Source organism: Corynebacterium sp. BF-R-2, assembly GCF_024586525.1.
In the GTDB taxonomy this organism is placed as follows: domain Bacteria; phylum Actinomycetota; class Actinomycetes; order Mycobacteriales; family Mycobacteriaceae; genus Corynebacterium; species Corynebacterium singulare.
Genome location: NZ_JAMFTP010000013.1, coordinates 56,764 through 113,831, shown reverse-complemented (window position 1 = coordinate 113,831; position 57,068 = coordinate 56,764). Strand labels below are relative to the sequence as shown.

Genomic DNA, 57,068 nt, shown 5'->3' with positions numbered 1-57,068 from the left:
TTTGGCTGTAGGTAATGGCTCGCTCGTTGCAGCCATTACCTCGACCACTGGCGTGGAGCCCAAATCAGCTGGTAAGCCGGAACCGGCCATGTTTACTCAAGCAGCCAAGCTGGTGGGTGCGACGAAGCCACTTGCAGTGGGTGACCGCCTTGACACTGATATTGCGGGCGGAAACACGGCAGCGATGGACACGTTCCATGTGCTTACCGGTGTGTCCCGCGAGCTTGAGCTCATTGAGGCACCGGTGGATCTGCGTCCAAACTTTATTGGCGCGGGCTTCCATGAGCTCTCCCTGTCAGAAGCACAGGCAAGTCCGGGTGCACAGGGTGGGTTCATGGCGCGTTACGACGGCTATGACATCGTGCTGCAGGGCGGTAACGAAAAGTCGACATCGATCGAAGCGCTGCGCACGGTTCTCGAAGTCGCCTGGGCTGGCCCCAAGCCGCCACGCTACATCCAGCCACGCAGTGAGTTCGCTGAGAAGGCCGTATCCACATGGCAGTAAAGCCACATGACCCGCGAGCAGTCATGGCGCCGGAAGCACTCGACGCCTCCGTGGCTGCCATTCTGCAGGAGCCAGCTGATTCCCTCGAGGAGGAGCTGGTGCAGTTAGATCGTGTGCACGCTGTGTTGCGTGATGCTCTCCAAGACAACTGAGGAAAGATTCACATATGCCCCCACAACGTCGCCGCCTCGATGCGGAGCTGGTTCGCCGCAAGATCGCACGCTCTCGCGAGCAAGCAGTGGACATGATCAAGGCTGGACGCGTCACGGTTGGCGGATTCACAGCGACAAAACCTGCCACTGTGGTGGAACCAGAGGTCTCCATCAAGGTAGAAGCAGAGGAAGGGGACGATTGGGCGTCGCGAGGCGCGCACAAGCTCCTTGGAGCTCTGGACGCTTTTGACGTGGACCTTAAGGGTCGACGTGTCTTGGACGCGGGGGCGTCGACTGGCGGCTTTACTGACGTGTGCCTGCGTAAGGGAGCAGCTGAGGTTCTGTCGGTCGATGTGGGCTATGGGCAGCTGCTGTGGAGGCTACAGAATGATGAGCGGGTAACCGTTCTCGACCGCACGAATATTCGCAACCTCACGCTGGAGCACACCGACGGCCCGTGTGATGCCATGGTTGGAGACCTGTCCTTTATCTCCCTCAAGCTCGTCCTGCCGGCCATTGTTGAATGCATGTCCGAAGGCGCATGGTTGCTGCCCATGGTGAAACCGCAGTTCGAGGTAGGCAAGGATCGCATTGGTTCGGGTGGCGTGGTGCGCTCGCCGGAGCTACGTGCTGAGGTAACTAAGGATGTTGCGCTCTTTGCGCAGAGCCTTGGGCTTAGTGTGCATGGTGTCGCAGCCTCGCCGTTGCCGGGCCCAAGTGGCAACGTGGAGTATTTCCTCTGGCTTGTGAAGGACGGCATGTCTACTTCAGAAGATAAGCTAGACGCCATGATCGACACGGCCATCAAGGAGGGACCACAGTGAGTAGGACTGTTACGGCAGAGGCCACAGCTCGTCGCGAAATTCTCCTTGTCCCGCATGCCAGCCGTGAGGAGAACCTTGTTGCTACGCATCGAGCAGCGGAACTGCTGCAAGAAGCTGGAATTAAGGTGCGCGTGTGCGCCGCAGATACCGTTTTGTCAGGTTTGCAGCACGTCAAACACACCCCGGCGGCGGCCGAAGGGTGCGAACTCGTTCTCGTGCTCGGCGGTGATGGCACCTTTCTTCGGGCTGCGGACATGGCCCGGGCGGTGGATGTCCCAGTGCTGGGCATTAACCTGGGGCACGTGGGTTTCCTTGCCGAGTGGGAGGCAGAGTCCCTTGACCGCGCTCTCGTGAGGGTTATCGAGCAGACCTATGAGGTTGAGGACCGGCTGACAATCGACGTCGCTGTGTTTGATTCCGAAGGTGAGCTCCGCCAGCGTGGCTGGGCGCTGAACGAGGCCTCGATTGAGAATCTCAACCGCTCGGGAGTACTCGATGCAATCCTCGAGATTGACGGTCGCCCCGTGTCCTCGTTTGGGTGCGATGGTGTTCTTATTTCCACTCCGACTGGTTCCACCGCTTATGCTTTCTCCGCCGGTGGCCCAGTGCTGTGGCCCTCTCTGGATGCGATCCTCGTGGTGCCGAACAATGCTCATGCCCTTTTCACCAAGCCCCTCGTCGTGTCACCTGATTCCCAAGTCGCGGTGGAGTCGGCATCGGCGACGACTCCAGCCGTAGTAATCCTTGATGGCTTCCGTGAAATTTCGATGCCACCCGGTGCGCGTGTCGAGATTGTTCGTGGTGAACGTCCAGTGCGCTGGGTCAGACTCGATGATCAACCGTTCACCGACCGCCTCGTCTCCAAACTTCGGTTGCCAGTGGAAGGTTGGCGCGGACCGCGCCGCTAATATGCTCCTTTAAGAGTGGAGCAGAACAAGGAGGAACTCCCGACGTGCTCGTAGACATCAGCATTGCTGACCTTGGCGTCATCGAAAGCTCCTCAGCGGAGCTCTCGCATGGCTTAACCGTTCTCACGGGTGAAACCGGTGCCGGTAAGACCATGGTCGTTACCGGACTTCGCCTACTGGCCGGTGGACGCGCCGATGCTTCCCGGGTACGAGATGGTGCGGCGAAGGCTGCGGTCGAGGGACATTTTTCTTCTCACTCGGAGGCAGTCGCGCAGCTGGTCGAGGACGCCGGGGGAGAGGCTGATGAAAACGGCGAATATATCGCTTCCCGCACGGTGTCCTCGGCGGGTCGCTCTCGTGCCTATTTGGGAGGGCGTGCTGTTCCCGCCGCCACTCTGGGTGACTTCGCCTCGCACCTCATTACTGTCCACGGCCAAAATGACCAGCTCAGATTGCTCGCGGCGGATCAACAGCTAGCAGCGATTGATAGGTTTGAGCCGGCTATCGATAAGGTCCGTACCGCGTACACGGAGGCCTTTAGTCATTGGCGTGCTCTGGCGAAGGATTATCAGCGCCGCACGGAAAAGCGCCGTGAGATGGCACAGGAAGTAGACCGCCTCCAGTTCGCTATCACCGAAATCACCGACCTAGATCCGGAGCCGGGCGAAGACGCAGAGCTGGTAACCCTCATTCGGCGATTGCAGGATGTGGACACCCTGCGCGAAGCCGCCGCTTCGGCACTGACAGCCCTTGATGGTGGTGAAGGTTTTGGTGATGAAGATACTGCCGTGAACCTTGTTGGCGCTGCGGAATCGGCGCTGGCGGGCTCCACCGATGCGGAGTTGGCGCGGTTGGGTGAGCGCCTCAGTGAGGTCTCCAGTCAGCTCACCGACATTGCAACCGAGCTTGCGACGTATCTCAGTGATCTTCCCGCAGACCCTAGTCTCCTCGAAGAATCTCTGCAGCGTCAGCAAGAACTCAAGCGCCTGACTCGAAAGTATGCCGCCGACATCGACGGTGTCTTGGAGTGGCGTGATTCCGCAGAGGCCAAGCTTGCAACACTTGATACGTCTTCTGAAGCCCTTGAGGCACTCAAGAAGGACGTGATGGAGGCAGAGAAAGCCATGGTGGCCAAGGCGGAGAAGCTGACATCGGCACGCACGAAGGCCGCTAAGAAACTTGGCTCGCACGTGACGGAAGAAATCCACGGTCTAGCTATGCCGAATTCCACGCTGACGGTCACGGTGAATAAGACCAAATATTCCAAGAGCGGTGCGGACGAGGTGGAGTTCCAGCTCAACGGTAAACCATTGGCATCTGCGGCGTCCGGCGGTGAGCTTTCGCGCGTCATGCTTGCCATGGAAGTCGTCCTTGCGAGCGGTGATGGAACCACCTTGGTCTTCGATGAGGTCGATGCCGGTGTGGGTGGCCGCGCGGCGGTGGAAATTGGGCGTCGACTAGCGCGGCTCTCCACCACAAACCAGGTCATCTGTGTCACCCACCTGCCCCAGGTTGCCGCCTATGCGGACTCGCATCTGCATGTGTCAAAGGAGAAATTCACGTCTGGTGTTGCGGATCTCAGCGCTGAGGAACGGGTAGAAGAGCTGGCGCGCATGTTGGCGGGCCTCGATGACACCGATACTGGCCGCGCGCATGCACAAGAGCTTTTTGACCGTGCGCAGGCAGAAGTTGCTGCTTTCCGCGCGCCTTCCACACATTGAGCCTCTAACAGGGGAAACTGTCAGGCATGAGTCTGTTTTCCCGTAATACCGATCTGCCTGGAGAGCACGGCGCGCTTCGTGACTGCACCCCGGGCGGAAAAGGCATGAAGAAGTTCAGCGCCGGTGATTTCGCCGTCATCAATGCCGCCAACATTTCCCGCCAAGAGGCCCAGACCCTTGTCGATATGAAGCCGGCGGCTGTCATTAACGTTGCCGAATTCTCCACTGGGTCGATCCCCAACTACGGGCCGCACATGCTTCTCGACGCCGACGTGACCCTCATTGAAGGCGTGGGCGAGGATTTCGTAGCACACTTCAAGGACGGCAAGAAGGCTCGCCTCACCGAGGACGGCACCGTTTACGTGGGGGATACCCAGCTGACGTCGGGCACCGTAGTCACCCGCGACCGCGCGGAGAAGAATTTCGCATCCGCCCAGCGCGAGCTCATTGACCACATGGAGGCCTACTTTGGAAACTCCATCGAGTTCATTCATTCGGAGGGCCCGCTGCTTATCGACGGCCTCGGCGTCCCCGATGCGGGCTCTGACATGGCCGGACGGAAGGTACTCGTTGTATCGCCTTCAGAAGAGCACCGCAAGAAGCTCTCGTTGCTACGGAACTTCATCCGCGAATACGAGCCCATCATTATCGGCGTCGATGCTGCGGCCGACACGGTTGTGGAGCTTGGCTACCAGCCTCACTTCATCGTGGGTGATCCTGCTGAAGTGAGTTCTGAGACTTTGCGGAGCGGTGCGCAGGTCATTCTTCCCGCGGAGCCCGACGGCACCGCTGAAGGCCTAGAACGCATCCAGGACCTAGGCATTGGTGCAATGACCTTCCCGGCCGCTACAGACTCGGCTACGGATCTTGCGCTCTTGCTGGCGGATTACCACGAAGCGCAGATGATTGTGCAGGTCGGTGGAGCGTTGGACCTTGATGACATCTTTGCCAACAAGCCCAATGCGACTCCGGCCGCGTTGCTGACCCACATGAAGGCCGGCACCCGACTCGTGGATGCTGATGCGGTGATCAACCTCTACACCGCACCGAGCGGCGGTGCGATGGGCTGGTTGTGGGCTCTGCTCGGCATCCTGGTCGCACTCGCCGTGGTCATTCTTATCGTGGGCCTTGGGGGAGACGAATCCTTCCTTCAGAACCTCATTGACACATGGAATAACTTCGCCCTGAGCGTGCAGGGGTGGTTTAAATAATGGCTTCGCCTAAGTCACTTCTCGTCGCAGGCCTCGGCTTCGGCACGGCCCTTGGCGTCGCCTTAGGCACGCTGCTTATCGCGCCAAACATGGACGCCACTCCCGGGGCTCCGGGCGGTGGTCCGAAGGATGAGGTTCGGGAAAAGTATGCCGAGCTCGTGGTCGAAAATGAGATCCACGAGGCTCAGTTAGACTCCGCGGACTCCGTTCTTCGTGACCTCAACCGTTTCATCGTCGATGGCTCTCTGGCCCAACGTCCAGTCATGGTCCTCAGCACCCCAGATGCCAAAGAGGCTGATGTGAATGCGGTCAAGGCGTTGCTGGGCTCTGCCGATTCCACCGATGCTGGTCATATCACGTTGACCAGGAAGTTCTTTGACCAAGGTGCCGCCGACAAGCTGCTTTCCCTGGTAACGAACACTCTTCCGGCGGGCGCCAAACTCAACGAGAAGAAGGTGGATGCTGGAACGCATGCGGGCGAAGCAATGGCAGCCGCGCTCATGCTCGATCCGAAGAGCACAGAGCCGCTGGCATCTATTGACGACCGCGCCACCTTGTTGCGCGCTCTGCGTGAGGCCGGCTACATCGAGTACGAGGACGCCACAATTTTGCCCGCGCAAGCGGTGATTGTCGTGGGTGGCGCACAGACCGCAAACGACAGCGAGGAAGACGCCCCGGCACGCTACGCAATCGATTCCACTGTGAAGTTCCTTGAAGGATTCGATTCTGTTGGTACCTCGACTGTCTATGCCGGTCATGTCCGCGCCGCCGGTAACGGCGGGGCGCTAGAGAAGCTGCGCAAGGACAAGACGGAGATCACCACTGTCGACTCCATTGATCACCCCGTTTCGCAGATGGCGGCCGTCCTTGCGGTCAAGGAACAATTGGACGGAGGACACGGCGTATACGGAGCCGCCGCTAATGCCCAGAGTGCAGCCCCAGCGCTTCCGAAGGATCTATAAATGGCGCATGACTTTCGTGTGGTCGGCAGCGAGCTGCTACTCGATGCCCCCATCCTCGCCGTCCGCCGCGATGATGTCGTCATGCCCGGTGACGTTGTGGCTCAGCGCGAAATCGTGGAGCACCTCGGCGCAGTTGCCGTAGTGGCGCTGGATGAACAGAATCGCGTGGCTATGGTAGAGCAGTACCGCCATAGCGTCGGCAGGCGGTTGTGGGAATTGCCTGCCGGCCTGCTTGATGTCAAAGGCGAGGACGAGCTCAGTGGTGCCCAGCGCGAGCTGCAGGAAGAAGCCGGGCTCGCGGCAAGCGAGTGGGGTGTGCTCACCGACCTTGTCACCTCCCCGGGCTTCTGTGAGGAGGCCGTGCGTGTGTTTATCGCGCGGGGCCTCTCGGACGTCGACAAGCTTGACGCCGAGGGCGACGAAGAAGCAGACATGGGCTTTGCGTGGGTGGGCCTTGACGAGGCCTTGAATCGGGTCCTTTCCGGAGAGATTGTCAACTCCATCGCCATCGCCGGCATTCTCGCTGCGCATGCGTGTGTGAGCGGCTCACGTACTCCCCGTTCGGTGGACTCGCCCTTTGATATCCGTCCGCAATCTATGGCCCGTCGCCGAGCTGGCGTGGACTTGAAGAAACTGTGAGTGGTGAAACCCCTGCGCAGGCGGCAGGGCAGGCGTGGCTCATGCACCTCATGGTGGAGAAGGGCGCATCCAAAAATACGGTGAGCAATTACCGCCGTGACATCAACCGTTACGTCTCTTGGTTGGCGGAGACTGGAATTTCTGACTTGCGCCACGTGCAGCGCACTCACGTGGAGAACTACCTGGTTCATCTGCGGGAATCACTCGCCCAGTCATCGGCGAGTCGCGCACTGATCGTCGCACGAGGATTGCACAAGTTTGCGCTTGCTGAGGGACTTGTTGAGACCGACGTAGCAGCGGAGGTCACGCCCCCGAAGCAGGCCCAGACCTTGCCGGAAACGCTTACTGTGGATGACGTCGACAAGCTGCTCAACGCCATTCCGACGGATGAGGCAGCAACCCCTATCGATATCCGCGACCGTGCCTTGCTTGAGGTGCTGTATGGCACCGGTGCGCGTATTTCAGAAGTCATCTCTCTTCATGTTGATGATGTCACTGGTGATACCCCTCGCTCCGTGCGCGATATTGTGCTGCTGAGCGGTAAAGGCGATAAGCAGCGGCTTGTCCCCATGGGTTCTCATGCGGCGAAGGCCGTGGAAGACTACCTAGTCCGGTCCCGGCCGATTCTGGCTACGGGTGCTTCACATGCGCTTTTCCTCAACACGCGCGGTAAGGCACTGTCCCGCCAAAGTGCCTGGGCGGCTATCAAAACCGCAGCTGAACGCGCGCAACTCACGGCAAACATTTCTCCGCATACCCTTCGTCACTCCTTTGCCACTCATCTCTTGGAAGGCGGAGCCGATGTCCGTACCGTCCAAGAATTGCTGGGGCATTCTTCGGTAACCACGACCCAAATCTATACTCACGTCACCGCCGATTCCCTCCGAGAGGTGTGGCGTACCGCGCACCCTCGCGCTTAGAATCGCGGCAGCTATTCCCGAACGAAAGATCTCCATGCTCCATTCTGTTTTCCTTCGTCACCGTCTCGCAGCAGTTGCTGCGGCGGCGTCCCTCGCCGTGGCGCCAGTGGCGGCAGCGAATTGGTACGGTGTTGCTGTTGCGCAGGCACAGGACGCCACGATTCCAGTACCGGCTGGCCAAACCACGACAGTTTCCTTGCCCGTGCCTGTCGACGTCAACGTGGCTGCCGATGGCTGGACCGTATCCGCTTCCGGCGGGACGGCCACTGTTTCCGCCCCTGCCGCAGGTGGTCAACTGAGCGTGCCGGTGACCTACCAGGGCATCACTATGACCTTCCTTCTGGTTGCTGATGAACAGGTGACCGAACAGGACCTCAACGATGCTGCAACGAGCGGTGACCCAGAGAGCCTGGACGGAACTGCTCACACTCCTCAGGAGACAAGCGGGCAAGACGGTCGGAGCTCTGACGGCGGTGATGGCGATGCCCCCGGTGGAGCTCACGATGCTGAGGGCACTGACGGTGATGACGCCCTTGGCGCTCACGGTGACGAGAATTCTCCGGGTGATTCGACTTCCGGTGAGCGCGAAGGGGGAGGGGCGCGAGAATCTACAGCTGGCCACGAGCAGCCGAGTGCGCCGCGGACCGGTCGCGGATGGGAAGGTATAGATGATTCCCAAGCTTCCTATATCAATCTCGAGTCCACTATCGAGGGCCAGGCCATCACCGCGAAGCTGGGCCTCAAGCAAGCCTTAGACCTGTATAACCGTTTCAAGCACCTTGAGGATGCTGGCGTGACATTGCGTTACCTCAATGCACAGGGAGAATTCGTCGAGGGCGTGCAACGAGAAATCGACAAAGCCTCGCGCACGATGACCTTGACATATCCGGAGGGCAAGGAGCCAGATAACCCGTTCATCATGCAGTTCATTAACAAGGAGTCTGGGACCGCGGAGCTCGTCGTGACGTTGACGGATCCCACTCAGGAGACCGCACAGGAGGTTCCGTCTGAACAGCAGCTGGATGCTGATGATGAGGGGAACGCTGAGCCCACAGACGCTGAAGAGTCGGGGCTGAGCACCGGCGAGATCATCAGTGGTATCGGCGGGGTGGGGTTGGTGGCGCTTATCGCCGGCGTGGTGATCTGGCTGTGGCGGCGCAGGAAGTCTAGCCGCTAGGCTTTATATCCCCATTTTTGCTGGCTATAATCGCGGGGCGGGTGCCTCAGGGGGTACTCTGTAATCACAACGATGTAAGAAGGCGGCGTCGGCAAGCGCTGCAGGCCGGACTTAAGGGGCCGTACAGGTCAAGGAAGCAGGTGTGACTGTGAGCGACGAGGGACTGTTTGAAGCCTCGGAGGCGCAGGTCGGGTTGACCGGCCGCCCACTTCGGGAACTGCCGGAACCCGAGCCGCTGGAAAAGCACGGCCCTGCCACCATCATCTCCATGTGTAACCAGAAGGGAGGCGTGGGCAAGACCACGTCCACCATCAACATGGGCGCGTGCTTGGCGGAGCTTGGCCGTAAAGTCCTTCTCGTTGACTTGGACCCCCAGGGCGCTTTGTCGGCAGGCTTGGGCCTCACTCATGATCAGATCGGTGACACTATCTATGACGTCATGCTGGATAGCGAGGTTTCGGTTCATTCCGCCATCGTGAACACTGGAGTGGCGGGTTTGGACCTAGTGCCAGCCAACATTGACCTCTCTGCGGCTGAGATTCAGATGGTCAACGAAGTTGGCCGTGAACATACCCTAGCCCGCGCTCTGCGTCCAGTGCGCAAGGACTATGACTTCATCATTATCGACTGTCAGCCGTCCTTGGGCCTGCTGACCGTGAACGCGCTGGCTTGTTCTCAGGGTGTGATTATCCCCATGGAGTGTGAGTTCTTCTCCCTGCGTGGCTTAGCGCTGTTGACGGATACGGTGGAGAAGGTTGCGGACCGCATTAACTTTGACCTTGAGGTCATGGGCATCCTCGTCACCATGTTTGACCGCCGGACCCGTCATGCCCGTGAGGTCATGGACCGCGTGGTCGAGTACTTTGGGGATAAGGTCTTCGACACGGTTATTACCCGGACGGTACGTTTCCCGGAGACTTCGGTGGCTGGCGAGCCCATTACGACGTGGGCGCCGAGCTCCCAGGCCGCGAAACAATACCGCGACCTAGCCAAAGAGGTCATCGAGCGAGCCAACGTCTAGCGTGCCGGCATGACGCAACCGGAGATTACCGGCTTCCGCATTGCGCTGGGTAACTTCGAGGGGCCTTTCGACCTGCTCCTCCAGCTCATCCAGGCCAAGAAGCTTGATGTGACCGAGGTGGCGCTCTCCGAGGTGACCGATGAGTTCGTCGCCTACACCCGCGCATTAGGGGAAACTGCGGATCTTGATGAGACCACAGAGTTTCTCCTCATCGCAGCGACGCTGCTGGATCTCAAGGCAGCGCGACTTCTTCCGCGGGGTGACGTTGATGACCTTGAGGATCTTGAACTTTTGGAGACTCGAGACCTTCTTTTCGCTCGCCTTTTGCAGTACAAGGCCTACAAACAGGTAGCGGATCAGTTCGCGCACTGGCAGCGTCAAGCACAGCGCCGCTATCCCCGGGCAGTAGCAATGGAGGAGCGGTTTAGTGAGCTTCTGCCGCCGGTCAAGCTGGGGCACACACCGGCGAGTTTCGCCGAGCTTGCCGCGGGAGTCTTCCGGCCCAAGCCACCGGAGGAGGTGGCGACCGGTCACATTCATCAGGTGGCAGTCTCGGTGCCGGAGCAGGCTGGCAAGATTCTTGGCACCCTCAAGATGCTGGGCACAGGCCAGTGGATGAGCTTCGATGCCCTCACCAGGGATTGCACCGTGTCCATGGAAATTGTTGGCCGCTTCTTGGCACTGCTAGAGCTCTATAAGGCCAAAGCGGTTGACGCGGTTCAAGAAGAATCCCTCGGACCTTTGGAGCTGGCGTGGACCGGGCTCGATGTGGACCCGGCCGTCGTGGCGGCGGCCAACTGGGACTAGCTGGGACGAGGACGCCTGTGGCTAAGGTACGCTACCCAGTCATGGAAGACCGCACGGAAGCCACTGTACTGCCGCTCATTTCGCAACTGCGCTCACGCGTGGAATCTATCCTCCTCGTGGTGGATTCACCCGCTAGCGTGGAGGCTCTAGCCCGCGCTCTTGATGCCGAGACAACCGTGGTTAGTGATGTTCTCCGGTCCCTGCAGCGCGAGCTCAATGAACGCGGCTCTGGTATTGACCTGCGGGAAACCTCTGAGGGCTGGCGTTTTTATACTCGCAAGGACAACGCCGATGCGGTCGAGCAGTTCGTGCTCGATGGCACCCAGACCAAGCTTTCGCGTGCGGCATTGGAGACCCTGGCGGTGATTGCCTACCGCCAGCCAGTAACGCGCGCCCAGGTCGCCGGTGTGCGAGGCGTCAACGTCGACGGCGTGGTCCGTACCCTGACGATGCGTGGTCTCATCCGTGAGCTCGACGGCGTGGAGGGCCTGGCACATCAGTACGAGACGACGGAGCTCTTCCTTGAGCTGCTCGGCATCGACTCTCTGGAGCGCCTCCCAGATCTTGCGCCGTTGCTGCCGGATATCGATCAGATTGATGAGGACTACTCATAGAGCCACACTGTGGGGTAGGATTGCCCGCGGACAACGGTGCCTATGTGCGCCGCAAATTGAAGAACTATTGAGAGGACACATTTCCGTGACTCCACCCGCTCGCCGCGATGGCACACCGGAGAAAAAGAAGCGAGACAGCGACATGATTGTCTCCAACGCTAAGCCGGCTCGCCATCAGCACGTGAAAAAGAAGAAGGCCACCGCTGACTCTGTCGCCCGTGATTTGGGCGCAGATTGGCTGGTAGACGGCGCTGATAAGAAATCCGACAACCAGGGTGAACGTCTGCAGAAGGTTCTGGCGAAGGCCGGCGTGGCCTCACGCCGCCACGCAGAAATCCTCATTGAGCAGGGCCGCGTTGAGGTCAACGGTCAGGTCATCATTAAGCAGGGCACCCGCGTGAATCCTAACAGCGATGTCATCCGCGTGGACGGCACCCGCATCAATGTCAACGAAGACACACAGTACTTTGTGCTCAACAAGCCGCGTGGCATGCAGTCCACGATGTCGGATGACATGGGCCGTCCCTGCGTGGGCGATGTCGTCGCTGACCGTGTTGTCTCCGGTCAGCGTCTCTTCCACGTCGGCCGTCTTGATGCTGATACCGAGGGTCTGCTCCTGCTCACCAACGATGGCGAACTGGCGAACCGTCTGATGCATCCGAAATACGAGGTCACGAAGACTTACCTTGCTACCGTTCTGGGAGAAGGCGATAAGAAGCTTGTCCGCCAACTCCAAGAAGGAATCGAACTTGAGGATGGCCTGGCCAAGGCAGATTATGTGCAGATCGTTGACAAGAACCAGGGCTACTCCCTCGTACGCGTTGAGCTGCACGAAGGACGCAAGCACATTGTGCGCCGCATGCTGAAGGAAGCGGGCTACCCAGTCCAGCGCCTCGTGCGCACCAAGCTTCACACGGTGCAGCTTGGTGATATGAAGCCGGGCTCGATGCGTGCGCTGAACTCCAATGAACTAACCAGCTTGTACAAGGCGGTGGGGATGTAATGATTTCAAACATGCCAAACCAAGGGCTCATCGTGGCCGTCGATGGGCCGTCCGGAACAGGCAAGTCCACGACGTGCCGCGCGCTGGCCAAGCGTCTCGATGCCAAGTACGTCGACACCGGCGCCATGTACCGTGTGGCCACTCTTGCTGTGTTGCGTGCCGGCGTGGACCCGGCGAATACCGCGGCCGTTATCGAAGCCACAGCTAACCTTCCGCTGGAGGTTTCGGATGACCCGGATTCCACTCAGGTCATCTTTGACGGCGAGGACGTCTCCCGCGTTATCCGTGAAGACGAGGTCACCCGCAACGTTTCGGCTGTGTCCGCCATTCCGGAGGTGCGCCAGAATCTGGTGGATCTGCAGCGCTCCTTGGCTGCTCAGGCACACCGCGCAATTGTAGAAGGCCGCGATATCGGCACTGTTGTGCTTGCTGATTCTCCCGCCAAGGCGTTCATGACCGCCTCTGCTGAGGTTCGTGCTCAGCGTCGTCACGATCAGAACCTTGCGGCCGGCATTGAGTCTGATTTCGACACCGTGCTTGCCGACGTCCAACGGCGCGACGCCGCCGATTCCTCCCGCGCCACGTCACCGCTGCGTCCTGCAGAGGATGCTGTGCTCGTGGACACTTCCGACATGACCCGTGACGAAGTACTCGACGCACTCGTCGCCGTCATTGAGGATTCTGCTACCAAGGAGGCCGCTGATGACTAATCAACCGCAGAACCCTGATCTCAATCCTGAGCAGGACCCGGAGGATTTCGAGACCGAATTCCACTATCCAGTGGGCAAACTCGAGGAAGAGATCGTGCGCGATCCACACGGCGGTTGGGCTCCCGATGATTTTGACTCCGAGGAATTTGATTATGAATTCGACGAGGGGGAGTTCGATGACTCCGAGTTCGGTGAGGCAGACTTTGGCGAGGACGAAAGCGACTCCGACGGTGACGCTCCGCTGAGCGAGGAAGAGTGGGAAGCACTTTCCGCCGAGTTTGGCGTGGATGATGGGCACACCGAGGAAAACCTCTGCACGGTGGCCATCGTGGGCCGCCCGAACGTGGGCAAGTCCTCGTTGGTGAATCGCTTCTTGGGCCGCCGCGAAGCAGTGGTGGAGGATCACCCAGGTGTGACCCGCGACCGCGTATCCTACGTCGCGGACTGGAATGGCCAGCGATTTTTCGTCCAAGATACTGGTGGCTGGGACCCCAATGTCAAGGGCATCCACGCCGCTATTGCGCGGCAGGCAGAGCTGGCCATGGCTACGGCAGATGTCATTGTCTTCGTTGTTGACACCAAGGTTGGTATCACCGAAACCGATGCTGTGATGGCTCGCAAACTGCAGAAGTCCGAGGTGCCGGTCATCTTGGTGTCTAACAAGTTCGACTCGGAGACCATGTACGCTGATATGGCCGAGTTCTACGCGTTGGGTTTGGGCGATCCGTGGCCGGTGTCCGCACAGCACGGCCGCGGCGGTGCCGACGTTCTCGATGAGATTCTGCGTCTATTCCCTGAGGAACCCCGCAACTCGTCGATCACCTCCGGTCCGCGCCGCGTGGCATTGGTGGGCAAGCCAAATGTGGGTAAGTCCTCGCTGCTCAATAAGCTGACGTCGGAAGAGCGCTCCGTCGTGGACAACGCTGCCGGCACGACCGTCGATCCCGTCGATTCGCTCGTTCAGCTTGATGAACGCCTGTGGAAGTTCATCGATACCGCGGGCTTGCGCAAGAAGGTCAAGAACGTGCAGGGCCACGAGTATTATGCCTCCCTGCGTACGCGTGGCGTGATCGATGCGGCCGAGGTGTGCATCATGCTTATCGACGCCTCCCAGGAAGTTTCCGAGCAAGACCAGCGCGTCCTCAACATGATTCTTGAGGCCGGCAAAGCCCTCGTCATCGCGTTCAATAAGTGGGATCTCGTCGATGAGGATCGTCGTTACTACCTGGACCGTGAGATCGATGAGAACCTGCGCCACCTCCCGTGGGTTACCCGCGTCAATATCTCGGCAGAGACAGGCCGCGCTCTGCAGAAGCTGGAGCCAGCCATGATTGAGGCTCTGGACAGCTGGGATCAGCGCGTGTCCACTGGCCAGCTCAACAACTGGATGCGTGAGGCTATCGCAGCCAACCCACCGCCAATGAACAACAATCGCTTGCCCCGCGTGCTGTTTGCCACCCAGGCATCGACCCAGCCGCCGACGATTGTCTTGTTCACAACCGGCTTCCTGGATGCTGGCTACCGCCGCTATCTGGAGCGCAAGTTCCGCGAGCGCTTCGGCTTCCACGGCTCGCCAGTACGTATAGCCGTGCGCGTGCGTGAGCGCCGTCAACGCCGCTAGGAGCCGCGGAGGCGTTAATAGTGCTACCCGGCTCCTCGCGCACGCGTGTCCCGCACAACGCCTCCTATCTCTCAAACCCCCGACCAGCAACCCGAAAGCTCCAGCGTTGTGTTAAGGGGTGAACATGAGGCTTGGAGAAGGGGGACCAGTAAATAACAGTATGCCCGTTACGCTGGGATTATACCCTATGGTCGAGCGATTTGAGCACACAAACGCGTGTGAGAATTCGCTCGTCCTTCCGCTTATGTCCGGTAGTGTTTGACCGGATATGGTGTAGTCAGTTCGTATCCAATTCTGAGCGAGAAAGCATGGCATGCTAGCTAGTGTCATCGCGCCAGATTCCGTTCTGGCCATCATTCTTCAAGTCATCATCATCCTGGGAGCACTGCTCCTCGGCACCCGATACGGCGGTATAGGCCTAGGCCTCATCTCTGGTATCGGCCTGTTGCTGATGGTCTTTGCTTTCGGGCTTGCCCCAGGCGAACCACCAGTTTCGGTCATGCTCACGATCATCGCCGTCATTGGGTGCGCTGCGACACTCCAACAGGCCAAAGGTTTGGAAGTGATGATGCAATTTGCGGAGAAGATTCTGCGATCTCATCCAGAGCGCATCACGATTCTCGCGCCTCTGACGACGTGGTTCCTCACTGTTCTCTGCGGTACCGGCCACGTGGTGTACACGATGTTCCCGATCATTGAGGATATTGCTCTTAAGAAGGGCATTCGCCCAGAGCGCCCCATGGCTGTGGCATCGACCTCAGCACAGATGGGCATCACCGCATCGCCCGTGTCTGTAGCAACGGTGTCTCTGGCGTCGATCATCGCGGAGAACGCCGGAGTTATTGATAAGGCCTATTCCATTCCGCAGATTCTGATGGTGGCCATCCCGGCCTCACTGTCTGGTGTCATCCTCGCCTCTTTATGGTCACTGCGCCGTGGCAAGGATTTGGATAAGGACCCTGTCTTCCAAGAGAAGATGAAGGACCCAGAGTTTGCAGCGCGCATTAATGAGAGCACTGGCTCGCTGTTGAATGAGGTCTTTACCAAAGAAGCTAAGCGCTCGGTGGTGGTGTTCTTGGCGGCGATTGCTGCAGTCGTCGCGCTCGGCGCCTTCGAATTTCTGCGTCCACTGGTCCCGGGGAAAGACGGTGAGCTGAGTCCGCTGTCAATGAACCTCGTTATTCAGATGCTCATGCTGGTTGCCGGTGCGATTATTCTCCTGAGCTGCCGGGTTGAACCTTCCAAAATCGCTTCAACCCCGGTGTTCAAGGCCGGAATGACTGCGGTGTTCTCCGTCTTCGGTGTGGCCTGGATGGCGGATACTTTCTTCCAAGCACACATTGAAGCTCTTGAAGCCAACCTGGGTAATGTGGTCGAAGCAGCCCCATGGGCTTACGCTGTGGTCCTCGTCATCGTGTCCAAGCTAGTGAATTCCCAGGCAGCTGCACTTGTTGCTATTGCTCCTATTGGGCTACAGCTAGGCATCGACCCGGCGATCATCGTGGGTTTCTACGGTGCTGCTTATGGTTACTTCATTCTGCCGACGTATCCTTCAGACCTAGCCTGTATCGGGTTCGACCGTACTGGAACGACGCGTATCGGCAAGTTTGTCATCAACCACTCCTTCTTAATCCCCGGCGCGATTTCAGTCGTGACCTCTTGTGTGGTGGGCTCTCTACTCGCTCAGGTCTTGCTCTAATGAGTTCTTAAATCCAACCGTTGGTTTCCGCCCGCCGGGCGGCCTCAAAGCGGTTGGCCGCTCCAGTCTTGGACATGATGGCGGAAATATGGTTACGCACGGTGCCGCCGCTGAGATGCAGCTGTGCTGCGATGGCGGTGGAGCCAAGTCCGCGTACAAGTAAACGGCAGACCTCGATTTCCCGCTCGCTGAGAGGATTATCTGGGGCAAAGAGGATGTCTTGAGCCAGTTGCGGATCGACCACGCGCAGGCCCGAATGGACGCGGCGAATGGCGTCGGCCAGCTCGTCTGGGGGTGTGTCTTTGACAAGGAAACCGTCGACGCCTGCGTCAAGTGCGCGTTTGACGTAGCCGGAACGCCCAAAAGTGGTGACGATGAGGCTTCGACAATCGGTAGCGGCGATCGTCTTAGCAGCATCGATGCCGTTCATTCCCGGCATCTCAATATCGAGCAGCGCCACATTGACGCGATGCTGAGCGACGAGGGCGGCGACCTCGACTCCGGATGAGCACCCAGCAACAACCTCGATGTCCGGCTCGGTATTAAGCAATGCTGTCAGCGCTCCGCGGACTAGCGACTGGTCTTCGGCAATGAGCACCCGTATAGGAGGTGTCATGGTCGCGGAACCTCCTTTATCTCGCAGACACCATCAAGAGTAAGTAAGACAGTGGTCAACCCTTCCGCTCGCTGAATAATGACATCGCCACCGACATCTTGGGCTCGGCGCCGAAGACCCGCGAGCCCCGTAAGGCCCGCAGCAAGCGCTTGCGTAGCGTCCTCGGTAAAACCGTCTCCATCGTCTGTGACCTGAAGAGAATCTTCGCTGAGGATAACCCAGCAGTGCGAAGCCCCAGAATGGCGTACGACGTTGGTTGTGAGTTCACGCAGCGCCCACGAGAATAAGTCCTCATGCGCCCGTGGAGAGATAAGAGTTTCAGGTAAGTGGGGATGGATGTCGGCAGTTTCTAAGATGCGGCGTGCGGCCTGAATCTCACCAGCGAAGGTGGGGTTCTTCATGCGCGTGACGGTGGACCGTACCTCTGCGAGGGATAAACGCGACAGCGAACTGATGGCATCAAGCTCGGCGGCGGCTTTGGCTGGATCGCGGTCGATAAAACGACGCGCTACTTCGGCCTTGAGATTGATAGCTGTCAAGGTGTGGCCGAGGAGATCGTGGATGTCGGCGGCAATGTCTTCGCGTTGTTGGGCTAAATCCAAATCATGCCTTAAGGCGGTTTCGATATCTTCGCGCTGCGATAACGTGCCGAGAGCCAGTATAAGCACAGGCCAGCCAAAGAAAATGATTATGAAGTCGACAAAGTTTTGACGGTCGAAAATCCACGTGGGGATACTAGCGATGATTCCGGTGACGGTGATGACAGTGGCTGCAGTTCTCAGCGGCTGGGTGTAAGCGACTAAGGCTCCAAGATACGGAACGAAGTACACAGCCCACACGCCGTGCGAAGGAATTGCGGCAAGTGCTAGCACAGCGAGTATGCCCCACCGGAGAGCGACTCGACGCTCTAGGGACCACCCGTGCGGGAAGGTATGAAGGGTACCGAAGGAAACAAAATACGTGACGCAAAATACCACGGTGATGGCAACGGCCCAGAAGCGTTGAACCGTGGAATATGAGGGCAGAACAAGGATCCGTACGAGTCCTATGAGAAGAAAGAGCAACCAAATTGCGGCGAAGCACGCGTCCCGCAGCCTGAAATCACGCATCATGCTCGGTTCTTGTCGCGGTTGCGAAGAAACACGCAGAACCCGACGAAAACCACTGTCCATACAGTGATGTTAACCCATGCGTACCAAAGTGGGTCCTCAACGAAGGGGCGCTCACCGTCGATCATTTGAGCACCTTCAGATAGTGGCCACCGGGCAAGTGCCTGTGCGCCGTACATTGGTGTGAATCGCCCAATCTCAAGCAGAGATTCTTTGAGCGGCATAAAGACATTTCCAGCGAAAGCGAGGATGACGATGCTCGACGACGCGATGGAGACGGTGTTTTCCGTTGGGATGAGCATGGCGCAGGCCATACCGTAGATACCGAAAGGGATGGCACAAGCCGAGGTAATGAGAAAGGCGAGGAACCACTGGTCGGGTTGCATCGTTGCCTTGGTAAGCCCACCGGTGAGGAAGACAGCAGCTATGGGCAAGATAGCGCGGACCGCGATGTTGAGGACGTGGGCAAGGCCAAGCTGAGATGCTCGGAGGGGAGTGAGCGCCAGTTGACGGCCCCACCCGGCGCGGTTTTCGGCAACCATGGAGCCAGCTGCCCCAACGGCACCAGTAGCGCCGGCGTAGAGCGCCATGCCAATCATGACGAGAGCCGCGACGTTTCCGCCATTGAACTCGGTGTCGCCATACTCCTGCATGGCGCCGAAGAGCATGTAGAAAATGACGGGCAGGCCGATGCTAAAAAAGAGCGTTGGTAGGTCACGGCGCAAGCGCTTTAAGTCGTGTGCCGCGTATTTCAAGGTCGTACCAAGCGTTGGTGTAGCAGAAGTGGTGATGCTCATGACGGATAACTCCCTAATTTGTGATGGGGTCCGGAGAAGCGCCGGACAGCTCAAGGAACGAGTCCTCGAGACTATGGCCAGTAATGGTGATATCGTGCGCTGTGGTTTCAGTGAGCAGGTAGCGGGCTACCGCGTCAGAATCGCGCGAAGTGATTTTGAGGCCAGTGTCTGTGGCCACTTGATGGAGAACTCCCGGTAAAGGTTCGTTCAAGAGACGACTCGGCACGCCATCAGGGAAAGCGGCCCGGATGGTGCGGGTGGAGCTTGCGTTGCGGATGTCTTCAGTGCTGCCGTCAGCGTGTATCTCGCCTTTGTTGAGCATGACGATGCGCTGCGCAAAGGTGTCGGCCTCTTCAAGGTAATGAGTGGTCAGCAGGATGGTTCTTCCGGCTTTGGCTTCCTCTTTCATGGTTTCCCAGAAGTGGCGGCGGGCACCAGCGTCCATGCCGGTGGTTGGTTCGTCGAGAAGCAAAAGCATCGGATCACCCAGCAGAGCCAATCCGAATCGCAGGCGTTGCTGCTCGCCACCCGAGCATTTCCCCACCCTGCGCGAAAGAATGTCACCTAGATTGGCGCGTTCGATGATGTCTGCGTACGGGCGGTGAGAGGGGAAGGCTGCGCCGAGGAGCTCAAGTGTTTCCTTCACGGTGATGTCTGGAAGGAGACCGCCTGACTGCATCACGGCGCCGACGCGACCACTTTTCACTGCAGTGAGCGGAGCTTGGCCCAGCACGCTGATTGCGCCCGACGTCGGGGTAGTCAGCCCCAAGATGAGGTCAATGAGCGTGGTCTTGCCTGCACCATTGGTTCCAAGTAGACCGACGATTTCACCTTGGGAGATGGTGAAGGAGACGTCGTGAAGCGCATGCACCGGACTACGAGAAGAGGCGTTGAAGGTTTTGCTGATTCCGGACACGTCGATGGCCGGGGGAGAAGTGTGTGTCGTGCTCATACCCTCACGTTAAGGCTGTGCGGATCCTGCAGCGTAGACATGACGTCATGAGTTTTACATGACAGTTGTCATGGGTACAGAAGGCGGCTACTCGCCAGGGCGGGCCAGGACGAAGGCATCGGTGCGGTAGGGGATTGCTAGCTCTTCGCCGGGCTGGAAACCCATATGTTCATAGAGGTACCAATTGAGGTTGTAGGTCATGCGCTTGTGAATCGTCTCGCCATTACGGAGCCAATAGGAACGGGTATGCATGAGTTGGTGCAGCTGCTCGGGCGTAAGAGTGTGGTTCCAGGTGAGGCGCAACTCATCCCGGACTTCCCACGGAGCGGCAAGGGTGGGATAAAAGCCTGGGCGGTGGACATCTCCTGAGTGCATAATCCGAGCGAGTCGAAGGATCCAGGGATCCGCGTTCACGTCGAGTGTGTTCCAGACGAGCACGACCCGGCCACCAGGGCGAAGGATACGGTCAAACTCGGCGCAGGCGCGGTCCACATCGACCCAATGCCAGGTTTGTGCGCAGGTGACGGCATCAAGTGACGAACTAGTCAACGCAGTATCCTCCGCCGTGGCCCGCCAGCATGGAATGCCGAGACGGCTGAGAACCCTAGTCATGTCCGGGGAGGGATCACTGGCGAATACTTCAGGGTTGGTGAGTGTTGCGGTGAACTTGCCGGTGCCGGCGCCCACATCCAGGACCGTGTGTGCGGATCCAACGAGTGCAGCCACGTCGAATGGATAGCTGGGGCGCACATCCTGGTAGTTTTCGGCGCCCTCGACGAAGGCGCCGGCAGAGCGCGTGCGCTGGTGCACAGTGCGGAATGTGGGCCCCTCCTGCGTGGATGCCTTGCGATAGCTGGGATAATGCTCAGGACGCGGGGGAGGGGAGCTGATGGAGGACATAATGCTTTCAATCTACCGCGCCGCTACGTGTTCGTTGATACGGAGCTGTTACCTTGTAGTGGCTAGGATTTATGAATCAACGTCCAGGGGGTCAGACACCGGTGAAGTTGCGCGCTAAGACAGCCCACCAGCCGCGCGTTCTGCGAGCTTTGTGTGCTGCTGTGTCTTCTGCGGTATGTGTGGGAGCACTGGGAGCTTGCGCTGGGACTGACGGCACTCCGACTCCCACGACCTCGGCCGTCTGGACTAATGACCTCGGGGTGCCGGTGGCCCCCATGCTCGTGGGACCGGAACCCGGACACACCAAGAACATGAAATTGGCGTCTGGGCGCAGCTTTCTTCTGCATGTTCCTGAGAACTACACACCGGAGCGCTCGTGGCCGGTGCTCCTTTCCTTCCACGGCTGGAACGACAGTCCTGAAAACATGGAAGGGTACACCCAGTTCGATGCCGCCGAAGCCATTGTGGCCTACCCACAGGGAGTCGAAAAAGCGTGGACTCCGGCTCCCTACGCAGCAACCAGTGAAGAAGAAGATGTGGATTTCGTCCGCCAGATCGTCGATAGCCTGCGGGCGACGTACAGCGTGGACGATGACGCCATTTTCGCCGCGGGTTTATCCAACGGGGGTGGATTTGCGGCTTTCTTGGCCTGCCGGATGCCGGGCACGTTCCGATCTGTGGCAACGGTGTCAGCGGCGTATTACGAGGGAATCCACTCTGAGTGCTCTGAGCGGCCTGTAGGCCGCCTCGATATTCACGGCACGGATGACCCGGTGGTCAATTACGAGGGCGGTGTTCGCCACGGTACTGCCTACTCTTCGGTCGCAGAGGTGCTCGGTCAGCATCAAAAGCGCAATAAATGCGTAGGCGATGTGGAGAGCCTGCGCCTGACGAATGACGCCGTTAAAGAAACATGGACCGGCTGCAAAGCACCGCTGCAACATATTAGGATCAACGGTGGTTCCCATGTGTGGCCAGGTCGTCCCAGTAAGGATAAGCCCGAAGTGGGGCGCGGCTTTGCTACTGACACGGTCCTGGATTTCTTCGGAATCCCGGGACGCCCAGAAGGCACGGAAGAGCACGGCGTTGCTGAGGCCTCCCGCCATGCGGCGTCGTAGCCCCCGCACTACCGGCGCAGGGCTCCTACTCCTCTATTGGCGTGAGGCGTATGTGGCTAAAGTCCAGTCCGTCGAGCGCCTGGACTCGAGCCAGGCAAATATCGGCAACGGAGTCGAAACCGGCACGGCGTGCGGGGCTCGAGGCTTCTGTTGGCTGCGCAATCTGTACGAGATGCACACTGCGGCTGCCGCCATCCTCCCGGTTGAGTTCCGCCACGGCCTGAGCAGTGGTTCCGGATCCAGCAAAGAAGTCGAGGACGACCGCGTCGGCGCCGCCGGCGATGGCGATAAGATGCTTGATTAACCGGACAGGCTTGGGAAAATCGAAGGTTCCTTGAATGCCGAGAGCCTCCTCAGCATCTTTGCGCCCAGTGCGCGTGACTCCAAAGCGTTCGCCATCAAGTATTGAACGTGGGCGTGCCCCCTTCTTCTCGTAGTTCTTGGTGTAGACGAAGCCGCGTCGAAAGACCAGCTCCTCATAGTGTTCGGCGACTTTATCCTTGCCCCACCGCCAGCGTGCCACCTGGCTTTTTCCTTCCGGTTGATGTGGCCAATACTCACGACCATCGGGGCCTGTAATGGAAAAATCGAGAGAGGGTAGGTAGCCCAGCGTCTTGGAATCAAGACGCACGAGGGAGTAGTTCCCCTTTTCGTCGCTGTGGTTGTACCTCGTTGAGGTCTGTGCGTGCGGGTCGAGATTGAAGCCCGGATTGGATGCGCTCTTGGCATAACAGAGCACATACTCGTGCTCTATGACCGCGTATTTGGAGTCATTCTTGCCCGTGCCGCCCTTCTTCCAGATGAGTTGACCGGCAAAGCAATCTTCCCCAAACACTTCATTCATGATGAGTCGCAGGTGGGCAGCTTCAGACTCACCAATCGATACAAAAATAAAGCCAGTGTCTGCGAGGACCTCACGCGCCAAAATAATCCGCGGCAACATCATGGAGAGCCATTCCGCGTGCCACTGCCCGAAATGGTCAGACCGCACCTCGCGACGCTGGCGGAAGTTATCTCGGTAGACGAAATCCTTCCCGGTGTTATAAGGGGGATCGATATAGATGACGTCGGCGTGAAAACCTCGGGCGACGAAGTCCTTGAGAGCATCCAAGTTGTCGGCTTCCGTGACAGTGTGCGGAGAGGAGCTGACGCGCTTGACGACGTCCCTCCGAACCTTCAGCTCTCCATGAGCCTGCACAGCAGCCTCTTTTTTCCCTGGCCATGTGAGACCAAAGTAGGTAGGCGATGATGGGGGAGAAGAGTGGTTCGAGGGCATTGTGCTGAAAATTTTCTAATGAGATCAGGGCTGCAAATCTAGTTGATAAGACCCCAAGGCTTGGTGAATGTATCACAGTTTCTCGGGTGGTCCCTGGGGTGTATGGTGCGGCGGAAACGGAGAGCCACGGGCTATTACTGAGGTTTAGCGTACAAGTCTTCTCAATTGAGAGTGGGGTGGCACACCGCATGGAGTTGAACGAAAAGGGGTAACCGTAGGGGGTGAACTTTCTCAACTAACCTTAATACTCTCAGATTGAAGTGCTGCCCACGGATATGGGTGTTTCTCATCGCGCGAAGCTTGGGATCGGCGCTCATCGTGGCGAAGTGTGAGTTGCGTCGGTACCGTTGGTGAAGTGGTCGCGCGAAGGGCGTGAAAATCCTCCGCTGTGGACACCCCACGCATGCGGGAACGTACGCGTTCTCCGTGGTGTGGGGATGCATAGCGGCGGGAAAGAAGCTGTTCCTTGCTGTGACCCGCATAGATTATCACGGTAGTTAGAAAGAAAGGACGATACGATATGGGTATCTTCGATAAGGCAAAGGATGCACTGAACTCCGACAAGGGCGAGCAGGTTTCTGACTCTGCACTGGACAAGGGTGCTGACTTTGCCAAGGGCAAGCTGGGTGAGGACAAGGCGGACAAGATTGACTCCGCTCGCGACCAGCTGGACGAGCGTATTGGCAACCAGGGTGCTGAGGGCAACCAGGGCGCTGAGGGCAACCAGCCCGAGCAGGATGGTCAGGAGCAGTAAAACCTGCCTCGGGCTCGGAGACGCTAGCTGGGTGGACTAGCTTGGCGTATGAGCTCGCATAGAGGAGCTCCGTCCCCACATTGTTGGGGTCGGAGCTCTTTCTTTGTTGTAAGCATAGAGTGTTTGAATGCTTACTAGGTGAGAAATTAATCCTTATCCTCCGAGTTAGATACTGTGTAAAACCTTTAAACTTGCTAAATGCTGTAGGGTGAAGCGAAATCGAGACGACTCCTAGGTAGGCTATTACCCGTGATTACTTCAGTAGGTGCGGAAAAGGGCAGTCAGCCCTCACGGCAACTCCTCATTGAGCAGGCCGGACGTGTCATCGCCAAGGCCGGCATCGACGCAGTTCGTCTGCGTGACGTTGCCGACCAAGTAGATGTCCCGTTCGCCGAGGCTCAAGAGTATTTTGCTAGTGACGCCGAACTGGTGGAGGCGACAACCGAGACGTTGAATGCAGCTCTGCTGTCCGTAGTTGACATGCACTTCAAGCGCCTTCCGGAGAACGCAACGGCCGTCGATAGGCTTCGTTCCGCGTCAATGTCCTATTTCTCTTTCGCAGTGGAGGATCCAACCTCCTTTGCAGCCTTCACGGCAGTACAGGCTTCCCCTCGCGAGGACCTAACCGCTGAAGTCTTTGCCTCCGAAGGGGGTCGTGCTGACACGTGTCCCATTCTCGAGCTTCTTTATGACCTGACGGATGACGCCGTTAAAGAGGCCGGTGGAAGCAGTGATGCGCACGGCACAATGCTCTTCGCGCTTGCAATCTTCTCGCATCTGCATGGTGTGACTCAGCTAGCTGCCGAAGGTATCCTTCGTTACCTTTCTCCAGCCGCCAAGAAGCAGACCTTCAGCGGTGTTATGGATACCTTTAGTGTTGGTCTTTACCCGTTTCTCCGGGGCGAGCGGCTTGAGCGCACTGCCCCGTTCGGCCTTGTTGGGGAGCAGCCAGAGCCGCTGTTGGCTAAGGCTGTTGATTTCCCGCGTGGCACCGAGGAGGAAAAGCGTACCGCGCTTCTGCGTGGAGCGATCGAAGAATCCCTTGATCACGGTGTTACGGGCCTACACATTGGCGGCGCTGCCACTCGTGCTGGTCTTACCGTTCAAGAGGCGGAGCACCTCATTGAGAGCGATCAAGAGCTTGCCAGTTATCTAGAGCGTTACCTAGACAAGATCAACTACGAGTTTATCTACCGCCAAGTGGCTGCTGTTCCAGAGGGCTCTAAGGCGCTCTCCCTCATCAGGGCAACCGGTTATGGCTATGTCTCCCACGCGTTGGCTGACCCGCAAGGCTTCGAGGCTCTCATCAAGATCGCGTCCGGTCCGATCGTTCCGATGTCCTTTGAGGATGACTTCCTTCCGAACGCAAATAAGGCCGCGGAGGTCCAGCGTGACTTCAGCGAGTTCGGTCAAGCCTTTGGCTTCATTATGTCGCTAGTGCGCCAGGCCATCGATGAGGTTAATGGCCCGCGTGCTCCGTGGGTGCTCTACACTCTCGTGATTTCGGTGTGGGCCGGTGCACACGGCCTGGCCATGCTTGCCACTAAGGGGCCGCTGCGTGGCTATGACACGGACTTCATCTTCGAAATCCTTACGCATTACATGGATATTTGTCTTGGCGGTGTCATGCGCAGCCTCGGCGGCGCAGAGTAACTCTGCGTCGTAGCGTCGTAATGCCGTGTCTCTAGTGATGTAATCTTGGACACTATTTTCCCTACCTTTCCCTTCTGGAAGGTAGGGAATATTTTTTCGACACCATCGCCTTAACTGAAGGTAAATGATCTCACCATTCGTGGAAATCTCCTAGTGGAGGACTTGCCCTTTGCTGTGTGAAATGTTTCTACATATTGAATGTATGCGATGTTAACTAAGTGCTTCTGGTTAGCAGCTAGCGGGTGGTGGCGTTGCTGGGTGGTTTCTCCACTGTAGAAATTAAATTTCATCGGCGGTAGGGTAGCCACCGGTCCGAATTCATTGCGCTTATCGCGTACGGTAAGCAAGCCTTCATCGAGATTTAAGAAAGAACCGCCATGCGCCGCATTCCTTCCCGCATTGTTGCCACTGCTGTGGCCGTCGCCACCTTCTCGTCCGTGATTGTTGTCCCGCAGGCACTCGCGGTGGAGTTGCCTACTGATTCCGCGTTCGTCCACGAGGACGAAGGCTCCGACACTGTCGATGTCAACGGCACTCTCTTTGATGAGGACGGCAACCTGATTGACTCTAATAACGCTGGCGATATTGCTATCGAGGATATTGAGCGAGAATCCCGCGACAATGATTTCAGCTTCTTCGGCACCGAAAGCACGAAGCCTACGACACTCGCTGAGCTTGAGAGCACCGAGGCCTCTACCGCCGACGTCACCGTGACCGCAGCAGAAAAGAACGGAAAGCTAGTTTGTGAAATCACTGACGCTCCTGGCAAGGAAGGCCAGTTGCTTGAGCGCAAGCTTGACCTAGCAAAGGCATTCTACGACGGCGGCAACAAGCTGCTCCAGACCGTCTGGGAGGTTATCCCAGTCGTTGGCGATCTTATCCCGTCTGATTTCATCAAGAAGATTGGTGCGAGCTCCTGGGAAGGCATTGCCAAACTCGTCCGTAAGGGTGAGGCAGACAAGGCCGTAACGTGGGACCTGGCTCGTGCACAAGGCATGGCCATCGGCCGCATTGACAACGCTGATGCAGAGGTCGATCTCAACAACCCGGATGCTGCGAAGAAGACCGTATCGAACCTCATCAAGTTTGCTGACGGCGCCTTCGGTAAGGGTGTCTCCGTCGTCCTCAAGATCTTCAATGCTGCGGTGACCATCGCTGGTCTTTTCCCGGGCGCCAGTGCAGCCAAGGACCTTAAGCTTTCCGACGACCAGCGCGCTGAGATTGAGGAGACTCTCAGCGGCATTTCTGCCTCCGCCTCTGCTCTGGCTGAAGTCAATGCGCCTGCCGGCCAGAAGTGCGCTGACATGCTCAACGGCAAGAAGGTCTCCAATGACAAGCCTGCCACGCCGACTGAGTCGGAACCGGTCAAGCCCAGCGAGTCCGCTCAGCCGACCGACCCTTCCGAACCGTCTGCCTCCGGCAAGCCCACGACCGAGCCGTCTGCCTCCGACAAGCCCACGACCGAGCCGTCTGCCTCCGGCAAGCCCACGGCCGAGCCGTCTGAGACTCCCTCCGCCGGTGCCGACGGTAAGGACGGCAAGGATGGCGAGCCGGGCCGCGATGGCAAGGACGGTGTCGACGGTAAGGACGGCAAGGATGGCGAGCCGGGCCGCGATGGCAAGGACGGTGTCGACGGTAAGGACGGCAAGGATGGCGAGCCGGGCCGCGATGGCAAGGACGGCAAAGATGGCGAGCCAGGTCGTGACGGCCGCGACGGTCGTGACGGCCGTGACGGTAAAGATGGCGAGACAGGTCGTGACGGTCGCGATGGTCGTGACGGCCGCGATGGCAAGGACGGTGTCGACGGCAAAGATGGCGAGTCGGGCCGCGACGGTAAAGATGGCGTTGACGGCAAAGATGGCCGTGATGGTGCGAATGGCATGAACGGTGCCAACGGCGCACCAGGTCGCGATGGTATCAACGGGCAAGATGGTCGCGATGGCTTGAACGGTCTTAACGGCCGTGATGGCGTCGACGGCAAGGACGGTAAGGATGGCAAGGACGCTGATATGTCCTCTATGGTTGGCTATTCCTTCCTCGCGGCCCTTCTTGGTGGCGGCCTCATCGTCTCTGTACTTGGTGCGATGGATTACCTTTACCTGCTGGGCTACCTGCCTAAGGAAGGCATTCCGTGGCGTGCTGGCCGCTAAGGATGCGCTAGCTACTGTGCCAAAGGCTCTGTAAAACCTAGAGCGAGCAATCAAGGCCACCGTCTCCGGCATCTTTGCCGGGCACGGTGGCCTCTTTGTGTTGTTTGCAAACTCGGGTGGTATCGCCTAAGGAGGGATGTCGTGGGGTACATCATGTCGCATAATCCGTACGTGGGAGGGGGTGCTGAAGTAAACTCAACCTTACAGAGTAAGGCTCTCTTTCGACGGTGAGGTGATCCACCCCATGTTTGGCAGAATGCTGTGGAACGATGTCCGTCGAAATACGGTGTTGACCTTTGCAGTTACGGCTCTCATGGCGGTCTAAGTCGCGCTAGCGACGGCAAGTGCTGGGCTCATCGCACAATTGGGCGGGGCAGCCGATGCTTTGCTCGACCAAGCGCGGGCACCACACCTCGTGCAGATGCACGCAGGAGACGTCGATAAGCACAGCATTGACAGATTTGCCCAGGACACCCCGAATGTCACCGACCACCAGGTAGTCGAACTGCTGACACTCAACAGCTCCGACCTTGTCTTCGCTGGTGTGGACCAACGCGATAATGTCCAGCAGAACTCACTTGTTGTTCCGCCGAAGAGTGGGGACCTCTTACTCGATGAGGACAACCAGCCCATTGGAGCGGTAGAGCCCGGCACCGTCATCATGCCCATCATGTACAAGATTGAGGGTTCCCTGCAGGTAGGGGACGTTGTGGATATCGGCACTGGGCCCGGTGCGCGATCCTTGACGGTTGTTGGTTTCACGAGGGATTCAATCATGAATCCACCGATTGCCGGCTCCAAGCGTATCGCGGTCAACGACGCGGATTTTATGGATATCGCAAGTAACTATGGCACGCGGGAGTACCTTATCGAGTTCTGGGTGCAGGATCCGGATACCCAGATCCCAACGGTAAGCACCGCATACATGGATGCTGGATTACCGGCCAATGGCCCCACGGTAGACCGCGCGACCTTCCGCATGTTCATCGCGGTTGGTGAGGGCTTTAGCGCCGGAGCGATCATCTTGGCGTCGTTGCTTCTTCTCGTCGTGGGGTTGCTCGTTCTGCGCTTGTCGTTTTTGACAACGTTGCGCCACGACGCCAAGGAGATTGGCGTGCTCAGCGCTATTGGCGTACCCACAAGCAGGATCCGGCGGCTGTATTTAGTGAAATACGCTGCGCTAGCTGCCATTGCTGCCGTAGTGGGGTTGGCACTTGGTCTGGGGTTGCTACCCCTGATGACACAGCGGTTATCTGCCTACCAAGGCGTCCAACATAGTGGGGCGGGCGTAGCCGGGGCGATGTGTGGCGCGCTATTGATGTTTGTTCTTACCGTTCTGTTTGTCCTCGTCATGTTGCGCAGGGTGGGACGCACGAGCGCCGTGGAGGCGCTCCGAACAGGAGGCACACAGGAGGTTGGCAGGGGACCGCGCCTTAGCCTCGCTACGGCGAAGCGGACACCGACAAATATTCGTCTGGGCTTTATAGCGCTGCTGCGTGGACTGAGCGCCCATGTCCTTCTCTTCTGCGTACTGGTAATTTCTACCTTCATCGTCATTGTGCCCACCGCTGCAGCCAACACAGCCAATGATCCGCGGTTCAGCACCTATATGGGCATTGCGCAGGCAGACGTTTACTTCGGCTGGCGTGCAGAATCACCTGCGGATGCGGACATTGCTCACGACATTGACGCCACCCTGCACCACGCCGATTCCGTGGCTCATCACGTCCTCACCACCACGTCCCGTCACGATGTTCTCGCGGTCTCTGGAGAACGCATCAGCATGAACATTGTCAGCGGCGACCACGACACCATGCCCACCTCCTATGTCGAAGGCCGCGCACCACATAACCCTGGCGAGATCGCGCTGCCGCTGATGTCCTTGAGCGCGACCGGATATGAGGTGGGGGAGACGATTCCCGTGGATGTGCAGGGTGAACTGAAACCCTTGACCATCGTTGGCTCATACCAGGACATCACCAACGGTGGTAAGACTGCCAAAGCGCTGCTGGATACAAAGCTTGAAGATGTCACGTGGTACACGGTGCTGGTTGATCTTCAACCTGGCGTTGAGCCTGCGGACGTCCTGGAGGAGTGGTCTCACCGTTGGCCTAAAGCTAATCCCGTCGCCTTGGAGACCATGGCAGAGCAAACCTTCGGACCTGTCGCCCAGTCTCTGCGAACCGTGGCCTTGATTATCCTGGCCACAGCGGCACTGCTTGCGGCTCTGATCACGCTAATGTTCGTTCGTATGCTCATTGCTACCGACTCCACGCCGATTGCCATTCAGCGCGCGTTGGGCAACACGGACGACGGTATCCGTACTCAGTACCTCACTCGGACTCTCTCCGTGCTGGCGTGCGCGGTTCCGGTAGGAATGGTGTTGGCCCTTATCGCCGGGGAGGGTGTGTTCAACCTCGGTATGGAACTCATCTTCGGCGGGATGGAGGCAGCTGGCCAAGGCGGCAGCCAAATCCAACTTATGGTCAATCCTTGGCTGGTGTATGGTCTTGTTCCCCTCGTTCTTTCTCTTTCGGTTGCCGCTGCCACGTGGCTGGGTAGCCGCTCCATCAGCCGTACCCATATCACGGAGGTGACTGCGCAATGACAACCATTCTGTCCGCCCGCAACGTAACCAAGGCTTTCGGCGATAACACCGTGCTTCACGGAATTAGCGTTGACATTGATGCCGGGGACATGGTGGCCATTACTGGGCCATCTGGGTCAGGAAAGTCCACACTGCTGTATGCGCTCAGTGGAATGGATAGCGTTTCCTCGGGGCAGGTGACACTTTGCGGCGAAGACCTCACCCAGCTCAGCCAGAAAGAATTGGCGCGACTGCGACTAACCCACATGGGTTTTGTCTTCCAACAGATCCACCTGCTCACGAACCTCAACGTGCTCGACAACATCATTTTCCCGGCCTTCCTTGCCGGCCTTGCGCCGCGGGATGAGCTAGTGGAACGCGCGCACGAACTCATGCAGCACTTGGGCGTGGCATCCTTAGCACGCCGCGACATCACCGAAGCCTCGGGCGGCCAGCTCCAACGTGTCGGCATCTGCCGCGCGTTGATCAATGAACCGCGCATCATCTTCGCTGATGAGCCCACGGGTGCTTTGGACAGTGAGAATAGCCGCCAGGTGATGGACATCTTCCGTGATATCAACTCTGCGGGCACGACGATTGTCATGGTCACTCACGATGAGGACATTGCGTCCTCGAGTCCCCGCCGAGTTCACCTTGTAGACGGGCTCGTAGACTACGACATCCGGACGGACGAACAATAAAACAATGAAAGCTGGTCAGAACTTCTCTGACCAGCCGGAAAGCTGTCGGACTAACAGGATTTGAACCTGCGACCCCTACACCCCCAGTGTAGTGCGCTACCAAACTGCGCCATAGTCCGCCGTCGCACCACTTGGTGCAACTGCTACAGATTACACCAGCGGTATTCGCTTCAACAAATTGCTGTTCAGGGCGTATTTCGCTCAGAGGTTAATAGGGCGAGGGAACTGCCGGTAGGCCCTAGAACTCACCAGCTGAGTACACCCACAGCCCGTCCTGGCGGCGGAAGGAGGAGCGCTCGCGCTGGGACCCTGTGGCAGCGCCCTTGTAAAATGCCTCAAACTCGACGACACCAGTGTCATCGAGAGGCCCGCCAGCCACGGTATCGAGGATGTCAAGGCGATAGAAACGTATCCCGGTCTCGGCCAGGTCGAGTCGCTCGGGGCGGGTTCTGGGATCCCATGTGCGTAGGAGGTATTCTTCGTCACCAGTCACAAAGGCGCTGAAACGGGAGCGCATGAGTGCTTCCGCAGAGGGGGCCGGTGTACCAGCGAGATACCGCGAGCAACACTCGCCAAAAGTGAGGCCGGTTCCGCACGGGCAGCGTGCCCCAGGTTCGAGGGGATTGAGGACAATCATCGGCGTGCCTAGGCGGTGGCGGAGACAGTATCGGCCGTCACGACTGTGGTGGTGACGGTGGCATCGAGAAGGGAGTCGATGGGGGTGGCCGTGGAGGCGTCGACAAGCGCGGTGCGTTGCTCCGAGCTCAACGATTCCGGAAGGGAAATGGTGCGGGTGAAAGAACGATCAGAGTCCTGCGTGACGGTGACGGTGAGTGACTCCAGTGCCTGTGTGTCGACCTTCTGCTCCTTGCCCGCAGCTTTGAGCGCCTGTGTTGTAGCGGTGGCAAGTGCGGACATCAGCAGACCTTCGGCGGTAAAGCCCTGTCCCTTGCCGCCGCCCTTCTTCGTGCGGTCAGCGGTCACGGCACGTTCGTTGTTGCGCACGACAACGCCCATGCGCGTGCCCACTGCAGGGGCAGCTACGGCGGTATCAGCATCAACCGGTGCCGGAAGGTTTTCGGGAACGATATACTGCTCCGCCCAGGCACCGATGAGGTCAGCCGCACGGGCGGCGGCGCCCTGCTTTGTCAGCAGGTGGTCGGCCTTATCGAGAGCGATGAGGGACTTGGGGTAGCGCGTAGTAAGGAAAATGTTCTGGGCGTTATCTATGCCGACCGTTTGATCAATGGGGGAGTGCAATAGCAGCAGCGGTTTGCGCAGGCGTGGCAGGTACGCTTCCGGGTTGGTCTCCGCGAGGTCCTCGAGGAAGTGGCGAGAAATGATGAGCGCGCGACCACCTAGGGTCACTTCAACTTCACCGTTGGCGTCGACTTCACCAATCTTGTCGGCATAGTGAAGAACCGAGTGCGCTGGGTCGAACGGTGCGCCGATGGTGGCTACGGCCTTGAGTGAACGGATGTCATTCGCGGCGGCGAGAGAAGCCGCGCCACCCAGAGAGTGGCCCATGAGCAGCTGCGGGGCGGAGTAATTCTCAGCCAGCCACTCTGCTGCGGCCTGGATGTCCGCAACATTCTGGCTGAAGTTGGTTTCGCTGAAGTTGCCCTCGGACTGGCCTAGGCCGGGGAAGTCGAAGCGCAGGGTAGCGATACCAAAATTGGTGAGCTGCTTACTCACGCGAGCTGCGCCCGGGGTGTGGCGGGAGCCGGCGAAGCAGTGCGCAAAAATGGCGAATGCTTGCGGCGGGGTGTCAGGAAAATCGATGGTGCCGGCCATCGTGGTGCCGGTGCTGGAGGGGAGCGTCACGTTCACGGATTGCATGCTCATAAGGATATAAGGGCAAGTGCGCGCCGGCGAACCGGGGTTGACTAAAGTCGAAGGGAGATGTGTAGGCCGCACAGAAAGGTGAGGAGTGCTCATGGGTGCATTCGATTGGTTCTGGAAGGCGATGGGCGCGCAGTCCGAGCGCAACAACAAGAAATCTAAGGCTGTAGTGGCAGCCGCAGATTCGGCTGTGGAAGATGTTGCTGCGCTGGATGATGCCGCTGTGGCCGACGCCGCCCGCTCTTGTGTGAAAGATGGCGCCATTGCGGACAAGTCCCGCTTCCTCGCGGCACTTGCCGTTGCGAGTGAGCGCAAGTTGGGGATGCGCCCCTTCAACGTGCAGTCGCAGGCAGTCCTGCGTTTGCTGGAGGGCGATGTCATCCAGATGGCCACCGGAGAGGGCAAGACGCTCGTGGGAGCCATGGCAGCAACGGGTTTTGCGCTGACTGGCAAGCGCGTGCACCTGGTGACAGTGAACAATTACCTTGCTGCGCGCGACGCTGAGTGGATGCGCCCGCTCGTCGAGTTCTTCGGACTTACCGTGGCTTCCGTGACGGAAAAGCTCGGACCAGAAGAGCGCCGCGCGGCTTATCAAGCGGACATTATTTATGCCCCGGTCAATGAACTGGGCTTTGACGTGTTGCGCGATAACCAAATCACCTCGCGTGAGCAAACGGTCCAAGCCCGCGCAGATGTAGCGCTTGTGGACGAGGCCGACTCCGTCCTCGTTGATGAAGCCCTCGTGCCGCTAGTTCTCGCTGGAAACCGGCCGGGCGAAGAATCGACGGGCCACATCACCAATGTGGTCTCCCGACTACGCGAAGAACACGATTACGTCATTGCGGAGGATGGGCGCACGGTTGCGCTCACGGATGAGGGCGCGGCGCGGGTTGAGCGCGAGCTGGGGCTGGACTCCTTGTACTCCGAGGAGAACATCGGAACGGTGCTGGTCAAGGTTAACCTGGCACTGCATGCTAAGGCCCTGCTCATCCGGGATATTCACTACATCATTACGGACGGCAAGCTGCAGCTTATCGACGCCTCCCGCGGCCGCGTTGCCGACCTCCAGCGCTGGCCCGATGGCCTCCAAGCAGCCGTGGAAGCCAAAGAGGGCCTTGAGGTTTCTGAGGGCGGTCGCATCCTTGACACCATCACCCTCCAGGAACTGATGCGCCGCTACCCGCTGGTGTGTGGCATGACGGGTACGGCGGTGGAGGCCACCGACCAGTTACGTCAGTTCTATGACCTGCACGTCTCCGTCATTGATCGTAACCAGGAGCTGCAGCGCTTCGATGAGGCTGACCGTATCTATGCAACGGTGGACGATAAGTCGAAGGCCATCGTCGAAGAGATCGCCGCCATTAACGCCACCGGACAGCCGGTTCTCGTGGGTACCCACGATGTGGCTGAGTCAGAGGATTTGGCCGATGCCCTGCGGGAACGGGGGATTACGGTCAACGTCCTCAACGCCAAGAACGACGAGGACGAAGCCCGCATTGTGGCTGAGGCCGGCGATGTGGGACGGGTGACCGTGTCTACCCAGATGGCAGGTCGTGGTACCGATATCAAGCTTGGCGGCGCGGATGAAGCAGATCGTGATGCTGTCGTGGAAAAGGGCGGTCTAGCTGTTCTGGGAACCTCGCGTCACCGTTCCTCCCGCCTAGACAATCAGCTGCGCGGCCGCGCGGGCCGCCAAGGAGACCCTGGTATGTCGGTATTCTTCGTGTCCCTTGAGGATGACGTCGTACAGCAGGGTGGCGAGGATGAATCCCTGTCGGCGCGCCCCAATGCCGATGGACTCATTGAGTCCAAGCGAGTCAGCGACTTTGTGGCACATTGCCAACGCGTGACCGAGGGCCAGTTGCTTGAGATTCATGCCCAGACCTGGAAGTACAACCAGCTGCTCGCAGACCAACGCGTCATCATTGATGAGCGTCGCGCGAAGCTTCTCGATACTGCCCAGGCTTGGGAGGAGCTCGCGGAGCGTGCGCCTGACCGAGCCGCCGAGCTTGGCGATGTCCCTGCCGACGCCCGCGAACGCGCCGCCCGCGAAATCATGCTTTATCACTTGGATCTAGCCTGGGCAGATCATCTTGAGCTCATGGACGATGTCCGCGAGTCCATCCACTTGCGCGCGATCGCCCGCGAGACCCCCATCGATGAGTACCACCGCATTGCTGTGCGCGAGTTTAAGGATTTGGCGCAGCGCGCAGTGGATGATGCCGTCGATACATTCAAGAACGTTGTCATCGATGCCGAAGGTGCACATCTGGAAGACCACGGTTTGTCCCGCCCGAGTGCGACCTGGACCTACATGGTGTCTGATAATCCGCTGTCAGGGGGCGGAAATTCGGTGCTCAAGGGTATAGGTAACATCTTCCGCTAATGTAAATTACAGCGAGGCGGCTCGCGCGGGCAGCGGAGTCGCTAATATAGATTAGGTCAACATCGATCCGACCCTTCGGAGGTAAAAATGAGCGAGAACACCGGAACGCCGGAACCGCAGGCAGAGACTACTTCTGTCTTCCGCGCCGATCTTCTCAAGGAGATGGAAAACGGCACCGCGGCGAGCTCCGACGATTCCGTCGCTGGCGCTGAAAACCTGGCTGAGGGCCAGGCGCTGCTCGTCGTGAAGCGCGGCCCCAACGCTGGTGCGCGTTTCCTGCTGGATCAGCCCACCACCACCGCGGGACGCCACCCAGAGGCAGACATCTTCCTCGATGACGTCACCGTCTCCCGCCGCCACGCTGAGTTCCGTGCCAACGATGGTCAGTTCGAGGTCGTCGACGTCGGATCCCTCAATGGCACCTACGTTAACCGCGAGCCACGTAACGCACAGGTCCTCGAGGTCGGTGACGAGATTCAGATTGGCAAGTTCCGTCTGGTCTTCATCGCCGCCAAGTAAGTTCCAACCGGCGGGGCGGGGATAGTTGTCTCTGCCTCGCTGTGTTCTCAAGACCGTGTAGAAAGCAGAAGTAGTCCCCATCGTGAGCGCACAGAACTCCTCCGCCGTCGCGGCACCCTCTGCCGCTAGGAAGCCTAAGGCCGCCAAGCAGAAGCCGATGTCTATCGGCGTGACGCTGAAGCACCTGCAAAAGCAGTTCCCTGATGTCACGGTGTCCAAGATTCGCTTCCTTGAGTCGGAGGGGCTGATTACCCCTGAACGCACGCCTAAGGGCTACCGCCGCTACTACCAGAAGGATCTGGATCGTCTGCGCTACATTCTGACCGCGCAGCGTGATAACTATACTCCGCTGAAGGTCATCCGCGAGCAGCTGGAAGCAATGGACTCCGGCCAAGTCACCGCGATTGTGTCCTCGCAGGCTGAGGCCCTGATCAGCGCTGAACAGCTCCGCGCTCCGGTGGTCAATAGACTTACTGATGCCGATGTGGCCGACCAGGCAGGCGCCACCCAGGAAGACATTGCGAGCTTGGTCAAGGTGGGGCTCATCAAACCAGATGCTGCTGGTTTCTTCGACACCGATGATGTGTCAATTGTGTCTGCCGCTGTGGCTCTCGAGTCCTTTGGCTTCGAGGCCCGCCAGCTCAAGTCCCTGCGCAACGCGGCTCGCCGCCAAGCTGACCTTATTGCGCAGGTTGCCACGCCCGTCGCTCACTCGAAGTCCGATACCGCGCCGCAACAGGCGGAAGAACTCTCCCAGCAGATGGCAGCGCTGGTGCTTTCGCTGCACAGCACGCTGGTGAAAACCGAGCTGCGCGACGAGTTCCTGCAGTAGTTTCTGTCGCTTCAGCCGTGAGAGCTGGCGCGACATCCATGCACTGCAAAAGTGTGGGAGAGTGGAAGCCATGAATTCTGAAGAACTGAAGCTTTTAGGTATCCATCCAGTCGGCCCCGAAAACAATCTGTGCGCCCTTTTCTATTGGGAAGAAGCAGACCGCCACGTTCCTGTGTGGGTGTCACCCATTGACGGCGCGCGTGTGCTGCAGGTATTAGAACACCATTTTAATGCGCGCCCCAGTACCTACGAACTCCTGATTGCCTTTGCTGATCAACTCGATGGCATTGAGAGCATCTGTGTCTCGGAGTACCGCAAGGGTGCGTTCATGGTGGATCTCATTGACGGAACGGGGGAGGAGCACGACGCCCGCATGTGCGATGCTCTTGTGTTGGCGGATCACTATGGCGTGCCCATTACTTTTGAGAAGGACGTGCTCAATGAGGTTGCCATCTATATCAGTGATGAAGACCTGAAGGATTACTACGGACTTGAACGTGAGTCCGAATCCCCTGAAACCTTCCCTGAGAAGCGGCTGCGTGACGTCGATGAACGGGTTGCTCAAAGGAAAGCCCAGGAAGATGATGATTTTGAGCAGCTAATGCGCGATTCTGGAATTTCCGAAAAGGATCTTTTCGGCGAGGATGAATCGGAGGATGAGAACTAGATTCCCGTTTGGTTTATCATCACGCGGCGCCCGTCGAGGGCGCCGCTGTTTCTTTCTGCCTGGGAGATTTTTAATGACACGCGTGTGACTAATGATGACAAAGGGATGAAACAAGTCTAAAGTTCTACTAGAGGTTCAGCGCGGTCTACCCTTGACGCGGTTAACGGCGTGGCCTTTAATAGAAAACTAGAACTCCCTTCAAACACCATTGGAGTAATTACGTGAGCAGTAAAGACCTTCACATCGAGAATCTCGAGGCTGAAAGCCAGCTGGACTACGGCGCGGGCGAAAGCTACGTCCAGGAGTCACTCTTTGATATTGGCCCGGATGAGGAACTGGGCTACCGTGTTCCTATCGCCTGTCAGGTAGCGGGAATTACCTACCGCCAGCTGGATTACTGGGCACGTACTGATCTGGTCAAGCCTTCCATCCGCACCGCCCGCGGTTCTGGTTCCCAGCGCCTGTACTCCTTCAAGGACGTGCTTGTGCTCAAGATTGTCAAGCGCCTGCTGGATACCGGAATTTCCCTCCAAAACATCCGCTTGGCCGTGGACTCTTTGCGTGACCGCGGCGTCAATGACTTGGCTGAGCTTACTCTTGTCTCTGATGGTACGACCGTCTACGAGTGCCGCTCCAACGACGAAGTCATTGACCTTCTTGCCGGTGGCCAGGGCGTCTTCGGAATTGCAGTGCCTGGCATCCTGAAGGAACTCTCCGGCACCATTACTTCCTTCCCTGCAGAGCGCATCGTGGAGGAAGAAGAGGCTGATGTCGTCGTCGGTCTTGACGAGCTCGCAGCTCGTCGTAAGCGCAAGACTTCCTAAGGCAAAGGCCCGCGAGGCCCACCTGTAGCCCCGCCGCACATCCCAGCACTGCTGCTCACGTCAGTGCACGAGGAACGTGCGGCGGGGCTCTTTGTCTTGGAAGGCAACCTTCCTCCGGGAATCAGTACGCGCGGAGGACCCGGGGCAGGGGGAACTACTTCACCCCAGCTGCAGCAGCGATGCTGTTCTGGTCCTCTGTAATATCGGAGGGATCTGCTACGGCGGTGAAAGAATCCGCCAGCTTTTCCAGTTCGGTGTCCTTGTCACCGTCCCCAAGATGGACAACGCTCAGGCTTACGCCGTCCGCGCGCGCATTCTTCACAGCTTCAGCAAAAGAGGCATCATCCATGTCCTGCTGTGTGCCCGTCGTGATGAGAACGACGCGTGTGTCCTTTCCGCTCTCGGACACTTGGTCCGTCGCGTTACCCAGGGCCGCGATGACAGCACTGCGCGTTTGGGGAACTCCGCCGGTGCCAAACATCTGGGCGGCATAAGCCACGTTGTCAGCATCGCCATAAGCTACGTTTTGGCGATAACCCACCGTAGCGGTGGCGGAAATGGGGGAGGAGTAGTTCCACAATCCCACCTGGGTTCCCTGTGCACCGGCAGCTCGTGCGGCCTCAGCTACGCCTTGGCTTACCGGATCAAAGTACGGAGTGAGGTTCTCAGAGGTATCGAGGAGGAACAACGTATTCGGTGCGACCTCATCGGCTGCGCCGTCGGGCTTGTTCTCCGAGCTAGGCGCAGTGACAGTAGAAGATGACGCGTCCTCAGAGGCCTCGGTCGATGTTGAGCTGACAGAGGATGATGGAGCTGCCTTCGCGGTAGGGGAGACTGCTGTGGTGGCGTTCCCGGAAGTCTCCTCGGGCGTAAGCGCTGTGGAGGATTTTTCTGCCACGGTCTCGGATGAAGCAGGGTCATTTCCACGGAAAAGGAAGAAGCCACCGATAACAAGCGCGAGCACCGCGAGGATGGCCACGATAATGAGCCACGGAGCAAGTGCGTAGTTATTCTTTCCATCCGAGTGCTGGGCCATCATGTTCCTTCCGCGCTGGGGCCACTTGACCTATCGACTCAACGTCACGCGCGCCGACAGGTCACATCAATGGTTATTCATTGTAGCGGGCAGCGCGGTGCGAATAAGGGAGACAAGCCGCGCGCGGAGAGGCTCGGCGGCGTCGGAAAGCGCGCGCTGGCGGCGTACATACTCAGCCTTTCCTTCCGGAGTTTCAATGGGCACGACCCCGAAACCCCATTCGCGGCAGTCATATGGCGAAGCCTCCATGTCTAATGTGCGGGCAGCCACCGCCAGCCGGAAGGTGTCCAAAAAGAGCTCACCGGGAACGAGCGGCCCCAATTTCCACGCCCATTTGTAGAGATCCATCGTTGCGTGCACACACCCGGCTTGGTCGTGCTGCGGCTGGTCCTCACGAGTTAGGACCGTAAGGTTAAGCGGACGTGCAGGTTGAGTGAAGAAACGGAAGGCATCGTAGTGTGTGCATTTGATGCGGTGCTTGTCGACGACCTCATTCGTCCCCTCTGCCCCCAGCCGCAAAGGCAGATCGTGGCGAGGGGAATCAGTGTGGTAGACCATTGCCCATTCGTGCAGGCCAAAACAATCGAATTGACTAGGGTTGTGAGTGGTCTTATCGAGCAATTCCAGGATGTAGCGCACCGTACCGCCACGCTTTTCTAAGAAAGCCTCGCTGTCGAGTGTGATGCCCGCGTCGCTGTGGTGGTAGAACCTCCACTCCTCATGCGGCACCGTATCTCCGGCAAGTACCACGCCGAGGCCAGGGTGCCAACGGCGCAAGTGCGATGGCCGCACAGGATAGTACTCGAAGAGGAAGTCATACACAGGATGGTAGGAACCTGGATGGCGATAGCGAGTAAGGTACTCATCCGCAGCTTCCTCGTGCGCACGCATCCGGGCCTGCCAATCCTTGGGCTGGAGAATCATCGCTGACCCGAATTTCCTGTCCGGCGACGCTGGTTTCGGCGGCGTCCACGCTGGCTTTGGCTTCCTGCTCGGCGGCGTGAAGTCTGCTCTTTAGCGTGTTTCGGGGGAGTCTTCTGGGTTCGCTTCTTCGGCTGTTGCTGGTGTGGCGGTCCAAGCGGCTCGCCTGAAGGTTTACGAGCTCCCGTCATCTGGGCTAGATCTGGGCTGCTGGCCGGGTTCTGTCGAACACTGATGTCGAGATCCGTGTGCTCAACACCGGCCTTTTTAATGAGCTTGGCTACCTCGTCGCGCTGCTCATCGGTGACGAGCGTAACGACGGTTCCGGACTCGCCGCCGCGCGCCGTGCGCCCCGAGCGGTGTAGGTAGGCTTTGTGCTCAGCGGGCGGGTCAACGTGGACGACGAGCGATACGTCCGCGATGTCGATGCCGCGAGCAGCAATGTCGGTGGCGACAAGGACTGGCACGCTTCCATCGGCGAAACCTTCGATGGCTTTAGTCCTCGAGCCTTGGCCCTTATCGCCGTGCAGGGGAAGCGCGTTGATACCAACTCGGCGCAGCTTCTTGGCTTGGCGGTCGACACCATGTTTCGTGCGCATAAACATGATGGTCTTGCCCTTGCGTGCGCCTAGGCGCAGCACGACGTCATTACGAGCTTCACGTGTGCCAACGAAAATCAGGTGGTGATCCATCGTGTCCACCGCTGCTTTAACCGGTGCAGTCGAGTGAGTGACGGGATCATGCATGAACTGGTTCACCAGCTTGTTGACCTCTCCGTCGAGGGTTGCGGAGAACAGCAGACGTTGCCCGTTATCTGGTGTGAGCTTGAGTAGCTTCCGCACCTGGGGGAGGAAGCCCATGTCCGCCATCTGGTCAGCTTCGTCAAGTGCCGTGATGGTGACATCATCAAAGAACAATTTGCCCTGATCAATGAGATCCTGCGCGCGGCCCGGTGTGGCAACGAGTAGGTCTACCGGCCGGGCAAGAGAGCGAATATGGTTGTTGATGTTGACACCGCCGACCACTGCGAGCACACGCAGCCCCAGAGCTGCTGCAGGTTCGTCGAGTCGCTGCTGAATCTGGGTGGCGAGCTCACGCGTCGGTGCCAAAACGAGTCCACGCGGGCGGGCAGGACGTGAGGCTCCGGATTCCGCCAATCGGGCGAGCATCGGCAGACCAAAAGTGAAAGTCTTGCCGGAACCGGTTGGCCCGCGGCCGAGGACATCTCTTCCGGCGAGGGCATCCGGAATTGCGGCTGCTTGGATTGGGAAAGGAGTTGTGATGCCCTGCTTGTCTAGGACACGCACAACGTCACGGGGAAGGCCGAGTTCGGCAAAAGTAGTCATTGCTTCACAAGTCTAGTGTTCGTGGCAGTGATTCCGAAATGACTGATACGCCCATCACCGTGTAGCTTGCCGTTAGCTACTCAGGTGCTCAACGTTGCGGCTTGCGGGGACTGCCACCCATGCCTTATCACTTTGGCGAGAGCGTGTGCTGGGATTTTGCTACTTTGTCAAGCATGACGCACCCTCACAATCAGTCGCCTTATCCGCAGGGCAACCAGAATTCTTACCAACCGCACTCCAATGTCAATCATCCTGACCCATACGCAGCGCATCAGTCTGTCCCCTATGGAACAGGTGCGCAGCCCTTTCCCGCAGTCGATGAGCCGCAGAAATCATCGTCCTCGACCGCACGATGGATTATTCTCGTTGTTCTCATCCTTGCGCTGGTTCTGGCCGGTCTCGGTTTCGCGGCATACCGCCTGATTTCAGGCAACGATAGAGAGGATTCGCACCTCGGAGCGCCACTGAGCGAAACGCCGACGGCTGTGGAGATGACCACGGAGGCTTCAGCGGTTCTGAGCGCGAGTGAGGCCGCAGAGGCTTCTAAGAATCCCACTTCCCACAACGAAGAGGCCACACAGGTCGAGGCCGCACCTCTCGCGCCGCTGGAAGGCTTGCCCGCTGACTACTTCGACCGTTCACTTTCCATCGAGAGAGCCGAAAAGATCCGCGAGGGAGACCTCATAGACGCACCGGTTCCGGAAGAGCTTTCTGGACTAACCGATACATGTGTGCAGGGCGCGTCTTACTTCGGAGGAACCAATGATCCTAGTGGCATGGTGCCAACGATTACCTGCATCTTTGGTGAAAACGACGAACTTTCGGTTAACTACACGAGAAACAAAGACGCGATTGCCGCCGCAGCTAAAACGGGCAAGGAACTGAAAGAACAGTTCGGGGTGCCTGCCAATTCGAACGATATCTTCGGCAAAGCGAACCAAGTGAAAACAACCCGTGGTTCGATGCTTTCGGAGATCTATGACACGCACGAAGGCGAAACAGAATACGTATTGTCCGAGGTTCTCGCCGGTGAAACAGCTGTCATCGAATACATCTCGACCACAAGCGAGGTTCTTCTGCGTCAGCCACTGGTCGACGCTGGAATTGTAGAACGGGACCGTAACAAACCGTGAATAACGGCACCCGCCAACGGTTATACAGCACAGCGGTGAGGCCCCTCGTAAGAGGGGCCTAGGCGGCGTGTGCGCTTAAGACTCGGTAAGGGAGCGGTCACCCGACCACTCGATGTGGAAGGTACCTTCGCGGTCCACGCGCTTGAAGGTGTGGGCGCCGAAGAAATCACGCTGGCCCTGGATCAGAGCAGCGGGCAGACGCTCAGCGCGCAGGCTGTCGTAGTAAGCAAGGGACGACGCAAACACTGGTGCCGGCAGGCCCAACTGGGTTGCTGCGACGACGACGCGGCGCCACGGGTCGATGAGGCCTTCCAACTCGCCCTTGAAGTACGGATCCAGGATGAGTGCGGGCAGGTCAGCATTGTTGTCATAGGCCTCGCGGATGCGGTCGAGGAACTTGGCGCGGATGATGCAGCCGCCGCGCCAGATGGTGGCTAGATCGCGTGGGTCCACGTCCCAGCCAAACTCTTCAGAGCCGGCCTTAATTTCGTCGAAACCCTGGGAGTAGGCGATGAGTTTCGCGGCATACAGGCCGCGGCGAACGTCCTCGATGAATTCGGCCTTATCGACGTCGAGTTGCTTGATAGTGCCGGATGGGAGCTGGCCTTCCTGCGCGGCAACGCGCTGTGCGGTGGAAGAGGACAGGGCGCGGGCGAAGACAGATTCGGCAATACCGGTAATAGGCACGCCGAGCTCGAGGCCGTTAATGGCAGTCCAGCGTCCGGTACCCTTCTGTCCGGCGGCGTCCACGATGACGTCGACAAGCGGGGCGCCCGTCTCCGGATCCTTCTGTGCCAGAACCTCGGCGGTGATTTCAATGAGGTAAGAGTCGAGGTCGCCGGAGTTCCACTCGCGGAAAATTTCTGCAATCTCGGCCGGCTCCAGCCCTGCACCGTAGCGCAGCAGCTGGTAAGCCTCACCGATGACCTGCATATCGGCGTATTCGATGCCGTTGTGAACCATCTTGACGAAGTGGCCAGCGCCATCGGGGCCGATGTGGGTCACACAGGGAGTGCCATCAACGTTGGCGGCGATGGACTCCAGGATGGGGCCGAGGGTCTCCCAGGACTCGGCTGGGCCTCCTGGCATGATGGAGGGACCGTTCAGCGCGCCTTCTTCGCCACCGGAGATTCCAGCACCGACGAAGTGGCGGCCTTTCGCTGCGACCTCCTTCTCACGGCGAATGGTGTCCGTGAACAGCGCGTTACCGCCGTCGATGATGATATCGCCCTCATCCATGGCGTCAGCCAGCTGGTTGATGACGGCATCGGTAGCCTTTCCTGCCTGAACCATGATGATGGCCTTGCGCGGGCGCTCCAGCGAGGCAACGAAATCCTCGACGGTTTCAGACGGAATGAAGTGACCTTCCTCGCCGTGCTCTGCGATGAGTGCACGGGTCTTCTCGGGGCTGCGGTTGTACACCGCAACTGTGTTGCCATTGCGAGCAAAGTTGCGCGCCAGGTTAGAGCCCATGACGGCAAGGCCCACAACGCCAATCTGAGCGAGATCTGTCTTTTCAGCAGTTTGAGTCATGTCCACCATCCTACGTCACCAGAATCGACTAGCCTTGTGTGGCATGGAACACTCTGAAATCTTTGTAAAGCTCCTCGCGGCTGCCCAGTCACGCTCTCTCAACGAGGAAGAACTTGGCCTCATCAACTCCAACCCACAGGGCTTGGCAGGGCTGATCGGCCTGCGCTATACGCACATCTCGGAAGACGAGATTCGCTCTGAGGTTGAGGTGGTGCCGGATCACCACCAGCCGTGGGGCGTGGCCAATGGCGGTCTGTACTGCACGATCACAGAATCGACGGCGTCGGTAGGCAGCCTTATCGTGGCGGGCAAGCCGGTGGTGGGCGTTAACAACAACACGGACTTCCTCAAGCCCGTGGCAGACGGGATCGTCACTGCGGTTGCTACCCCCCTTTACAAGGGGCGCCGCACGCAGCTGTGGGAAGTCAAGATCAGCCAGGGTGACGTCCTCCTCGCCGCCTCCACGCTGCGTACGATGACCGTTCAGTAAGCACTGCGGCCTACAACCAGTGGTTGCGGCGGAACCACCACCACATGGCTGCCACAACCAGCACCATGAGGCCCAGTGCTCCGAAGTAACCCCACCTGAAGTGAAGCTCTGGCATGACATCGAAGTTCATACCGTATACGCCAGCTACCAGCGTCGGCGCAGCCCACATGCCGACGACAGCGGAGATGGTGCGCATGTCGGAGTTCTGTTGCATGGTGACTTTGGCCACGGAGGCGTCGATAAGCGAAGTCAACCGTTCATCGAAGCCCGCCACCTGGTCTTTCACCACGAGCTCATGGTCGTTAACGTCACGCAGATAGGAGCGAATTGTCTTCGAGATGAGATCCTTATGGTCGGAATTCATCGCGCGCAACGCCGCCGAAAGCGGATCGATAGCGTGCTTCATCTCGAGGATCTCGCGCTTGAACATGTAGATACGGTCAATGTTGGGCAGCGAGTTGGGGGTGAAAACCTCCTCCTCGAGCTCGTCGACCTCGATGGCGATGAGGCGACAAATCTCGGAGTACCGGTCCACCATCATGTCGAGGATTTTCCACGCCATCGCGACGGGGCCTTGCTCGACGAGATCCTGTTCGTCCTGCACCACATACGCCAGATTCGGCAACTTGGCAGAGTGGCGCACGGTGATGATGAACGTGTCACCAATAATCATCTGCACCTCACCGGTGGAAATGATCTGGCGCTTATCAGTCACTTCATCATGGTCGCGGTAATTCACCGAGCGCGCGACGACGAAGAGCTGGTCATCGTAGCGCTCCAGCTTGGGACGCTGATGCGCTTGGACAACGTCTTCAACGATGAGTTCGTGGATACGAAACTCTGAGGCCACCTTCGTCATTTGGGATTCGAAAGGCTCATAAAGGCCGACCCAGACGAAGCCGCGACCGTATTCTTCGATGGTTTGCACCGCACTATGCGGCGTAAATTCGCCGGGCAACGCCTCGCCATCGACGAAGACACGGCAGTGCTCGATTGCGCGCTCTACGGGCACGGAGAACGTAGGTGAGGAGCTGGGGGGATCGTTCTTTTTACGTGGCCTAAAGGGCGACGGTACAGACGGCATCGTGGGACAGCCTCCTTCGCGTGTTCTGGGCCCGGGAGGCGTGCTTCCCCGGCGGTTTTATGAGAGCGGGTAAAGCTTACACCGTGTGAGGGCATATAATCGCTTTTATGCCTACCTGGAAAGAAGTTACCGCAGCCAACCCGGCCCATTCCCACAATTTTGCACGGAAGTGGAAGACGCTTCGAGCCCAGGGCAAGGACATCGATGGCGAAGCCCGGCTTATCGACGCCATGAGTGAACGCTCCTCCCGTGTCCTTGACGCAGGCTGTGGATCGGGGCGTCTCGGCGGCGAGTTGGCCAAGCGCGGCCACACAGTACTTGGCGTTGACGTCGATCCAATCCTCATCGAGCATGCAGAGCATGATTATCCGGAGGCCGAGTGGCACATCGGGGATTTATCGGAAGATGAGATCCCCGAGGGAAATTTCGACATCGCCGTGGCCGCTGGCAACGTTATGACTTTCATTGCGACCGAGGGCCGCGAGGCCGCCTTGCGCAATGTTTTTAAGGCACTGCGTCCGGGTGGACGCTTCGTCGTGGGTTTTGGTGAGGGCCGTGGATGGGGCTTCGGCGAGTTTCTCGAGCTCGCTCAGCAGGTGGGCTACCGCGTGGACTTCACGTTCTCATCTTGGGACATGAAGGTGTTTAAGGAGAACTCAACCTTTATGGTCGCTGTCCTCGCCCGCCCCGGCGCGGACCTGCTGGGCTAGGTAGACACTACTCCTGCGCCGCGAGACGACGCAGTCGGTGGCCGTGATCGATCGGTCCGTGGCCCTTGCCCACGTGCAGCTCGTCAGCATGGGTAATGGCTTCGTGGAGCCAGGCAGTGGCCCATTCAAGGGCATCATCCAGCGAATCGCCTGCTCCCAGGCGCGCCGCCAGCGCGGAGGAAAGGGAACAGCCCGTGCCGTGCGTATTCTTCGTTTCCACGCGCGGGCAAGGAACCCGTTTAACCTGGCCTTCCGGGCTCACTGTGGCGTTATCAGCATGCTCGCCGTCCAAGTGACCGCCCTTGACCACGACCCACGTATTGTTCTCCCGAGCCCACTCAGTGGCCACGGCGATCGCCTCGTCCAAGGTTTGGGGCTCTGCAACTCCCGCCAGCACTGCCAGCTCCGGGAGGTTTGGCGTGACGACGGTGCAGCGGCGCGCCAGCTCCTGTACTGCGCGTTCGGCGTCCGCATCGAGGAGACGATCTCCACTGGAGGCCACCATGACCGGGTCACAGACTACGGGAACTCCTTCCGGGAGTGAGGCCACGAACTCGCTGACCGTTTCAGTGATGGCGACAGAGCCGAGCATGCCGATCTTGAGGGCGTCGATAAGCACATCGTCCTTCACCGAGTCCAACTGCTCTTGCAGGAAGCTCACCGGAGGGGTGTGGATGCTGCGCACGCCCTGCGTGTTCTGGGCAACGAGCGCGGTCACCACCGCCATGCCATAGGCACCGGCTGCCTCAAAAGACTTGAGATCCGCATGGATGCCCGCGCCACCGGTGGGGTCAGTGCCGGCAATGCTCAGGACTCGGGGCAGGGTCATGGTGAAACTCCTTGGGGCTTGGCAACTCTGTTTCTTCTCCACCGTATCTGGGAATGCGCCTCGGTATCTGAGAAAGCGTTGCTGCGGCAGAAAAAAGGGGAGAGGACTTCTCCTCTCCCCACTGCCGTGAGCCTTATCTAGTGAAGGTCGCGGTCAATTACGTTGCGTGCAACGCGCTGCTGCTGAGTAATCTCCAGGTTGCCGCGGTCACGTGAGACCGCATTGAGCAGCCAGTGCAGGGCCACCAGAACGCGGCTGCGGAAGCCCACGATGTAGGCGATGTGCAGGCCCAGCCAGGACAGCCATGCCGGGAAGCCGGAGAACTCCGTCTTACCCAGCTTGACCACGGCGTTGAAGCGGGAGATAACTGCCATGGAGCCCTTGTCAAAGTAGTCAAACGGCTCAGCCTCGTTTGCGGTGGACTCCTCGTCGATCTTGGCCTCGATGAGTTTGCCCACGTGGTTACCGCCCTGGATGGCCACCTGGGCAACGCCCGGAAGACGGTTGAGGGAAATCATGTCGCCCACGATGTAGACGTTCTTGTACTCGCCAACGGTCAGGTCCTCGTTGACGGAGACGCGGCCTGCGCGGTCGGCCTCCACACCAGCCTGGTCAGCAATGAGCTTGCCCAGCGGGGAAGCGGCCACACCGGCGGACCAAATCTTGGTTGCAGCCTCGATGGTGACCTCTTCGTCGTTCTTCATGTTCTTGTAGATCACAGCGTCCGCGGTTACGTCCGTCACCATGGCGTTGAGGCGAACATCGACACCGAGCTTCTCCAAGGTGCGCTGAGCCTTGCGGCCGAGACGCTTGCCGAACGGCGGCAGCACCTGCGGGGCGCCGTCGAGGAGGTAAATCTTGGCGGACGTGGATCCGAAGTTCGAGTACTCGCCGGCGAAGGTGCGCTGCGCAAGTTCAGCGATCTGACCGGTGAGCTCCACACCGGTCGGGCCAGCACCAACGATGACAAAGGTGAGCAGCTTCTCGCGCTTTGCCGGATCCTCTTCCAGCTCTGCCTTCTCGAAGGCGGAGATGATGCTGGAGCGGATCTCAAAGGCATCATCCAGGGTCTTCATGCCCGGTGCGTACTGGGCGAAGTGGTCGTTACCAAAGTAGGACTGGCCGGCACCAGCAGCGACGACGAGGGAGTCATACTCGTAGGTGCGGGCAGCCCCATCGAGCTCAGCGGTAACGGTTTGGTCCTTGATGTTGATATCAGTGACCTCGCCGTTAACGAAGTGGGCATTGTCCTGGTTGCGCAGGATCTGGCGCGTGGACGGGGCGATCTCGCCCGCGGAGATAACACCGGTGGCTACCTGGTAGAGCATCGGCTGGAAGAGGTGGTGGTTCTTCTTGTCGATGAGGGTGATCTCAACGTCTGCGTCCTTGAGCTTCTTCACGGCATTGATGCCGCCGAAGCCTGCACCGATAACAACGACGTGGTGGCGGCCGTTAGCTGGACGGTGGGGAGTGTGCGCCATAGCGATTGCTTACCTTCCTCAGAAAGCTAGAAAATTTTACGCGAGTTAGTCTAAACCTTTCTAGCGGTACATGCATACTTTTTGGGGGATTAACTGGCTTTTTGGGCCGCGCCTCCGACCCTCCCAGTGCCTCGCGCTTTATTGTTAACGATACGTGTGTGCGATGAGGAGGCTGGCTTGACCGTGTATTCCCACTTGGCTTCGATTGATGCTGAGGCGTGGCCGGGCGTGGCGACTGTGCCGTCCTCACGCCTGTTGAGGTTCTCGGCGGGGCGCGCCGAGTCGGAGTTTGCGCAGGCCTGTGCCAAGGCAGGAGTCGAGTTGGACGGGGCAGACCCAGACCTGAGCGTGCTGCACGATGCCCTCTTCTCCCGTATTGCCGATTCCGGTTGGCTTGGTCTTGCGGAGTCCTACATGGCAGGGGAGTGGACTACCCCCGATTCAGACCGATTGGTCAAGGTTCTTCTGCGTTTGCTGGGCGTAGGCTACCGCCCGAAGGCAAAAGACGTTGCGGTGGAGGAATCCACTCCGGGGGAACTTCCACTGGATGTGGTGAAGCTGTATGCGGGGGATGCGCTGAGTCATTCCGGCGGAATTTTCGCCAGCGGCGTGCCCACCACTGTGCGTGAGGCCGTGCGCAGCTATAGCGCGCATGCGGGCCGCAAGGAGCCCAAAGAGCACTTCGTCGATGTGACGTCAGTGAGCGAGCCCACCTCGACGGACCGCGAGGATTTGGGTGATGCCCAGCGTCGTTCGGCGCAGTGGCTTCTCGACGCTACCCATACCGGCGCCGGCACACACCTTCTGGTCTATCCGGCCACCGGTCTTCAGGTGGCGGTGCAGGCAGTAGCGCGCCGTGCCACCGTAGACGTGCTCACTGGCGATGAAGAGCAGCGCGCGCTTTTCGACGAACAACTGCTCCTTGAAGGAGCCGCCGATTCGGTGCATGTCCAGACGATTAACTCCCCGCTGCCGGATCCGCGGCAGTGGCGCGGTCGCTATGACGCCATTGTGAGCGTGGAGAAGCTTGAGACGTTGTCGCCACAGGAGCGTCGCCGCTTTGTGCAGGTGTTGGACCGTTCCCTCGTTCATGGCGGCCGTGTGGGCTTGGCGTCGCTGTTCGCCACGGAAAAAATGTCCCCGGCGGCACGCTCCGCAGTGCAGGTTATGCGTGGCTATATCTGGCCCGGGCTGGACTATCCTACGCTGGAGGAAACCCACCAGCTCTTTGATAAGCGTTCTAACCTGCGGATTGTGGCGCAAACCCACGTGGGTAGTCACTACCTGGAGGCGTTGCGCTATCAGCGCAGTTTTTTCGATGGCCGCCTGCGTGAGGCCGCGGCGGCTGGCTTTGATCAGGTGTTCCGCCGCCTGTGGACTTTCCAGTTTGCCCTCCGTGAAGCTCTGTTGACATTGGGCATGCTGGACGCTGTCCACGTTGTGGCGACCCACCGCCACCGCGGCGGGCGCCGTTAGCGGTCTACACTGGGCGGCGCCACCATCACAACCCACCTCGCAGCCTGGAGGAAAAGCATGTCAGACCGCACAGGAATTATCGCACACCGAGGTTATAACGGCTGGTACCCGGAAAATACCCGCCGCTCCTTCGAAGAAGCCCTCAAGCTCGATGTCGCTGGTGTGGAGTGTGACGTCAACCTGACCAAGGACGGGGAGGTCGTGGTCATCCACGACCTGACGGTGGACAGGACATCTGACGGCAGCGGTGCAGTAGGTGAAATGACTCTCAAGGAGCTGCGCGCACTTAATGTCGGCACCGCTGAGGATCCGCAACGCATCATGCTTCTCGACGAACTGCTTGACCTCGTCGAGTCCTATCCCGGCAAGCAGCTACTCATTGAGACTAAACACCCGTCCCCGTTCGGTGCGGGGCTGGAGGAATCGGTGGCGGAGGTTATGCACAACCGGCAGCTCGATGCCGATCCACGGATTAGCCTGATTTCCTTTGACCCTGAGGCAATTGCCCGGTTCCGAAATCTGCTGCCGTCCCTGCAATCCTTTTTGCTCCTAGAACCGGAGGACGTACGTCCGGCGTCGCGTGAGGGCGCGACAGGTTTCGGGCCTTCCATTCGCCAGGCACGGAGTGAAGCTGATTTCTTTGGCGGCGCTGAAAGCCCGTTATACGTGTGGACGGTGAACTTGCCCAAGGACATGGCGTGGTGCCGCGATAACGGAGTAGAGCTCATGGCAACAGACTTGCCTGAGCTGGCGCTCGAGGTGCTTTCACACAGCTAACCAGCACCAAGCTATGCCTGCATAGACTGCGCGCTTGAGCTGAAAAGGTCTAGCCATAAAAGCAGTGGAGTTCCTTCTTGAGTAGCGCGTGACTCGACCCATTTCACGGCCGTGTATGTGACTGAAACCACTTTTATACTGAGATTTCGTGGGTCAGCCCCTTGAAATTCGCCCGCAGTTTTTCTTAGCAAAACTTTCAGTCAACTTTTTGTTTACCGCCTTGGTCTAGCTTTCTCTCCATGGCATTATCCAACCCGGCACACGGGCAAATGACTGCAATCCCTGCAGTCACCGAGAAGCCGGTCGTCTCCGAGGAGTACGCGCGTCACCCACGCAAGCAGAAGCTCGACTGGAGACAGATCGGCCTCGCGGCATTGCTCATTGGACCGAACCTTCTCCTTCTCATTCTTTTCACCTATCGGCCGCTCATCGATAACATTCGAATCTCCTTCTTTAACTGGAATATCTCTTCGCCGACGATGACCTTCGTCGGCCTGCAGAACTACATCGACTGGTTCCAAGCGCCGGATACCGGACGCGTGGTGTTCAACACTGTCGTGTTCACCTTCTTCGCAGTGGCCGGCTCGATGGTGCTTGGACTAGCGCTGGCATTACTGCTGGATCAGAAACTGTTTGGTCGCGCGGCAGTGCGTTCGATGGTCTTTGCACCTTACGTTATCGCTGGCGCGGCCATTGGCGTGGCGTTCCAGTTTGTCTTCGATCCTAACTACGGTCTCATCCAATATTTTTTGGGCCTTATTGGGGTTGAGGTGCCCAACTTTTATCAGCAGCAGAACTGGGCACTGTTTATGATCACGGTGACGTATGTGTGGAAGAACGTCGGCTACGTCTTCGTCATCTATCTTGCAGCCTTGCAGGGCCGCCGCCGTGATCTTGATGAGGCCTCGGAGATTGACGGAACCCCGGCCGCGCGGCACTTCTTCCGCGTGGTCCTTCCGCAGCTTCGCGGCACCACCTTCTTCTTGTTGATTACTGTGCTGCTCAATTCCTTCCAGGTCTTTGACATCATCAATGCGATGACCGGTGGCGGGCCCTTTGGCTACGGAACTTCCACGATGGTCTTCCAAGTGTACCAGGAAACCTTTATCAACAATCGCGCCGGCTATGGCGCTGCCGTGGCCACCATCATGTTCCTCGTGGTGCTAGTCATTACGGTGCTGCAGATCAAGCTGCAGGAAAGGATGGATAAGTAGATGTCCGACAATCGCGCAATTCCGGCGTCCGTACGCTTAGGCCTGCCACAAGCTCAAGGTGAGCTGCCGCCGGTTCCCGGTTCCCAGTCCATCGCAGCGCCCGTCATCACCGAGGCCCAGCGTAAACGCAAAGGCGAGCCAATCGATCACAGCCATCCAGCAACGAAGGTCGTCGGCTACATCGCCCTCGTTCTTACAGTGCTGATGATTTTGGTGCCGCTGTACTTCATCTTTATCACCAGCTTTAAGTCTTTCCAGGACGTCTACTCAGATCCGATTTCCTTCTGGCCAAATCCTTTCAAGGCAGAAAACTACTCCTACGTCTGGCAGACCTCTGGCTTTTCGAGCTACCTGAAAAACTCCGTCATCATCACGCTAGTCCTGACGGTGGTGGAAGTGGTCCTCGGCGTTCTGACTGCCTATGCTTTCGCCTTCATTCGCTTTCCAGGTCGAAATCTGCTGTTCCTGCTCATCATTGCCTCGCTGATGGTGCCCAACCAGATCACCATTATTTCGAACTACTCGCTGGTTGCGTCATGGGGTTGGAGAGACACCTACGCCGGCGTCATCATCCCACTGGCGGGCGTGGCGTTTGGTGCCTTCCTCATGCGCAATCACTTCCAGTCATTGCCCCCGGAGATTCTCGAGGCCGCTCGCATGGACGGAGCGGGATTCTTCACCACCTTGTTCCGTGTGGTCCTGCCGATGTCGTGGCCAACGCTATCCGCGTTTGTCCTCATCACCGTGGTCAATGAATGGAACCAATACCTGTGGCCCTTCCTGATTACGGATACACCGGCTGCAGCCACGCTGCCGGTGGGCCTGACCCGTTTGCAGGACGCGGAAGGCGTCACCAACTGGGCGCCGGTGATGGCTGGCACGGTGCTGACAACCCTGCCCATGATCATTATCTTCCTGATACTCCAGAAGCCGATGATTAAGGGCCTGACTGCGGGCGCAGTCAAGGGTTAGTCCGCCGACCTGTCATCCCAACGCCCAACTCAATCAAGTCCCCCTCTACTTTTCACTTTTCTAGGAGAACCTCCACCATGTCTCGTAAGACTTCTACCCGCATCGTTGCCGTTTGTGCAGCACTCCTGACCACTGTGTCCCTGACCGCCTGTGCTGGTGGCTCGACCACCGCAGGAAGCGGTTCCAAGGACGGCGGCGACGCCAACACCATCACCTTCTGGTCCAACCACCCGGGTTCCTCCCGCGACTTGGAGCAGGAGCTCATCGATGAGTTCGAGAAAGAAAACCCCGATCTGAAGGTTGAACTGGTCACCGCCGGTTCCAACTATGAGGAAGTTGCACAGCGCTTCAACGCTGCCCTCGCAGGTGGCGACCTGCCTGACGTCCTCGTTGCGTCTGACGTCACCTGGTTCAATTTCGCGCTGAATGAGGCCACCACGCCGCTCGATGAGCTGTGGGAGATGAACGATATTGACTCTGAGAGCTACGTGGACACCCTGCGTGAGGACTACAAGTACAAGGACAAGCACTACGGCGTTCCGTACTCCCGCTCCACGAACCTGATGTACTGGAATACCGATGACCTCAAGGCAGCTGGTCTTCCCACCGACCGTGGTCCGAAGGACTGGGAAGAGTTCGACGAGTGGGCAACCAAGATCAAGGACAAGCTCGACAAGCCTGCCGTCACCGTACCGGATGGCTCCAACTACCTCGACTGGTACTTCCAGGGCATGATTTGGGCCTTCGGTGGTTCTTACTCTGATGAGTGGGAACCGAACTTTACCTCCAAGGAGTCCATCGAGGCCGGTAAGTTCCTGCAGGACCAGGTCAAGGCCGGTCACATCGAAATCTCTACCGACCCGACCGTCGCATTCGGCTCCGGAAAGGCCTCCGGTCTTCTGGAGTCCACCGGTTCCCTGGGTGGTCTGAAGGAGACGGCGACGATCCCGTTCATTACCACCTACCTGCCGGGCCCGGGCCCCTCGGCAGCCACCGGTGGTGCTGGTCTTGCCGTCCCGGCTGGCATTTCCGACGAGCGCAAGGCTAATGCGGTCAAGTTCATTGACTTCCTGACGAACACCGAGAACACCATCAAGTTCTCCCAGAAGACGGGCTACATGCCGGTGCGCAAGGACGCCCTGGATGATCCGGAAGAGAAGAAGTTCTTGGAGGAGAACCCGAACGCTCAGACCGCAATCGAGCAGCTCAACGAGAACACTAAGCCGCAGGATTACGCACGCGTCTTCGTGCCAGGCGGTGGACAGCGTATTGGTGGCGTTCTTGACCGCATCACTGTGGGCAATGAGGACGTGGAGTCCGCATTCGGTGACCTGCAGAAGGAGACTCAGAGCGTTATCGACCGTGACATCACCCCGAAGCTGAAGTAACTCTTCGCATCGTTTGAAAGGACATCATGGCTACTGTTGAATTCCGCCAAGCTTCCAGGATTTACGATCCGAAGAAGCCTCCGGCGGTCAGCCGCATTAACCTCGATATCAAGGATGGCGAATTCTTGGTACTCGTCGGACCGTCGGGCTGCGGTAAGTCGACGACATTGCGCATGCTCGCTGGCCTTGAGCCAATCGACGAAGGGCAGATCTTCATCGATGGGGCTGACGTGACTGAGACCCGTTCGCGGGACCGCGATGTAGCCATGGTGTTCCAGTCCTATGCGCTGTATCCCAATATGACAGCGCGCCAGAACATGGCGTTTGCATTGCAAAACGCCAAGGTGGATAAGGCAACCATCGAAGAGCGCGTGAACTTTGCCGCAAAGATGCTCGAGCTGGAAGACCTTATCGACCGCAAGCCGTCCGCGATGTCGGGTGGCCAGCGCCAGCGTGTGGCCATGGGGCGCGCTATCGTGCGCCAGCCCAAGGTCTTCCTTATGGATGAGCCGCTGTCTAACCTGGATGCAAAGCTGCGTGTCTCCACGCGTGCGCAAATCCTGCAGCTGCAGCGCGAGCTCAACACCACAACGGTCTACGTTACCCATGACCAGACTGAGGCGATGACCATGGGAGATCGCGTGTGCGTTCTCAAACAGGGCATCATCCAGCAGGTTGATGCGCCGAACACGCTGTATGAGAACCCCGGCAACTCCTTCGTGGCGACGTTCATCGGTTCGCCGGCTATGACCCTCATCGAGAACGTCCCGTTCGTTGACGGGCGTGTCGTTGGCGGCAAGGACCATGCTCTGGACTACTACATGCCACAGGAGCAGGCGGCGAAGGTGAATTCGGATCGCGTCATCGTCGGCGTGCGCCCAGAGAACTGGGAAATCGTCGGTGTGAACCAGCCCGGTGAGCAGTATGGTCTCCCGGTCCGGGTCGATATTGTCGAGCACCTAGGCTCCGAACTGTACGTCTACGGCAGCCGCGAGGAGTCGGCTGACGACGTCATCGCGGTCCGTGGTGACCGGATCACAGTGAAGGTACCGCGCGGCATTGACGTGCACCAGGGCGACACGATCTACCTGCGCCCGATGAAAGGCGGTTGCGTGTTCTTCGCCCCAGATACCGAAATCAACTACGACTACCTCTAAAACTGGTTTCACCACATCCGACGCGCCGGTGGTAGGGCTTCCCACGCAGGGAACCGCCACCGGCGCGTTGCTATGGGGTCACGACCGGACGAGACGCGCGTTCGAGAAGCACAGCAATAGAGTCATAGGTCTTGCCCGCGATCATCTCGAGCCCCATCTCGCAGGTGCGGTTATCGGAGACGTACGCTTCGAAGTGCTCAGCGTCGAGCGAGGCGCGTTCCTCGCGAGTAGCGGACTCGACGAGCTCCGGGTGGAGCATGACGCGGTCACCAGCGGAGCCGCAGCACATCGCACCTTCGGGTACTTTGGCGTCACCGCAGAGGTTGGCCAAGTCGACAAGGTCTTGGCTGATGCCCATGTGATCCGTCGAGCACGTGGGGTGAACGGCAATGGATCCCATGTTTTTGACAATCGGTAGGTGCGGTGCAATTTCATCTCGTAGCCACTCCACGAGATCAAGGATGCGCAGGTCCTTCCAGAGTTCTTGGTCGGCCGCAGACAGTGCGTCCGGAACCGAATCCAGCAGACCGTGGGTACAGCTGGCAGCATCGACCACGATGGGCAGGCGGCCATGCTCAGACCAGTGCCACAGGTCGCGAACGATCTTCTGTGCTTGGTATTCGAAACCTTCTTTGTAGCCCTTGGAGGACCACGGCGTGCCGCAGCAATCACCGGCGACATCCTCCGGGATCCACACCGGCTGGCCCGCACGGCGCCCGAGTTCCACGACGGCGCGGGGCAGGTCCACTGAATCCTGGGCCGAACCAGCCGGGCGGCCGAAAATGCGGTTGATGCAGGCAGGGAAGTAGAGCGCCTGGGCACCCGCGCGCGGGGTCTGTGGCAGGCGTGATGCGCCCTTCGGCAGCGGGCCGGGAACAGTCGGCAGCAGGTCGGGCGCCACGACGTTGCGGGCCATGTTCGCACCCAGCTCTAGCGGCTTGTGTGGCACTTTGTTAGCCGAAATAACACCGGCGCGCGCTAGTTTTTCCACCACATCCCAACGCTGGGCCGTGGTCAGCGCCACCTTCTCGCGGGCAGGTGTTGCCTGCTTGGCGCGCAGCTGCTTCATCACGGCACCCGTATCGATACTGATGGGGCAGGGAATAGAGCACGTGCCGTCGGCCGCACACATGTCCACGGCATCGTACTGGTACTCTTCCTGCAGCTGGGCAAGAACCTCGGAACCCTCTTCTTGGCGCGCCATCTCGCGGCGCAGCACGATGCGCTGGCGCGGGGTGACCGTGGCATGCCGCGAGGGACAGACCGGCTCACAGAAACCGCATTCCACGCACGGGTTAATCTCGTCTTCGACCTTGGGGAAGGACTTGAAATTGCGCAAGTGAA

General features: G+C 58.8%; 53 protein-coding genes and 1 tRNA gene (2 of these 54 only partly in view). 37 read left to right on the top strand and 17 right to left on the bottom strand.

Annotated features, from left to right (window positions below):
- The 17 genes from M5J09_RS10705 to M5J09_RS10625 form a co-directional block, all read left to right on the top strand.
- On the top strand, positions 1-505 hold the 3' portion of the coding sequence (locus M5J09_RS10705; protein WP_257157834.1) for an HAD-IIA family hydrolase. The gene continues 479 nt to the left of window position 1, outside the view; only the last 505 of its 984 coding nucleotides appear in the window; its start codon lies beyond the left edge, outside the window; it ends in the stop codon at positions 503-505.
- Positions 496-657, top strand: coding sequence for a hypothetical protein (locus tag M5J09_RS10700; RefSeq protein ID WP_169744722.1), 162 nt, complete (start codon positions 496-498; stop codon positions 655-657). The genes M5J09_RS10705 and M5J09_RS10700 overlap by 10 nt, the downstream gene beginning before the upstream one ends.
- Positions 658-671: 14 nt before the next feature.
- Positions 672-1,481, top strand: a complete 810-nt coding sequence (locus M5J09_RS10695) for a TlyA family RNA methyltransferase (RefSeq protein WP_257157833.1) — start codon at positions 672-674, stop codon at positions 1,479-1,481.
- The gene (locus tag M5J09_RS10690) at positions 1,478-2,389 is read left to right on the top strand and encodes an NAD kinase (protein WP_042530973.1); all 912 of its coding nucleotides are present in this window, start codon (positions 1,478-1,480) and stop codon (positions 2,387-2,389) included. The genes M5J09_RS10695 and M5J09_RS10690 overlap by 4 nt, the downstream gene beginning before the upstream one ends.
- Positions 2,390-2,433: 44 nt before the next feature.
- Positions 2,434-4,110, top strand: coding sequence for a DNA repair protein RecN (gene recN / locus M5J09_RS10685; protein ID WP_257157832.1), 1,677 nt, complete (start codon positions 2,434-2,436; stop codon positions 4,108-4,110).
- Between the two features lie 26 nt (positions 4,111-4,136).
- Positions 4,137-5,321 carry a putative cytokinetic ring protein SteA gene (gene steA / locus M5J09_RS10680; RefSeq protein WP_042530969.1) on the top strand — a complete coding sequence of 395 codons (1,185 nt, stop codon included), beginning with the start codon at positions 4,137-4,139 and terminating at the stop codon, positions 5,319-5,321.
- Positions 5,321-6,283 (top strand): copper transporter, encoded by a 963-nt coding sequence (locus M5J09_RS10675; protein ID WP_257157831.1) that lies wholly within the window; start codon positions 5,321-5,323, stop codon positions 6,281-6,283. The genes steA and M5J09_RS10675 overlap by 1 nt, the downstream gene beginning before the upstream one ends.
- Complete coding sequence (locus tag M5J09_RS10670; RefSeq protein WP_257157830.1) at positions 6,284-6,922, top strand: NUDIX hydrolase; 639 nt, start codon at positions 6,284-6,286, stop codon at positions 6,920-6,922.
- Positions 6,919-7,842: a site-specific tyrosine recombinase XerD gene (gene xerD, locus M5J09_RS10665; protein WP_257157829.1), complete on the top strand. Its 924-nt coding sequence runs from the start codon at positions 6,919-6,921 to the stop codon at positions 7,840-7,842. Before M5J09_RS10670 ends, xerD begins: the two co-directional genes overlap by 4 nt.
- A gap of 34 nt (positions 7,843-7,876) precedes the next feature.
- Positions 7,877-9,019 carry a transmembrane domain-containing protein gene (locus M5J09_RS10660; RefSeq protein WP_257157828.1) on the top strand — a complete coding sequence of 381 codons (1,143 nt, stop codon included), beginning with the start codon at positions 7,877-7,879 and terminating at the stop codon, positions 9,017-9,019.
- Between the two features lie 142 nt (positions 9,020-9,161).
- Positions 9,162-10,040, top strand: coding sequence for a ParA family protein (locus M5J09_RS10655; protein WP_186302173.1), 879 nt, complete (start codon positions 9,162-9,164; stop codon positions 10,038-10,040).
- A 9-nt stretch (positions 10,041-10,049) separates the two neighbouring features.
- Positions 10,050-10,847, top strand: coding sequence for a ScpA family protein (locus M5J09_RS10650; protein ID WP_042530960.1), 798 nt, complete (start codon positions 10,050-10,052; stop codon positions 10,845-10,847).
- 41 nt (positions 10,848-10,888) lie between these two features.
- Positions 10,889-11,461 carry an SMC-Scp complex subunit ScpB gene (gene scpB, locus M5J09_RS10645; protein WP_257157842.1) on the top strand — a complete coding sequence of 191 codons (573 nt, stop codon included), beginning with the start codon at positions 10,889-10,891 and terminating at the stop codon, positions 11,459-11,461.
- Between the two features lie 85 nt (positions 11,462-11,546).
- Positions 11,547-12,464: a pseudouridine synthase gene (locus M5J09_RS10640; RefSeq protein ID WP_042530956.1), complete on the top strand. Its 918-nt coding sequence runs from the start codon at positions 11,547-11,549 to the stop codon at positions 12,462-12,464.
- A complete protein-coding gene (gene cmk / locus M5J09_RS10635; RefSeq protein ID WP_070538122.1) occupies positions 12,464-13,174 on the top strand; it encodes a (d)CMP kinase in 711 nt (236 codons plus the stop codon). The genes M5J09_RS10640 and cmk overlap by 1 nt, the downstream gene beginning before the upstream one ends.
- A complete protein-coding gene (gene der / locus M5J09_RS10630) occupies positions 13,167-14,795 on the top strand; it encodes a ribosome biogenesis GTPase Der (RefSeq protein WP_257157827.1) in 1,629 nt (542 codons plus the stop codon). The genes cmk and der overlap by 8 nt, the downstream gene beginning before the upstream one ends.
- 313 nt (positions 14,796-15,108) lie before the next feature.
- Entirely contained in the window at positions 15,109-16,494 is a 1,386-nt protein-coding gene (locus M5J09_RS10625) for an anaerobic C4-dicarboxylate transporter (RefSeq protein ID WP_042530949.1), read from the top strand.
- 7 nt (positions 16,495-16,501) lie between these two features.
- Here the strand turns inward: M5J09_RS10625 and M5J09_RS10620 are convergent, their stop codons facing one another.
- The 5 genes from M5J09_RS10620 to M5J09_RS10600 form a co-directional block, all read right to left on the bottom strand.
- Positions 16,502-17,110 carry a response regulator transcription factor gene (locus M5J09_RS10620; protein ID WP_042530947.1) on the bottom strand — a complete coding sequence of 203 codons (609 nt, stop codon included), beginning with the start codon at positions 17,108-17,110 and terminating at the stop codon, positions 16,502-16,504.
- A complete protein-coding gene (locus M5J09_RS10615; RefSeq protein WP_052471396.1) occupies positions 17,107-18,222 on the bottom strand; it encodes a sensor histidine kinase in 1,116 nt (371 codons plus the stop codon). Before M5J09_RS10615 ends, M5J09_RS10620 begins: the two co-directional genes overlap by 4 nt.
- On the bottom strand, positions 18,219-19,016 hold the full coding sequence (locus M5J09_RS10610) for an ABC transporter permease (protein WP_042530945.1): 798 nt from the start codon (positions 19,014-19,016) through the stop codon (positions 18,219-18,221). The genes M5J09_RS10615 and M5J09_RS10610 overlap by 4 nt, the downstream gene beginning before the upstream one ends.
- 13 nt (positions 19,017-19,029) lie before the next feature.
- Positions 19,030-19,968 carry an ABC transporter ATP-binding protein gene (locus tag M5J09_RS10605; protein WP_257157826.1) on the bottom strand — a complete coding sequence of 313 codons (939 nt, stop codon included), beginning with the start codon at positions 19,966-19,968 and terminating at the stop codon, positions 19,030-19,032.
- A gap of 87 nt (positions 19,969-20,055) precedes the next feature.
- Complete coding sequence (locus M5J09_RS10600) at positions 20,056-20,868, bottom strand: class I SAM-dependent methyltransferase (protein WP_306558240.1); 813 nt, start codon at positions 20,866-20,868, stop codon at positions 20,056-20,058.
- 71 nt (positions 20,869-20,939) lie between these two features.
- Here M5J09_RS10600 and M5J09_RS10595 point away from each other — a divergent pair, with 71 nt between their 5' ends.
- The gene (locus M5J09_RS10595; protein WP_257157825.1) at positions 20,940-21,986 is read left to right on the top strand and encodes a PHB depolymerase family esterase; all 1,047 of its coding nucleotides are present in this window, start codon (positions 20,940-20,942) and stop codon (positions 21,984-21,986) included.
- Positions 21,987-22,011: 25 nt separating this feature from the next.
- On the opposite strand, the gene M5J09_RS10590 is transcribed toward M5J09_RS10595, so the two are convergent.
- The gene (locus M5J09_RS10590) at positions 22,012-23,262 is read right to left on the bottom strand and encodes a site-specific DNA-methyltransferase (protein ID WP_257157824.1); all 1,251 of its coding nucleotides are present in this window, start codon (positions 23,260-23,262) and stop codon (positions 22,012-22,014) included.
- 520 nt (positions 23,263-23,782) lie between these two features.
- Here M5J09_RS10590 and M5J09_RS10585 point away from each other — a divergent pair.
- From M5J09_RS10585 to M5J09_RS10565, 5 genes are all read left to right on the top strand, one after another.
- The gene (locus M5J09_RS10585; protein ID WP_042530940.1) at positions 23,783-24,016 is read left to right on the top strand and encodes an antitoxin; all 234 of its coding nucleotides are present in this window, start codon (positions 23,783-23,785) and stop codon (positions 24,014-24,016) included.
- Positions 24,017-24,265: 249 nt separating this feature from the next.
- Positions 24,266-25,669, top strand: coding sequence for a WHG domain-containing protein (locus tag M5J09_RS10580; RefSeq protein ID WP_042530938.1), 1,404 nt, complete (start codon positions 24,266-24,268; stop codon positions 25,667-25,669).
- Between the two features lie 377 nt (positions 25,670-26,046).
- On the top strand, positions 26,047-27,819 hold the full coding sequence (locus M5J09_RS10575; RefSeq protein WP_257157823.1) for a hypothetical protein: 1,773 nt from the start codon (positions 26,047-26,049) through the stop codon (positions 27,817-27,819).
- A 421-nt stretch (positions 27,820-28,240) separates the two neighbouring features.
- Positions 28,241-30,427, top strand: a complete 2,187-nt coding sequence (locus M5J09_RS10570) for an FtsX-like permease family protein (protein ID WP_257157822.1) — start codon at positions 28,241-28,243, stop codon at positions 30,425-30,427.
- The gene (locus tag M5J09_RS10565; protein ID WP_257157821.1) at positions 30,424-31,107 is read left to right on the top strand and encodes an ABC transporter ATP-binding protein; all 684 of its coding nucleotides are present in this window, start codon (positions 30,424-30,426) and stop codon (positions 31,105-31,107) included. Before M5J09_RS10570 ends, M5J09_RS10565 begins: the two co-directional genes overlap by 4 nt.
- 45 nt (positions 31,108-31,152) lie before the next feature.
- Here the strand turns inward: M5J09_RS10565 and M5J09_RS10560 are convergent.
- The 3 genes from M5J09_RS10560 to M5J09_RS10550 all read right to left on the bottom strand — a co-directional run bounded on the left by M5J09_RS10560 (position 31,153) and on the right by M5J09_RS10550 (position 32,946).
- Positions 31,153-31,226 (bottom strand) — tRNA-Pro (locus M5J09_RS10560).
- Positions 31,227-31,345: 119 nt separating this feature from the next.
- On the bottom strand, positions 31,346-31,744 hold the full coding sequence (locus M5J09_RS10555) for a YchJ family protein (protein ID WP_257157820.1): 399 nt from the start codon (positions 31,742-31,744) through the stop codon (positions 31,346-31,348).
- An 8-nt stretch (positions 31,745-31,752) separates the two neighbouring features.
- Positions 31,753-32,946, bottom strand: a complete 1,194-nt coding sequence (locus M5J09_RS10550; protein ID WP_257157819.1) for an alpha/beta fold hydrolase — start codon at positions 32,944-32,946, stop codon at positions 31,753-31,755.
- A 97-nt stretch (positions 32,947-33,043) separates the two neighbouring features.
- Here M5J09_RS10550 and secA2 point away from each other — a divergent pair, with 97 nt between their 5' ends.
- The 5 genes from secA2 to M5J09_RS10525 all read left to right on the top strand — a co-directional run bounded on the left by secA2 (position 33,044) and on the right by M5J09_RS10525 (position 38,177).
- Positions 33,044-35,335 carry an accessory Sec system translocase SecA2 gene (gene secA2 / locus M5J09_RS10545; RefSeq protein WP_257157818.1) on the top strand — a complete coding sequence of 764 codons (2,292 nt, stop codon included), beginning with the start codon at positions 33,044-33,046 and terminating at the stop codon, positions 35,333-35,335.
- An 87-nt stretch (positions 35,336-35,422) separates the two neighbouring features.
- The gene (gene odhI / locus M5J09_RS10540; protein WP_042530926.1) at positions 35,423-35,854 is read left to right on the top strand and encodes an oxoglutarate dehydrogenase inhibitor Odhl; all 432 of its coding nucleotides are present in this window, start codon (positions 35,423-35,425) and stop codon (positions 35,852-35,854) included.
- 82 nt (positions 35,855-35,936) lie between these two features.
- Positions 35,937-36,686, top strand: coding sequence for a MerR family transcriptional regulator (locus M5J09_RS10535; RefSeq protein ID WP_257157817.1), 750 nt, complete (start codon positions 35,937-35,939; stop codon positions 36,684-36,686).
- Between the two features lie 70 nt (positions 36,687-36,756).
- On the top strand, positions 36,757-37,353 hold the full coding sequence (locus tag M5J09_RS10530) for a bifunctional nuclease family protein (RefSeq protein WP_257157816.1): 597 nt from the start codon (positions 36,757-36,759) through the stop codon (positions 37,351-37,353).
- Positions 37,354-37,622: 269 nt separating this feature from the next.
- On the top strand, positions 37,623-38,177 hold the full coding sequence (locus M5J09_RS10525; RefSeq protein WP_144792707.1) for a MerR family transcriptional regulator: 555 nt from the start codon (positions 37,623-37,625) through the stop codon (positions 38,175-38,177).
- Between the two features lie 154 nt (positions 38,178-38,331).
- Here the strand turns inward: M5J09_RS10525 and M5J09_RS10520 are convergent, their stop codons facing one another.
- The 3 genes from M5J09_RS10520 to M5J09_RS10510 all read right to left on the bottom strand — a co-directional run bounded on the left by M5J09_RS10520 (position 38,332) and on the right by M5J09_RS10510 (position 41,480).
- Complete coding sequence (locus M5J09_RS10520; protein WP_257157815.1) at positions 38,332-39,216, bottom strand: vWA domain-containing protein; 885 nt, start codon at positions 39,214-39,216, stop codon at positions 38,332-38,334.
- A gap of 63 nt (positions 39,217-39,279) precedes the next feature.
- On the bottom strand, positions 39,280-40,137 hold the full coding sequence (locus M5J09_RS10515; protein ID WP_257157814.1) for a 3-methyladenine DNA glycosylase: 858 nt from the start codon (positions 40,135-40,137) through the stop codon (positions 39,280-39,282).
- Positions 40,134-41,480 carry a DEAD/DEAH box helicase gene (locus M5J09_RS10510; RefSeq protein WP_257157813.1) on the bottom strand — a complete coding sequence of 449 codons (1,347 nt, stop codon included), beginning with the start codon at positions 41,478-41,480 and terminating at the stop codon, positions 40,134-40,136. Before M5J09_RS10510 ends, M5J09_RS10515 begins: the two co-directional genes overlap by 4 nt.
- 173 nt (positions 41,481-41,653) lie before the next feature.
- Between M5J09_RS10510 and M5J09_RS10505 the strand changes: the two genes are divergently transcribed.
- Complete coding sequence (locus M5J09_RS10505) at positions 41,654-42,613, top strand: hypothetical protein (RefSeq protein WP_257157812.1); 960 nt, start codon at positions 41,654-41,656, stop codon at positions 42,611-42,613.
- Positions 42,614-42,688: 75 nt separating this feature from the next.
- Here M5J09_RS10505 and gndA read toward each other — a convergent pair whose 3' ends face one another.
- Positions 42,689-44,146 carry an NADP-dependent phosphogluconate dehydrogenase gene (gene gndA, locus M5J09_RS10500; RefSeq protein ID WP_257157811.1) on the bottom strand — a complete coding sequence of 486 codons (1,458 nt, stop codon included), beginning with the start codon at positions 44,144-44,146 and terminating at the stop codon, positions 42,689-42,691.
- A 43-nt stretch (positions 44,147-44,189) separates the two neighbouring features.
- Here gndA and M5J09_RS10495 point away from each other — a divergent pair, with 43 nt between their 5' ends.
- A complete protein-coding gene (locus M5J09_RS10495; protein WP_257157810.1) occupies positions 44,190-44,636 on the top strand; it encodes a PaaI family thioesterase in 447 nt (148 codons plus the stop codon).
- 10 nt (positions 44,637-44,646) lie between these two features.
- On the opposite strand, the gene corA is transcribed toward M5J09_RS10495, so the two are convergent.
- Positions 44,647-45,720 carry a magnesium/cobalt transporter CorA gene (gene corA, locus M5J09_RS10490; protein ID WP_042530906.1) on the bottom strand — a complete coding sequence of 358 codons (1,074 nt, stop codon included), beginning with the start codon at positions 45,718-45,720 and terminating at the stop codon, positions 44,647-44,649.
- A 107-nt stretch (positions 45,721-45,827) separates the two neighbouring features.
- Here corA and M5J09_RS10485 point away from each other — a divergent pair, with 107 nt between their 5' ends.
- Complete coding sequence (locus M5J09_RS10485; protein ID WP_257157809.1) at positions 45,828-46,430, top strand: bifunctional 2-polyprenyl-6-hydroxyphenol methylase/3-demethylubiquinol 3-O-methyltransferase UbiG; 603 nt, start codon at positions 45,828-45,830, stop codon at positions 46,428-46,430.
- Between the two features lie 7 nt (positions 46,431-46,437).
- On the opposite strand, the gene thiD is transcribed toward M5J09_RS10485, so the two are convergent.
- Both thiD and M5J09_RS10475 read right to left on the bottom strand, forming a co-directional pair.
- Positions 46,438-47,259: a bifunctional hydroxymethylpyrimidine kinase/phosphomethylpyrimidine kinase gene (thiD, locus tag M5J09_RS10480; protein WP_374982123.1), complete on the bottom strand. Its 822-nt coding sequence runs from the start codon at positions 47,257-47,259 to the stop codon at positions 46,438-46,440.
- 137 nt (positions 47,260-47,396) lie between these two features.
- Positions 47,397-48,740, bottom strand: a complete 1,344-nt coding sequence (locus tag M5J09_RS10475) for an NAD(P)/FAD-dependent oxidoreductase (RefSeq protein WP_257157808.1) — start codon at positions 48,738-48,740, stop codon at positions 47,397-47,399.
- 183 nt (positions 48,741-48,923) lie between these two features.
- Here M5J09_RS10475 and M5J09_RS10470 point away from each other — a divergent pair, with 183 nt between their 5' ends.
- The 6 genes from M5J09_RS10470 to M5J09_RS10445 all read left to right on the top strand — a co-directional run bounded on the left by M5J09_RS10470 (position 48,924) and on the right by M5J09_RS10445 (position 55,724).
- Entirely contained in the window at positions 48,924-50,216 is a 1,293-nt protein-coding gene (locus M5J09_RS10470; protein ID WP_257157840.1) for a class I SAM-dependent methyltransferase, read from the top strand.
- A 57-nt stretch (positions 50,217-50,273) separates the two neighbouring features.
- The gene (locus M5J09_RS10465) at positions 50,274-50,993 is read left to right on the top strand and encodes a glycerophosphodiester phosphodiesterase family protein (RefSeq protein ID WP_239179172.1); all 720 of its coding nucleotides are present in this window, start codon (positions 50,274-50,276) and stop codon (positions 50,991-50,993) included.
- Between the two features lie 239 nt (positions 50,994-51,232).
- Positions 51,233-52,207 (top strand): carbohydrate ABC transporter permease, encoded by a 975-nt coding sequence (locus M5J09_RS10460; RefSeq protein ID WP_239179170.1) that lies wholly within the window; start codon positions 51,233-51,235, stop codon positions 52,205-52,207.
- Positions 52,208-53,179, top strand: coding sequence for a carbohydrate ABC transporter permease (locus M5J09_RS10455; RefSeq protein WP_257157807.1), 972 nt, complete (start codon positions 52,208-52,210; stop codon positions 53,177-53,179).
- A 77-nt stretch (positions 53,180-53,256) separates the two neighbouring features.
- Positions 53,257-54,567: an ABC transporter substrate-binding protein gene (locus M5J09_RS10450; protein ID WP_042530890.1), complete on the top strand. Its 1,311-nt coding sequence runs from the start codon at positions 53,257-53,259 to the stop codon at positions 54,565-54,567.
- A gap of 26 nt (positions 54,568-54,593) precedes the next feature.
- Positions 54,594-55,724, top strand: a complete 1,131-nt coding sequence (locus M5J09_RS10445; protein WP_042530888.1) for an ABC transporter ATP-binding protein — start codon at positions 54,594-54,596, stop codon at positions 55,722-55,724.
- 70 nt (positions 55,725-55,794) lie between these two features.
- On the opposite strand, the gene M5J09_RS10440 is transcribed toward M5J09_RS10445, so the two are convergent.
- Positions 55,795-57,068 carry the final stretch of an FAD-binding and (Fe-S)-binding domain-containing protein gene (locus tag M5J09_RS10440; protein WP_257157806.1) on the bottom strand. The gene runs 1,648 nt beyond the window's last position, so the window shows 1,274 of its 2,922 coding nt (coding positions 1,649-2,922); the start codon falls outside the window, past its right edge; the stop codon is at positions 55,795-55,797.

Excerpts from the sequence above, each read along its gene's own strand:
- M5J09_RS10595 (WP_257157825.1), top strand. The coding sequence starts at position 20,940 with ATGAATCAACGTCCAGGGGGTCAGACACCGGTGAAGTTGCGCGCTAAG.
- M5J09_RS10610 (WP_042530945.1), bottom strand. The coding sequence starts at position 19,016 with ATGAGCATCACCACTTCTGCTACACCAACGCTTGGTACGACCTTGAAA.
- M5J09_RS10570 (WP_257157822.1), top strand. The coding sequence starts at position 28,241 with ATGCACGCAGGAGACGTCGATAAGCACAGCATTGACAGATTTGCCCAG.
- secA2 (WP_257157818.1), top strand. The coding sequence starts at position 33,044 with ATGGGTGCATTCGATTGGTTCTGGAAGGCGATGGGCGCGCAGTCCGAG.
- M5J09_RS10550 (WP_257157819.1), bottom strand. The coding sequence starts at position 32,946 with ATGCAATCCGTGAACGTGACGCTCCCCTCCAGCACCGGCACCACGATG.
- M5J09_RS10505 (WP_257157812.1), top strand. The coding sequence starts at position 41,654 with ATGACGCACCCTCACAATCAGTCGCCTTATCCGCAGGGCAACCAGAAT.
- scpB (WP_257157842.1), top strand. The coding sequence starts at position 10,889 with ATGGAAGACCGCACGGAAGCCACTGTACTGCCGCTCATTTCGCAACTG.
- M5J09_RS10675 (WP_257157831.1), top strand. The coding sequence starts at position 5,321 with ATGGCTTCGCCTAAGTCACTTCTCGTCGCAGGCCTCGGCTTCGGCACG.
- odhI (WP_042530926.1), top strand. The coding sequence starts at position 35,423 with ATGAGCGAGAACACCGGAACGCCGGAACCGCAGGCAGAGACTACTTCT.
- M5J09_RS10650 (WP_042530960.1), top strand. The coding sequence starts at position 10,050 with ATGACGCAACCGGAGATTACCGGCTTCCGCATTGCGCTGGGTAACTTC.
- M5J09_RS10600 (WP_306558240.1), bottom strand. The coding sequence starts at position 20,868 with ATGTCCTCCATCAGCTCCCCTCCCCCGCGTCCTGAGCATTATCCCAGC.
- M5J09_RS10530 (WP_257157816.1), top strand. The coding sequence starts at position 36,757 with ATGAATTCTGAAGAACTGAAGCTTTTAGGTATCCATCCAGTCGGCCCC.
- M5J09_RS10585 (WP_042530940.1), top strand. The coding sequence starts at position 23,783 with ATGGGTATCTTCGATAAGGCAAAGGATGCACTGAACTCCGACAAGGGC.
- M5J09_RS10700 (WP_169744722.1), top strand. The coding sequence starts at position 496 with ATGGCAGTAAAGCCACATGACCCGCGAGCAGTCATGGCGCCGGAAGCA.
- M5J09_RS10515 (WP_257157814.1), bottom strand. The coding sequence starts at position 40,137 with ATGATTCTCCAGCCCAAGGATTGGCAGGCCCGGATGCGTGCGCACGAG.
- cmk (WP_070538122.1), top strand. The coding sequence starts at position 12,464 with ATGATTTCAAACATGCCAAACCAAGGGCTCATCGTGGCCGTCGATGGG.
- steA (WP_042530969.1), top strand. The coding sequence starts at position 4,137 with ATGAGTCTGTTTTCCCGTAATACCGATCTGCCTGGAGAGCACGGCGCG.
- M5J09_RS10615 (WP_052471396.1), bottom strand. The coding sequence starts at position 18,222 with ATGATGCGTGATTTCAGGCTGCGGGACGCGTGCTTCGCCGCAATTTGG.
- M5J09_RS10670 (WP_257157830.1), top strand. The coding sequence starts at position 6,284 with ATGGCGCATGACTTTCGTGTGGTCGGCAGCGAGCTGCTACTCGATGCC.
- M5J09_RS10605 (WP_257157826.1), bottom strand. The coding sequence starts at position 19,968 with ATGAGCACGACACACACTTCTCCCCCGGCCATCGACGTGTCCGGAATC.
- M5J09_RS10465 (WP_239179172.1), top strand. The coding sequence starts at position 50,274 with ATGTCAGACCGCACAGGAATTATCGCACACCGAGGTTATAACGGCTGG.
- gndA (WP_257157811.1), bottom strand. The coding sequence starts at position 44,146 with ATGACTCAAACTGCTGAAAAGACAGATCTCGCTCAGATTGGCGTTGTG.
- M5J09_RS10450 (WP_042530890.1), top strand. The coding sequence starts at position 53,257 with ATGTCTCGTAAGACTTCTACCCGCATCGTTGCCGTTTGTGCAGCACTC.
- M5J09_RS10520 (WP_257157815.1), bottom strand. The coding sequence starts at position 39,216 with ATGATGGCCCAGCACTCGGATGGAAAGAATAACTACGCACTTGCTCCG.
- M5J09_RS10590 (WP_257157824.1), bottom strand. The coding sequence starts at position 23,262 with ATGCCCTCGAACCACTCTTCTCCCCCATCATCGCCTACCTACTTTGGT.
- M5J09_RS10475 (WP_257157808.1), bottom strand. The coding sequence starts at position 48,740 with ATGGCGCACACTCCCCACCGTCCAGCTAACGGCCGCCACCACGTCGTT.
- M5J09_RS10555 (WP_257157820.1), bottom strand. The coding sequence starts at position 31,744 with ATGATTGTCCTCAATCCCCTCGAACCTGGGGCACGCTGCCCGTGCGGA.
- corA (WP_042530906.1), bottom strand. The coding sequence starts at position 45,720 with ATGCCGTCTGTACCGTCGCCCTTTAGGCCACGTAAAAAGAACGATCCC.
- M5J09_RS10660 (WP_257157828.1), top strand. The coding sequence starts at position 7,877 with ATGCTCCATTCTGTTTTCCTTCGTCACCGTCTCGCAGCAGTTGCTGCG.
- M5J09_RS10510 (WP_257157813.1), bottom strand. The coding sequence starts at position 41,480 with ATGACTACTTTTGCCGAACTCGGCCTTCCCCGTGACGTTGTGCGTGTC.
- thiD (WP_374982123.1), bottom strand. The coding sequence starts at position 47,259 with ATGACCCTGCCCCGAGTCCTGAGCATTGCCGGCACTGACCCCACCGGT.
- M5J09_RS10485 (WP_257157809.1), top strand. The coding sequence starts at position 45,828 with ATGCCTACCTGGAAAGAAGTTACCGCAGCCAACCCGGCCCATTCCCAC.
- M5J09_RS10575 (WP_257157823.1), top strand. The coding sequence starts at position 26,047 with ATGCGCCGCATTCCTTCCCGCATTGTTGCCACTGCTGTGGCCGTCGCC.
- M5J09_RS10565 (WP_257157821.1), top strand. The coding sequence starts at position 30,424 with ATGACAACCATTCTGTCCGCCCGCAACGTAACCAAGGCTTTCGGCGAT.
- M5J09_RS10445 (WP_042530888.1), top strand. The coding sequence starts at position 54,594 with ATGGCTACTGTTGAATTCCGCCAAGCTTCCAGGATTTACGATCCGAAG.
- M5J09_RS10495 (WP_257157810.1), top strand. The coding sequence starts at position 44,190 with ATGGAACACTCTGAAATCTTTGTAAAGCTCCTCGCGGCTGCCCAGTCA.
- M5J09_RS10620 (WP_042530947.1), bottom strand. The coding sequence starts at position 17,110 with ATGACACCTCCTATACGGGTGCTCATTGCCGAAGACCAGTCGCTAGTC.
- M5J09_RS10625 (WP_042530949.1), top strand. The coding sequence starts at position 15,109 with ATGCTAGCTAGTGTCATCGCGCCAGATTCCGTTCTGGCCATCATTCTT.
- M5J09_RS10695 (WP_257157833.1), top strand. The coding sequence starts at position 672 with ATGCCCCCACAACGTCGCCGCCTCGATGCGGAGCTGGTTCGCCGCAAG.
- der (WP_257157827.1), top strand. The coding sequence starts at position 13,167 with ATGACTAATCAACCGCAGAACCCTGATCTCAATCCTGAGCAGGACCCG.
- M5J09_RS10455 (WP_257157807.1), top strand. The coding sequence starts at position 52,208 with ATGTCCGACAATCGCGCAATTCCGGCGTCCGTACGCTTAGGCCTGCCA.
- M5J09_RS10460 (WP_239179170.1), top strand. The coding sequence starts at position 51,233 with ATGGCATTATCCAACCCGGCACACGGGCAAATGACTGCAATCCCTGCA.